Origin of the sequence: Achromobacter sp. RW408 (genome assembly GCF_003184165.1) — a bacterium.
Lineage (GTDB): Bacteria > Pseudomonadota > Gammaproteobacteria > Burkholderiales > Burkholderiaceae_B > Achromobacter > Achromobacter xylosoxidans.
Genome location: NZ_QHHO01000022.1, coordinates 214,126 through 271,006, shown reverse-complemented (window position 1 = coordinate 271,006; position 56,881 = coordinate 214,126). Strand labels below are relative to the sequence as shown.

At 66.2% G+C, this 56,881-nt stretch carries 49 protein-coding genes (1 of these 49 cut by a window edge); 25 read left to right on the top strand and 24 right to left on the bottom strand.

The genetic code is table 11. The features are described from left to right. A protein-coding gene (locus tag DK459_RS03470; protein WP_006389052.1) for a GNAT family N-acetyltransferase crosses the window boundary here: on the top strand, positions 1–196 show its 3' portion. The gene continues 362 nt to the left of window position 1, outside the view; only the last 196 of its 558 coding nucleotides appear in the window; its start codon lies beyond the left edge, outside the window; it ends in the stop codon at positions 194–196. A gap of 40 nt (positions 197–236) precedes the next feature. On the opposite strand, the gene DK459_RS03465 is transcribed toward DK459_RS03470, so the two are convergent. Next, positions 237–1,409 (bottom strand): VWA domain-containing protein, encoded by a 1,173-nt coding sequence (locus tag DK459_RS03465; RefSeq protein ID WP_020924903.1) that lies wholly within the window; start codon positions 1,407–1,409, stop codon positions 237–239. 22 nt (positions 1,410–1,431) lie between these two features. Next, positions 1,432–2,313, bottom strand: a complete 882-nt coding sequence (locus DK459_RS03460) for a MoxR family ATPase (protein WP_006389054.1) — start codon at positions 2,311–2,313, stop codon at positions 1,432–1,434. A gap of 178 nt (positions 2,314–2,491) precedes the next feature. Between DK459_RS03460 and DK459_RS03455 the strand changes: the two genes are divergently transcribed. Together DK459_RS03455 and DK459_RS03450 are read left to right on the top strand one after the other, a co-directional pair. Then, positions 2,492–2,845: a cytochrome c gene (locus tag DK459_RS03455; RefSeq protein ID WP_006389055.1), complete on the top strand. Its 354-nt coding sequence runs from the start codon at positions 2,492–2,494 to the stop codon at positions 2,843–2,845. 15 nt (positions 2,846–2,860) lie between these two features. Then, positions 2,861–3,223: a cytochrome c gene (locus tag DK459_RS03450; protein ID WP_026382324.1), complete on the top strand. Its 363-nt coding sequence runs from the start codon at positions 2,861–2,863 to the stop codon at positions 3,221–3,223. Positions 3,224–3,292: 69 nt separating this feature from the next. On the opposite strand, the gene DK459_RS03445 is transcribed toward DK459_RS03450, so the two are convergent. Beyond that, on the bottom strand, positions 3,293–3,718 hold the full coding sequence (locus DK459_RS03445; RefSeq protein ID WP_054443158.1) for a DUF1841 family protein: 426 nt from the start codon (positions 3,716–3,718) through the stop codon (positions 3,293–3,295). 205 nt (positions 3,719–3,923) lie between these two features. Here DK459_RS03445 and icd point away from each other — a divergent pair, with 205 nt between their 5' ends. The 4 genes from icd to DK459_RS03425 all read left to right on the top strand — a co-directional run bounded on the left by icd (position 3,924) and on the right by DK459_RS03425 (position 9,574). Beyond that, the gene (gene icd / locus DK459_RS03440; RefSeq protein ID WP_006389058.1) at positions 3,924–5,180 is read left to right on the top strand and encodes an NADP-dependent isocitrate dehydrogenase; all 1,257 of its coding nucleotides are present in this window, start codon (positions 3,924–3,926) and stop codon (positions 5,178–5,180) included. 231 nt (positions 5,181–5,411) lie between these two features. Beyond that, complete coding sequence (locus DK459_RS03435; protein WP_006389059.1) at positions 5,412–6,389, top strand: glycosyltransferase family 9 protein; 978 nt, start codon at positions 5,412–5,414, stop codon at positions 6,387–6,389. A 122-nt stretch (positions 6,390–6,511) separates the two neighbouring features. After that, the gene (locus tag DK459_RS03430; RefSeq protein ID WP_024067988.1) at positions 6,512–7,783 is read left to right on the top strand and encodes an O-antigen ligase family protein; all 1,272 of its coding nucleotides are present in this window, start codon (positions 6,512–6,514) and stop codon (positions 7,781–7,783) included. A 246-nt stretch (positions 7,784–8,029) separates the two neighbouring features. Then, on the top strand, positions 8,030–9,574 hold the full coding sequence (locus DK459_RS03425; RefSeq protein WP_024067989.1) for a methyl-accepting chemotaxis protein: 1,545 nt from the start codon (positions 8,030–8,032) through the stop codon (positions 9,572–9,574). Here DK459_RS03425 and dapA read toward each other — a convergent pair. The 9 genes from dapA to kdpF form a co-directional block, all read right to left on the bottom strand. Continuing rightward, complete coding sequence (gene dapA, locus DK459_RS03420) at positions 9,552–10,451, bottom strand: 4-hydroxy-tetrahydrodipicolinate synthase (RefSeq protein ID WP_006389062.1); 900 nt, start codon at positions 10,449–10,451, stop codon at positions 9,552–9,554. The two genes, DK459_RS03425 and dapA, sit on opposite strands and share 23 nt — an antisense overlap. A gap of 3 nt (positions 10,452–10,454) precedes the next feature. Beyond that, on the bottom strand, positions 10,455–10,700 hold the full coding sequence (locus DK459_RS03415; RefSeq protein ID WP_024067991.1) for a hypothetical protein: 246 nt from the start codon (positions 10,698–10,700) through the stop codon (positions 10,455–10,457). Between the two features lie 217 nt (positions 10,701–10,917). Continuing rightward, positions 10,918–11,673 carry a TorF family putative porin gene (locus DK459_RS03410; protein WP_024067992.1) on the bottom strand — a complete coding sequence of 252 codons (756 nt, stop codon included), beginning with the start codon at positions 11,671–11,673 and terminating at the stop codon, positions 10,918–10,920. A gap of 162 nt (positions 11,674–11,835) precedes the next feature. Continuing rightward, positions 11,836–12,528 (bottom strand): two-component system response regulator KdpE, encoded by a 693-nt coding sequence (gene kdpE, locus DK459_RS03405; protein ID WP_006389065.1) that lies wholly within the window; start codon positions 12,526–12,528, stop codon positions 11,836–11,838. 9 nt (positions 12,529–12,537) lie between these two features. Continuing rightward, positions 12,538–15,324: a sensor histidine kinase KdpD gene (locus tag DK459_RS03400; RefSeq protein WP_024067993.1), complete on the bottom strand. Its 2,787-nt coding sequence runs from the start codon at positions 15,322–15,324 to the stop codon at positions 12,538–12,540. A 51-nt stretch (positions 15,325–15,375) separates the two neighbouring features. After that, positions 15,376–15,984, bottom strand: a complete 609-nt coding sequence (kdpC, locus tag DK459_RS03395) for a potassium-transporting ATPase subunit KdpC (RefSeq protein WP_054447101.1) — start codon at positions 15,982–15,984, stop codon at positions 15,376–15,378. Positions 15,985–16,014: 30 nt separating this feature from the next. After that, positions 16,015–18,174, bottom strand: a complete 2,160-nt coding sequence (gene kdpB / locus DK459_RS03390) for a potassium-transporting ATPase subunit KdpB (protein ID WP_049055789.1) — start codon at positions 18,172–18,174, stop codon at positions 16,015–16,017. A 22-nt stretch (positions 18,175–18,196) separates the two neighbouring features. After that, positions 18,197–19,993, bottom strand: a complete 1,797-nt coding sequence (gene kdpA, locus DK459_RS03385; protein WP_006389070.1) for a potassium-transporting ATPase subunit KdpA — start codon at positions 19,991–19,993, stop codon at positions 18,197–18,199. Continuing rightward, the gene (kdpF, locus tag DK459_RS03380; RefSeq protein ID WP_035183859.1) at positions 19,993–20,082 is read right to left on the bottom strand and encodes a K(+)-transporting ATPase subunit F; all 90 of its coding nucleotides are present in this window, start codon (positions 20,080–20,082) and stop codon (positions 19,993–19,995) included. Before kdpF ends, kdpA begins: the two co-directional genes overlap by 1 nt. A 736-nt stretch (positions 20,083–20,818) precedes the next feature. On the opposite strand from kdpF, the gene DK459_RS03375 reads away from it, so the two are divergent. Both DK459_RS03375 and DK459_RS03370 read left to right on the top strand, forming a co-directional pair. Further along, positions 20,819–21,094: a DUF4212 domain-containing protein gene (locus DK459_RS03375; RefSeq protein ID WP_006389072.1), complete on the top strand. Its 276-nt coding sequence runs from the start codon at positions 20,819–20,821 to the stop codon at positions 21,092–21,094. After that, complete coding sequence (locus DK459_RS03370) at positions 21,094–23,187, top strand: sodium:solute symporter family protein (RefSeq protein ID WP_006389075.1); 2,094 nt, start codon at positions 21,094–21,096, stop codon at positions 23,185–23,187. Before DK459_RS03375 ends, DK459_RS03370 begins: the two co-directional genes overlap by 1 nt. A 61-nt stretch (positions 23,188–23,248) precedes the next feature. Here DK459_RS03370 and DK459_RS03365 read toward each other — a convergent pair whose 3' ends face one another. Genes DK459_RS03365 through trxB form a run of 3 tightly spaced genes read right to left on the bottom strand, consistent with a single transcriptional unit; the run spans position 23,249 to position 25,207 of the window. Continuing rightward, entirely contained in the window at positions 23,249–23,578 is a 330-nt protein-coding gene (locus DK459_RS03365) for a multidrug efflux SMR transporter (protein ID WP_006389077.1), read from the bottom strand. Then, complete coding sequence (locus DK459_RS03360) at positions 23,575–24,261, bottom strand: Smr/MutS family protein (protein WP_006389079.1); 687 nt, start codon at positions 24,259–24,261, stop codon at positions 23,575–23,577. The genes DK459_RS03365 and DK459_RS03360 overlap by 4 nt, the downstream gene beginning before the upstream one ends. Further along, positions 24,248–25,207: a thioredoxin-disulfide reductase gene (trxB, locus tag DK459_RS03355; protein WP_006389080.1), complete on the bottom strand. Its 960-nt coding sequence runs from the start codon at positions 25,205–25,207 to the stop codon at positions 24,248–24,250. Before trxB ends, DK459_RS03360 begins: the two co-directional genes overlap by 14 nt. A 42-nt stretch (positions 25,208–25,249) precedes the next feature. Here trxB and DK459_RS03350 point away from each other — a divergent pair, with 42 nt between their 5' ends. Continuing rightward, a complete protein-coding gene (locus DK459_RS03350) occupies positions 25,250–27,628 on the top strand; it encodes a DNA translocase FtsK (RefSeq protein ID WP_006389081.1) in 2,379 nt (792 codons plus the stop codon). Next, the gene (gene lolA, locus DK459_RS03345) at positions 27,628–28,263 is read left to right on the top strand and encodes an outer membrane lipoprotein chaperone LolA (protein WP_070541176.1); all 636 of its coding nucleotides are present in this window, start codon (positions 27,628–27,630) and stop codon (positions 28,261–28,263) included. Before DK459_RS03350 ends, lolA begins: the two co-directional genes overlap by 1 nt. 226 nt (positions 28,264–28,489) lie before the next feature. Here the strand turns inward: lolA and DK459_RS03340 are convergent, their stop codons facing one another. From DK459_RS03340 to mpl, 4 genes are all read right to left on the bottom strand, one after another. Next, complete coding sequence (locus DK459_RS03340) at positions 28,490–29,827, bottom strand: IS110 family transposase (protein ID WP_370445582.1); 1,338 nt, start codon at positions 29,825–29,827, stop codon at positions 28,490–28,492. 932 nt (positions 29,828–30,759) lie between these two features. Continuing rightward, positions 30,760–32,667 (bottom strand): ribonuclease catalytic domain-containing protein, encoded by a 1,908-nt coding sequence (locus DK459_RS03335; RefSeq protein WP_110134452.1) that lies wholly within the window; start codon positions 32,665–32,667, stop codon positions 30,760–30,762. A gap of 65 nt (positions 32,668–32,732) precedes the next feature. Continuing rightward, positions 32,733–33,335 (bottom strand): YqiA/YcfP family alpha/beta fold hydrolase, encoded by a 603-nt coding sequence (locus tag DK459_RS03330; RefSeq protein ID WP_026383200.1) that lies wholly within the window; start codon positions 33,333–33,335, stop codon positions 32,733–32,735. Between the two features lie 50 nt (positions 33,336–33,385). Beyond that, complete coding sequence (gene mpl, locus DK459_RS03325) at positions 33,386–34,756, bottom strand: UDP-N-acetylmuramate:L-alanyl-gamma-D-glutamyl-meso-diaminopimelate ligase (protein WP_110134451.1); 1,371 nt, start codon at positions 34,754–34,756, stop codon at positions 33,386–33,388. Between the two features lie 96 nt (positions 34,757–34,852). Between mpl and DK459_RS03320 the strand changes: the two genes are divergently transcribed. The 13 genes from DK459_RS03320 (at position 34,853) to DK459_RS03260 (ending at position 46,572) form a co-directional block, all read left to right on the top strand. Further along, positions 34,853–35,383, top strand: coding sequence for a TlpA disulfide reductase family protein (locus tag DK459_RS03320; RefSeq protein ID WP_110134450.1), 531 nt, complete (start codon positions 34,853–34,855; stop codon positions 35,381–35,383). Positions 35,384–35,472: 89 nt separating this feature from the next. Then, a complete protein-coding gene (gene aroQ / locus DK459_RS03315) occupies positions 35,473–35,907 on the top strand; it encodes a type II 3-dehydroquinate dehydratase (protein ID WP_006388602.1) in 435 nt (144 codons plus the stop codon). An 88-nt stretch (positions 35,908–35,995) separates the two neighbouring features. Continuing rightward, the gene (gene accB, locus DK459_RS03310; protein ID WP_006388603.1) at positions 35,996–36,457 is read left to right on the top strand and encodes an acetyl-CoA carboxylase biotin carboxyl carrier protein; all 462 of its coding nucleotides are present in this window, start codon (positions 35,996–35,998) and stop codon (positions 36,455–36,457) included. Between the two features lie 9 nt (positions 36,458–36,466). Beyond that, a complete protein-coding gene (gene accC, locus DK459_RS03305; protein ID WP_006388604.1) occupies positions 36,467–37,813 on the top strand; it encodes an acetyl-CoA carboxylase biotin carboxylase subunit in 1,347 nt (448 codons plus the stop codon). A gap of 102 nt (positions 37,814–37,915) precedes the next feature. Continuing rightward, positions 37,916–38,842 (top strand): 50S ribosomal protein L11 methyltransferase, encoded by a 927-nt coding sequence (prmA, locus tag DK459_RS03300; RefSeq protein ID WP_006388605.1) that lies wholly within the window; start codon positions 37,916–37,918, stop codon positions 38,840–38,842. 25 nt (positions 38,843–38,867) lie between these two features. Further along, positions 38,868–40,280 carry a DUF3426 domain-containing protein gene (locus DK459_RS03295; protein ID WP_110134449.1) on the top strand — a complete coding sequence of 471 codons (1,413 nt, stop codon included), beginning with the start codon at positions 38,868–38,870 and terminating at the stop codon, positions 40,278–40,280. Between the two features lie 12 nt (positions 40,281–40,292). After that, the gene (locus DK459_RS03290) at positions 40,293–41,234 is read left to right on the top strand and encodes a carbohydrate kinase family protein (RefSeq protein WP_024067683.1); all 942 of its coding nucleotides are present in this window, start codon (positions 40,293–40,295) and stop codon (positions 41,232–41,234) included. Between the two features lie 220 nt (positions 41,235–41,454). Beyond that, positions 41,455–41,958, top strand: a complete 504-nt coding sequence (locus DK459_RS03285) for a glycine zipper 2TM domain-containing protein (RefSeq protein WP_006388608.1) — start codon at positions 41,455–41,457, stop codon at positions 41,956–41,958. 415 nt (positions 41,959–42,373) lie between these two features. Next, positions 42,374–42,613 (top strand): acyl carrier protein, encoded by a 240-nt coding sequence (locus DK459_RS03280; protein ID WP_006388609.1) that lies wholly within the window; start codon positions 42,374–42,376, stop codon positions 42,611–42,613. Next, positions 42,591–43,769 (top strand): D-alanyl-lipoteichoic acid biosynthesis protein DltD, encoded by a 1,179-nt coding sequence (locus tag DK459_RS03275; RefSeq protein ID WP_006388610.1) that lies wholly within the window; start codon positions 42,591–42,593, stop codon positions 43,767–43,769. The genes DK459_RS03280 and DK459_RS03275 overlap by 23 nt, the downstream gene beginning before the upstream one ends. Next, positions 43,766–43,972 carry a hypothetical protein gene (locus tag DK459_RS30695; RefSeq protein WP_053498818.1) on the top strand — a complete coding sequence of 69 codons (207 nt, stop codon included), beginning with the start codon at positions 43,766–43,768 and terminating at the stop codon, positions 43,970–43,972. The genes DK459_RS03275 and DK459_RS30695 overlap by 4 nt, the downstream gene beginning before the upstream one ends. 7 nt (positions 43,973–43,979) lie before the next feature. After that, a complete protein-coding gene (locus DK459_RS03265) occupies positions 43,980–45,107 on the top strand; it encodes a membrane-bound O-acyltransferase (protein ID WP_006388612.1) in 1,128 nt (375 codons plus the stop codon). 16 nt (positions 45,108–45,123) lie between these two features. After that, entirely contained in the window at positions 45,124–46,572 is a 1,449-nt protein-coding gene (locus DK459_RS03260; protein ID WP_024067684.1) for a D-alanine--poly(phosphoribitol) ligase, read from the top strand. Positions 46,573–46,636: 64 nt separating this feature from the next. On the opposite strand, the gene DK459_RS03255 is transcribed toward DK459_RS03260, so the two are convergent. The 5 genes from DK459_RS03255 to DK459_RS03235 all read right to left on the bottom strand — a co-directional run bounded on the left by DK459_RS03255 (position 46,637) and on the right by DK459_RS03235 (position 56,330). Then, a complete protein-coding gene (locus tag DK459_RS03255; protein WP_006388614.1) occupies positions 46,637–47,197 on the bottom strand; it encodes a YggT family protein in 561 nt (186 codons plus the stop codon). A gap of 179 nt (positions 47,198–47,376) precedes the next feature. After that, positions 47,377–48,024, bottom strand: coding sequence for a histone H1-like DNA-binding protein (locus DK459_RS03250; RefSeq protein ID WP_006388615.1), 648 nt, complete (start codon positions 48,022–48,024; stop codon positions 47,377–47,379). A gap of 345 nt (positions 48,025–48,369) precedes the next feature. Beyond that, entirely contained in the window at positions 48,370–49,569 is a 1,200-nt protein-coding gene (locus DK459_RS03245; protein ID WP_006388616.1) for a ribonucleotide-diphosphate reductase subunit beta, read from the bottom strand. Positions 49,570–49,589: 20 nt separating this feature from the next. After that, entirely contained in the window at positions 49,590–52,520 is a 2,931-nt protein-coding gene (locus DK459_RS03240) for a ribonucleoside-diphosphate reductase subunit alpha (protein WP_024067687.1), read from the bottom strand. A 303-nt stretch (positions 52,521–52,823) separates the two neighbouring features. Continuing rightward, entirely contained in the window at positions 52,824–56,330 is a 3,507-nt protein-coding gene (locus DK459_RS03235) for an indolepyruvate ferredoxin oxidoreductase family protein (RefSeq protein WP_054499726.1), read from the bottom strand. 138 nt (positions 56,331–56,468) lie between these two features. Here DK459_RS03235 and DK459_RS03230 point away from each other — a divergent pair. Beyond that, a partial coding sequence (locus DK459_RS03230) for an Lrp/AsnC family transcriptional regulator (RefSeq protein ID WP_110134592.1) occupies positions 56,469–56,881 on the top strand: 413 nt, incomplete at its 3' end.

Genomic DNA, 56,881 nt, shown 5'->3' with positions numbered 1-56,881 from the left:
CGCCCGCGCCAACCAGGTGCACCTGATGATCGGCGGCATCGACGCGGCCAACCAGGGCAGCATCAAGCTGCATGAGAAGCTGGGATTCGTGCATGCCGGCACCATCCGCGAGGCCGGCTTCAAGTTCGGTCGCTGGCTCGACCTGGCTTTCTACCAGTTGACCCTGGATACGCCGGCGCAGCCGGTGGACGGCTGAAGCGAGCCACGGGGACGGCGCCGCCAGGCGCGGCGGCGCGTCACTTCGACAGCACTCGCATCGCCTGTTCCAGACCCGCGACCGTCACGGGGTACATGCGGTCCTGCATGATGTCGCGCATCAGCGCGATCGACTGGCGGTACTGCCACGACGCGGTGGGCTCGGGGTTGAGCCACACGGACTTGGGCCAGGCGTCCAGCAGCCGGCGCATCCACTGCGCGCCGGGTTCCTTGTTGTAGTGCTCGACCGAGCCGCCCGGCTGCAGGATCTCGTAGGGGCTCATGGTGGCGTCGCCGACGATGATCAGGCGCCAGTCGGGGTTGTACTTGCGCAGCACGTCCCAGGTGTCGAAGCGTTCGTTCTGGCGCCGGCGGTTGCTCTGCCACAGGCTCTCGTAGGGGCAGTTGTGGAAGTAGTAGACCTCGAGGTTGCGGAACTCGCTGCGAGCCGCGGAGAACAGTTCCTCGACGCGGCCGATATGGTCGTCCATGCTGCCGCCGACGTCCAGCAGCATCAGCACCTTGACCGTGTTGTGGCGCTCCGGGACCATGCGCAGGTCCAGGTGCCCGGCATTGCGCGCGGTGCTGGCGATGGTGTCGTCCAGGTCCAGTTCGAGTTCGGCGCCTTCGCGCGCGAAGCGCCGCAAGCGGCGCAGCGCGACCTTGAAGTTGCGCGTGCCCAGCTCGACCTGGTCGTCGTAGTCCTTGAACTGGCGCATGTCCCAGACCTTGACCGCGCTGCGGTTGCCGGCCGACTGGCCGCCGACGCGGATGCCTTCGGGGTGGTAGCCGCCGTTGCCGAAGGGCGAGGTGCCGCCGGTGCCGATCCATTTGCTGCCGCCGGCGTGGCGTTCCTTTTGCTCTTCCATGCGTTCCTTGAAGAGCTCCATCAGCTTGTCCCAGCCGTGCTTCTCGATGGCGGCCTTCTCTTCCGGCGTCAGGCTCTTCTCGAACTGCTTGATGAGCCAGTCCAGCGGGATGTCCTTGCCCGCCGGCAGCGCGGCCTCGATGCCCTTGTAGTAGGCGCCGAAGGCCTTGTCGTAGCGGTCGTAGAGCGCTTCGTCCTTGACCAGCGCGGTGCGCGCCAGGAAGTAGAAGTCGTCCAGCGTGGGCGTCATCACGTCCTGGCGCAAGGCGTCCACCAGCGTCAGGTATTCCTGCACCGAGACCGGCAGCTTGTGGGCCCGCAGGTGGTAGAAGAAGTCGATCAGCATGGCGGCCGCCGTGATTGGAAAGTCAGCGGCGCTGGGCGCCGCGGGTCATGGCGGCGAGCCGTTCCAGCAGGTGCACGTCCTGTTCGTTCTTGAGCAGGGCGCCGGCCATCAGCGGCACCGCGGTGGCGGTGTGCGCGTCGATCTGCGCGGCGCTGACGTCCTCGGCCAGCAGCAGGCGCAGCCAGTCCAGCAACTCGGAGGTCGACGGCTTCTTCTTCAGGCCCGGCGCGTCGCGCAGGCTGAAGAAGGTGTCGAGCGCCGCGCGCAGCACGTCCTGCTTGAGTTCGGGGAAGTGCACCGCGACGATGTCGCGCATGGTCTCGCGGTCGGGGAAGCGGATGTAGTGGAAGAAGCAGCGGCGCAGGAAGGCGTCGGGCAGGTCCTTCTCATTGTTGGAGGTGATGATGACCAGCGGGCGGTGGCGCGCGGCGATGGTCTGGCGCGTTTCGTACACATGGAACTCCATGCGGTCCAGTTCGCGCAGCAGGTCGTTGGGGAATTCGATGTCGGCCTTGTCGATCTCGTCGATCAGCACCACCACCGGCTGCTCGGCCTCGAAAGCCTGCCACAGCGTGCCCTGCACGATGTAGTTGCGGATGTCGCGGACTTTTTCGTCGCCGAGCTGCGAGTCGCGCAGGCGCGACACCGCGTCGTATTCGTAAAGACCCTGATGCGCCTTGGTGGTGGACTTGATGTGCCACTGCAGCAAGGGGCGGTCCAGCGCGCGCGCCACTTCCTCGGCCAGCATGGTTTTGCCGGTGCCGGGTTCGCCCTTGATCAGCAGCGGGCGCTGCAGTGTCAGGGCGGCGTTTACGGCGAGCTTCAGGTCATCGGTGGCGACGTAGCGATCGGTGCCATCGAAGCGTGCTTGCGGTGCGGAAGGAGCGGTCTGGGCAGCGGACATGGATCAGCGGACTTCTCAGGGTTGATGGGGATCAAGGCCATTTTCAGGTATTAATCCTGAGCAATTATCGTACAATCAGGCGGTTTTGCAGTTGGGTTCGACCCGCAACGTGTTTGCCGGGGGCCTTTCCGTGTGAGCAGGCCCTAGTCCTCAAGCCATACCAAGAAGAGCCATCCCAATGAAGTTGCGATTCTCTCGGAAGTACTCGGTTTCCCTGCTGGCCGCGCTGGCATCCTGTGCGATCGCCGGCCAGGCAAGCGCCGCAGATGCAGCCCCGGTCGGCAATGTCCAGAACGCCCGCGACAAGGTGTCCATGTGCATCGGTTGTCACGGCATCGAAGGCTACAAGGCAACGTTTCCCGAGCTTTACCACGTGCCGATGATCGCTGGGCAGAACGCGAAATACATCGAAACCGCCCTCAATGAGTACAAGAAAGGCGCGCGCAGCCATCCCACGATGGACGCCATTGCCGGCAGCCTGTCCGACCAGGACATCGCCGATCTGGCCGCGTACTACTCGAATCTCAAATAACCGGGGGGCAATCACATGAACCGTACCATGCTTGCCCTCGCGGGCGCGACGTTGGCCATTTCGGGCGCTGCCGCCCAGGCCCAGGACCTGGTGGCCGGCAAGGCCGTCTTCGAGAAATTCCAGTGCGCGTCGTGCCACGGCGCCGACGCCAAGACGGCGGTGGACCCGGCCTATCCGACGCTGGCCGGCCAGCATGCCGACTACCTGGTGCATGCGCTGAAGGCCTACCGGCGGGGCGCTTCGGGCAGCGCGGCCACGGCCAATGTGCGCAAGAACCCCATTATGGGCGCCTTCGCCACCCAGTTGTCGGACCAGGACATCAGCAACGTGGCCGCCTGGCTGTCGTCGTTGCCCAGCGACCTGGGCGTGCGCAAATAAGGCCGCATTCGATCTGGCGAAAGTGAAAAAACCCTCGGCATGCCGAGGGTTTTTCGTTGGGCGGGCGGTTCAGCGTTCGGCGCGCTGGCGGATCAGGTCGATGTAGGTATCGCTGTCCAGCGGCGTGCCCAGGCGCTGCGCTTCCCAGACCACCTGGCCCAGGCATTCCATGATCTCGTGCGCGGCCTGGTGCGCGTCGGTGCGCGCCACCAGCCGCTGGTAGGCGCTGCGGATGCCGGGCGGGTGGTCGATCGACAGTTGCTCGGCGATGGCAAGGTGCATCGACAGGTGCAGGAACGGATTGGTGCGGCCTTTTTCGACCGCGTACTCGGCGGTCATGGCGTCCGGGCTTTCGAGATCGGGATGGTATTCCGGATGTTCGATGATCCAGTCCAGGGCCATGGCCTCCAGCGGGGTCAGGACCTGGTTGGCGCGGTGCTTGCGCCAGGTTTCGATGAAGAATTCGCGGACTTGGTCGCGGGAAGGGTTGAACATCGGTAGAAGGATGCCATGCGGGCTATAGATGGCTTTATTTTACCGCCCGCGGGTCCGCCGCCCGCCCGCCGGCCCCAATGCGATATAGAATTGGTTGCTATCCGCCATCCAGTGCGCGTTTCGCCGGGGCCGCGCGGCCCTGCGGACCACATGCCGGCCGATGGGCGCGCGTGCAGCAAAACCACTCGGAGCAAATGGAGCATTCATGTCCTACCAACATATCAAGGTGCCCGCTGGGGGCCAGAAGATCACGGTCAACGCTGATTTCTCGCTGAACGTGCCCGATCAGCCCATCGTGCCCTATATCGAGGGTGATGGCACGGGCGCGGACATCACCCCCGTGATGATCAAGGTCGTCGACGCCGCCGTGCAAAAGGCCTACGGCGGCAAGCGCAAGATCCACTGGATGGAGGTCTATGCCGGCGAGAAGGCCACCAAGGTCTACGGCCCGGACGTCTGGCTGCCCGACGAGACCCTGGAGGTCGTCAAGGACTACGTGGTGTCGATCAAGGGCCCGCTGACCACCCCGGTCGGCGGCGGCATCCGCTCGCTGAACGTGGCGCTGCGCCAACAGCTGGATTTGTACGTCTGCCTGCGTCCGGTGGCGTATTTCAAGGGTGTGCCGTCGCCGGTGCGTGAACCGGAAAAGACGAACATGGTGATCTTCCGCGAGAACTCGGAGGACATCTACGCCGGCATCGAATACATGGCCGAAAGCGAGCAGGCCAAGGAACTGATCCAGTTCCTGCAGACCAAGCTCGGCGTCAAGAAGATCCGCTTCCCCAACACCTCGTCCATCGGCATCAAGCCGGTGTCGCGCGAAGGCACCGAGCGCCTGGTGCGCAAGGCGGCGCAGTACGTCATCGACAATGACCGTACCTCGCTGACCCTGGTGCACAAGGGCAACATCATGAAGTTCACGGAAGGCGGTTTCCGTGACTGGGGCTACGCGCTGCTGCAGAAGGAATTCGGCGCGCAGCTGATCGACGGCGGCCCGTGGTGCAAGTTCAAGAATCCCAAGACCGGCCGCGAGATCATCGTCAAGGACGTCATCGCCGACGCGTTCCTGCAGCAGATCCTGCTGCGTCCGGCCGAATACGACGTGATCGCCACCCTGAACCTGAACGGCGACTACATCTCCGACGCGCTGGCCGCGCAGGTGGGCGGCATCGGCATCGCCCCGGGCGCCAACCTGTCGGATTCGGTCGCCATGTTCGAGGCCACGCACGGCACGGCGCCGAAGTACGCGGGCAAGGACTACGTCAACCCGGGTTCGGAGATCCTGTCGGCGGAAATGATGTTGCGCCACATGGGCTGGACCGAGGCGGCCGACCTGATCATCTCCAGCATGGAAAAATCGATCCTCTCCAAGAAGGTCACTTACGACTTCGCGCGCTTGCTCGAAGGCGCGACCCAGGTGTCCTGCTCGGGCTTCGGCCAGGTCATGATCGACAACATGTGATCGGGAGCGTCTCTGCGCTTCGCCCCAAAAACCCGCATGCCGCGAGGCCTGCGGGTTTTTTTCGGGCGCGATGCGCTGATTTCACGCCCGTTTCCATCGAGCTGAAAGAATCCGCGTGTGGATTTATGCGTCGCACTGAGACAAAAAGCATCAAATTGTGATTATTACACCGTTATAATTCCCGCGTTTCCAATACGGTATTCCTTTTCAGTCTGCGGATATCCCTTCGACATGGCACAACCAGCCCCCAATATGCCGCCCTATGACGCTTCGGCGAGTGTCCGAGGCCTGCGTGACGCCAAGCGGGTCGCGCTGCTGATGGCGCCCCGATTGGGCGACACGCTGCTCATGATGACCATGGCGCACAACCTGATCGCGCATGGGCGCGAAGTGACCATTTTTGGCGATTACGCCTATGGCTTGCGCGATTGGTTTCCAGGGATGGACATCCGGCCTTCGCTGCCCGAGGAACAGGCCGCCGCCGTGCTGAAGGACTACGATTGCGCCGCGCAGATGCATGTCGGCTGGCCCTATGCCCTGCACGCTTTTGCTCCGTCCTATTTCTATTACGACGCCCATGTGGTGATTACCGGCAGGGGCTTCGTCAAGCTCAACCAAATCCGGGATTATTGCCGCGACCAGCTCGGGCTGGCGCTGGCGGACACCGACATCGGGCTGCGCCCGCCGGTGGCGGGACGCCATCGCGTTTTCGAGAAGCGGGTGGCGGTGCATCCGTCGTCCACCGGCCCGGATCGTTGCTGGGCACCGCGGCATTTCGTCGAGCTGGGCCTGCGGTTGCAACGCCAGGGCTATGAACCGGTGTTCATCCTGGCTCCCCACGAGCGTGCCGCGTGGGCCTGCCTGACCGAGGCCGGCCTGGCCATCCAGCAGTCCCCCGCCCTGGTGGACGTGGCGGCATTCATCCACGAATGCGGCTGGTTCATCGGCAATGAATCCGGTGTCGGCCACCTGGCGTCCAGCGTGGGCGTGCCGACGCTGACCTTGACCGGGCGCCCGACCCGCACCAAGGCGTGGCGTCCCGGTTGGTCGATGTCCCGCATCGCCTACCCTGCCTATATCCCTGGAGGCCGCTGGCGCGACCGCCTGTGGCGCGAGTGGTTGCGGCCGGGCAGCGTCATGGCGGCGTTCGAAGGCCTGACGCGAGACTACAAGAAATCCATCATGGCTTCGAAAGTCGCTCGATCGTAATGCAGGCCGGCGGGGGGCGGCAGCCGTTGCCGATCCCGCCGATGCCGCCATGGCCTGCGGGCCGGCACCCACTTTTTCCTCGAAGCGCCGACTGGTCGCCGCAAAGGCCAGGCTGAACAACTATGCCCATTCTTCTTTTACGCAGCGTTGCGGTCCTGACGCTGTTGATTCCCGCCCTGGCGTTGACCAGCGCCGTAGGCGGACCGGTGATCATCTATCTGACGGCCCTGATCGCCCTGGCGACCATGGCGGTCAACCTGTCGCGCCGCTGGGAGCCGTTCGCGCTGAAAGAGCTGGTCCCGATGGCGATTGCCCTGGGTGTCCCGCTGCTGGTGATGTTCATCAACAACGTCAGCCTGGGCATTTGGAGTTCCTCCGAGTTCGAGAAACTGCTGCGCTTTGCGCTGGCGATTCCGGTTTGCTGGATGTTGATGCGGGTGCCGCGCAATTGGTTGCGGCATGTGCAATGGAGCCTGCTGTTCGGCGCCATCGTTGGTTCGTTGATGCTGATCTACATCGTCCTGTCGCCGAGCCTGGGGCGGGGCGCGGTATCGGATTTTGGCGGGCGCTACAACGCAGTGGGTTTCGCCGATCTGACCATATTCTTCGGCCTGGCGTCGCTCTTGACCCTGCCCTGGACGCTTTCACGCTGGCCGCGCCTGGAGGCCGCGTTGAAGCTCGCCGCGGTGCCGCTGAGCATCTACGCGGTATGGGTCTCGCAGACGCGCAGCAGCTGGGCATTGCTGGTGATTTTCGGCGTGGTGTATCTGCTGACCAAGCGTCGTTGGACACGGCGCACTAAACTGCTGTTCCTGACCGGACTGGTGCTGGTGATGACGGCCGTTGCGGCGATTTCGTGGCAGTCCAAGGACAGCCGCTGGAAAAAAGTGATATCGGACCTGGACCGGTATGAACACCACGATCGTGACACGTCGGTGGGTATCCGCATACAGCTCTGGAAAGCCTCCTGGCTGATGTTCCAGGAGAGTCCGCTGGTGGGGGTGGGCGTACCCAGCTTCCGCTCGGAATTGGCCAAGCTCGAACAGCAGGGTGTGGTGACCGAGGAGGTCTCGATCGGCTACGGCGAGCCGCACAATGACATGCTGGGCGCACTGGCAGGCTACGGCTTGCTGGGTTTGCTCAGCATTCTGGCCCTGTACCTGATTCCCGCGGCGATCTTCTGGCGCCGTTCCGCCAGCGACGACCCGGTGGTGCATGTCGGTTCGCAGATCGGCTTGCTGTTCTGCCTGGGATACTTCGTTTTCAGCCTGTCAGAAATGATGTTCCGCAACATGCGCAGCGTGCCGATCTACGCGCTGACGGTGGTGGTGCTGTACGCGCTGACGTCGGCCCGCACCGGGTTGGCGCAGCAGCGCCTGGCGGCGCGGCGTTAGCCGCCAACGGCCGCCGGCGCGGGCGGCTTGTCCGCATGAAAAGCAAGGCTTGTATGGCCTTGCTTTTTTTTTTTGCGCGCGCGTTGCGCGGCAAATGCCCGACGGGCTTGACGTAGATCAAGCCGGGCCGGCCTCGTCGGTTAAAACCCTGCTGCTCCCTCGTATTCTGATCAGACGCAACAGATAAATCGTCACATTTCGCCGTCTTTGGTTGCGGACGCGGAAGGACATCAGGAAAGAGGGCCTATGAAGAATTCAAGCTTGCGCAGGGAGTTGCTGTGGTTCGTGCTGGCGATCGGGGTCGCGGTGCTGGCCCTGGGTGGCTGGGATGCCTGGGAACGACGCGCCGAGATGCTGGCCGAGCGCAAGACCGAATTGCGCCACGTGCTCGACCTGGCGGCCAGTATCGTGCGCAATGGCAAGCAACGCGCCGTCGAGGAGGGGCTGTCCGTCGAACAGGCCAAGCGCAATGTGGCGCAGCGCCTCGCGCAGCTGCGCTATGGCGCGGACGGCTACGTCGGCGTGTTCGACGACGGCTATGCGTTGCTGGTGCATCCGGATGCGAAGCTCGCCGGCACCAATGTGCGCGCGGTCAAGGACAGCGATGGCCTGCCGATTTTCGAGAATCTCCACGAGCGGGGCAGGGCGGGCGGTGGTTTTGTCGAATACCGCTTCCCGCGGCCGGGGTCGGAAGCGTCGCTGCCCAAGATCAGCTATGCCGCCCATGACCCGGAATGGGGCTGGCTGATGTTCACGGGCCTTTATGTGGACGACGTCGACGCGGCGTTCCGCGCCACGCTGTGGCGCCAGGGCGGCGTGACGCTGTTGCTGCTGGTGCTGCTGCTGGCGGCGGCGCTGCGGTTCTTCCGGTCGCACATCATTCGTCCGCTCGATGAAGCGGTGACGGTCTGTGAACGCGTGGCGCATGGCGATCTGTCGAGCATCGTTTCGCGCCATCATCGCGGCGAAATCGGCCGGTTGTTCGATGCCATGGCGCTGATGCAGGAGCGGCTGGACGTGGCGGTGCGCAGCATCGTCCATTCCACCGGTTCGATCGCGGCCGCATCGCGCCAGATCGCCGCGGGCAGCATGGATTTGCACGACCGCACCGAGAAGCAGGCGGCGGCACTGGAGCAGACCGCGGCCAGCGTCGAACAGATCACCGCGACCGCCAGGCAGAGCGCCGATCACGTGCAGCAGGTGAGCGCGCTGGCGGGCGAATCGGCGCAGCTGGCGCGCCAGGGCAGCGAAGAAACCCAGCACGCGATCGACGCGATGCACGAGATCTCGCAAAGCTCGCAGCGGATCGACGAGATCATCCGCCTGATCGACGAAATCGCTTTCCAGACCAATATCCTGGCGCTCAATGCCGCCGTGGAGGCCGCGCGCGCCGGCGAGCAGGGCCGCGGGTTCGCGGTGGTGGCAGGCGAAGTGCGGGCGCTGGCGCAACGCTCGGCCACCGCCGCCAAGGAGATCAAGACCCTGATCGAGGCATCGTCGGATTCGGTGGCGCGCGGTAGCCAGCGGGTGGAACAGGCCAGCGCCACCATGGGCAGCGTGCTGCAATCGGCCGCGACCAGCGCGCCGTTGATGGGCGAGATCGCCACCGCGTCGGCCGAGCAGAGCGTGGGCATCGAACAGATCAACCAGGCGGTGACGCACCTGGACAGCGTGACGCAGCAGAATGCGGCGCTGGTCGAGGAGTTCGCCGCGTCCGCCGCCACGCTGCACGATCAGGCCGACGACCTGGCGCGCGCGGTGGCGGTGTTCAAGCTGTCTGCAGCCTACTAGGCGACCCCTGCACCACGCTCATCGCGCGTTGCAGGCGTGGCGTCAGTTCGCGGCTGGCGCTGGTCATGGGCAGGCGCAGTTCGTCGGCGATCAGGCCCTGCAGCGCCAAAGCCCGTTTGATCGGCGCCGGGTTGGGTTCGGCGAACAGCAGGCGGGCCAGGCCGCGCAGCGGCTCGAACAGCTCGCGCGCGGCCTCGGCGTGGCCGTCGCGCGCCAGCTGCATGACCTCGACGAAGCGCTCGGGGAACAGATGGGCGGCGGCGGGGATGGCGCCGCGTCCGCCGGCCAGAAAATGGTCGGGCAGCGCCAGGTCTTCGCCGCACAGCGCCTCGAGATGGCCGCGCGCGTTCAACGCCATCAGCGCGGCCGGATTGCATTCCTTGACCGCGCGCAGATTGGGCAGCAGCGCCAGCGATTCCATGGTCTCGACGGTCATGGAGACGCCGGCGCGCTTGGGAATGTTGTAGAGGATGATGGGGCGTTCGGTGGCCCAGGCGATCTGCCGGTAGTGCCACAGGATGCCCTGCTGCGACGGGCCGAGGTAGTAGGGCGGCGGCACCAGGTAGCCGGCGGGGGCGTACTTGTCCAGGCGGCGGATGGCGGCGGCCACGCCGCGCGTGTCGACGCCGCCGGCGCCGAACACCAGCGGCAGCGCGTGCGGATCGCGGCGGATGGCCTCGATCATCTCGATCTTCTCGGGGATGGACAGCAGGTTGCCTTCGCCGGTGGAGCCGAACAGCACCAGGCCGGCAATGCCGGCATTGCGGTAGTAGCGCGCCAGGGCCTGGGCGGCCTCGCAATCGACGTACCCGCCGCGCATCGGCGTGACCATCGGCAGCCAGATGCCGGGGAACGTGGCTTGGACCGAGGTATCCATGGCTCACTGCACCGTGATCGCGGCGGCCGGGCGCAGCGGGCCGAACTCGGCCTGGGGCAGGCCACACATCACCGCGTGCATCAGGGCATCGACCTGGCCGCGATCGCATTGCAGCTGCAGGATGCTCTGGCCATGCGCATGATCCACCGACAGCACGTAGACGCCGATGCGCTCGCCCAGTTCGCGGTGCAGCGCCAGCCGTACCTTCAGGGCGTCCAGGGTGTCGATCCTGACGGTCAGGGCAACCATCTCCGCGGGCCGCGGCGCATGGGCCGGGGCGGGGCGATCAAACGAGGCGCGCGTGCTGCGTTCTTGGCGGGGAATCATGGTGTCTGGCGGGGCGGCGGCCGTGCTGGCTGGCGCGTATCCGGTTGGTTGATGACGATTCCACTATAGAAAGCGGGCCGTAAAACCTGCCGATAAATGCGGGCGCGAAGCGTAAAAAGCGCGTCAACGCCCGGGCGCGTCAGAACGTCTTGGTCAGCGACAGCAGGCCGGTGGCGCGGCCCATGTAGCGGCCGCGGCTATTGGTGTAGACCGCGCGGTCGGCATTGGTGTCGATATAGGCGACCGAGATGGCCAGGCCCTGGCCGAAGTCCTTGGTCAGGCCCAGCTTCCAGTCGGTGTAGGCGCCGTCGGTGAGGTTGCGGACCGTCTGGCGGCCGACGTGGGCGTTGACGGTCAGGCCCCAGAAACCGGTGTCGAAGTTGCCGCTCAGGTCGAAGTACTGGCTGTACTTGCTGTCGGCGAAGCCGAACAGGTTGGTCATGGCGACGGAATACTTGAACATGACCGGGCCGTAACCCACGCCGGCGTACAGTTCGGTGGTGTCTGGGCTGGTGTAGCCGGAGGGGTAGTCGCCCGGGTAGTAATACTGCAGCACGCCCAGGTCGAACGGCACGTCCGCCGCCAGGTTGCCCTTGTAGCCGCCGTAGAAGTCCATTTCCACTGGCGCCGACACATCGCTGTTGCCGTCATTGAGCCAGCTGACGCTGGAGTTCCAGTTGCCCAGGTACAGGCCGCTGGCATGGGTGAAATCGAAGCCGCCCTGGATGGCGGGCTTGTTGTTGGTCTGCATCAGGCCGCGGTAGCGGTACTGGCTGGCCAGGGTGACGTTGGCGGTCAGCGTGTACTCGGGGGCGTCGGCGGTGGCGCTGTCGGCGGCATGCGCAGGGGCGGCCAGGGCCACCAGCGCAAGCGCGGCCAGGGTGTTGCGGGACATGGGATTCTCCTGTGTTGGACGGGATCGCCAAGATAGGAGAAGCGGCGTAAACGGCGAGACAAGACTTACGTGGCCGGCGTAAAAGGCGCATCAATGATGATGGGTGTAGTGCGCGCCCGCGCCCGGCACGGCGCCGCCACGTTCAGTTCAGCGCGCCCGCGCCTAGCCGGCGAAGCGGTAGCCCACGCCGATTTCGGTCAGCAGATAGACCGGCTGGGCCGGATCCGCTTCGAGTTTCTGCCGCAGGTGGCCCATGTAGATGCGCAGGTAGTGATTGCTTTCCACGTGCGAAGGCCCCCAGACCTCGCGCAGCAGTTCGCGGTGGGTCATGACCTTGCCGCGATGGGCCAGCAGCGCGGCCAGCAGGCGGTATTCCATCGCGGTCAGGTGCACGTGCTGGCCGCCGCGCTCGACCACGCGCCTGGCGAAGTCGACGCGCACGTCGCCGAAGCTGATCTCGGCGGCGCTGCCGGCGCCGCCGCGGGCATGGCGCCGCAGCAGCACGCGCAGCCGCGCCAGCAGTTCGCTGACGCCGAATGGCTTGGTGAGGTAGTCGTCGGCGCCGGCGTCCAGCGCCGCCACCTTGTCGGCCTCGGCGGTGCGCGCCGACAGCACCAGCACCGGCACTTCGGTCCAGCCGCGCAGTTCGCGGATCAGGGTCATGCCGTCTTCATCCGGCAGGCCCAGGTCCAGCACCACGGCGTCGGGCTGGCGCGTGCCGGCCTCGATCAGGCCGCGCTTGACGGTGTCGGCTTCGTACACGGCACAGCCTTCGCTCTCGAGGGCCTGGCGCACGAAGCGGCGGATATTGGCGTCGTCCTCGATGATGAGGATGGTGGGCTGAAAGTCGAACATGCGATGGGCTCAGGCGATTTCAGGTTGGATCGGGGGCGGCGTGCCCAACGGCAGGGTGAAGACGAACTGCGCGCCGCTGGACTGGCCCGGCGCGTGTTCGACCCAGATGCGGCCGTGGTGGGCGCTGACGATGGCTTCGCACACGGCCAGGCCGAGGCCGACGCCGGGTGTGGCGGATTCGCGTTCGCCGCGGGTGAATTTCTCGAAGATGCGGCGTTCGGCGCCGGGGGCCACGCCGGGGCCGTTGTCGCACACCGCGACGCGCAGCTCGCCGTCCTGCGCCGTGGCATGCAGGCGGATGGCGCTGCCGGCCGGGGTGTACTTGGCGGCGTTCTCCAGCAGGTTGCACAGCACTCGCTCGATCAGCACGCCGTCGCATTCGACCAGCGGCAGGCCGGAAAGGCTGTCGACCGAGATCCGATGCGATGCCAGCGGCTCGCGCATGGCGGCCAGCGAGGCGCCGACCAGTTCCTCGATCGACTGCCACTCCAGCCGCAGCGGCGTGTCGCGGCTCTGCAGCCGCGCCATGTCCAGCAGGTTGGCGACCAGCGCGTGCATGCGCTGGGCCTGGTCGCGCATGGCGCGGATGGTGTCCTGGATGTCGGCCGGCAGCGCGTCCTGGCGCCGCATCAGCGTGTCGGTCATGCCGACCAGGCTGGTGAGCGGGGTGCGCAGGTCGTGTGAGACCGCCGCCAGCAGCGAGTTGCGCAGCTTTTCGGATTCCATGCTGACCAGCGCCTGCTGCGCCACTTCCACGTAGTGCAATCGTTCCAGGGCGATGGCGATGAGCGTGGCGTAGGCCTCGATCTGGCGGCGCGAGTCGGGCTGCGAGAACAGGCTGCGGCGCGGCGCCGCCAACGCCAGCACGCCACGGGTACGCATCGGCGCCTTCAGCGGCAGGTACAGCAGGTCGCTGTTGGACAGGGTGGCGGTGCCGGCGCCGGCCGGCTGGCCGTGGTCGTAGACCCACTGGGCCAGCGCCGATTCCAGCGGCGGCATGTCCGCGGCGGCGGGCGAGGCCAGCTTGAGGCGATCGTCCAGTCCCAGGATGTAGAGCGCGCAGCGCGAGCCGAAGGTGGCGTGCACGAAGGCGCCGGCGGACGCGACGATCTGCTCGGGCAGCAGCGCCGAGGACAGCTCGCGCGCGAATTCATACAGGCTGCGCGCGTCGGCCTCGCGCTTGACCGAGGCCTGCGCCTGCAGCCGCAGGCCGGCGGTGAGCTGGCCGATCAGCAGGCCCACGGCCAGCAGCACGCCGAAGGTCAGCAGGTACTGCACGTCCGAGACCGCGAAGGAGGCCAGCGGTTGCACGAAGAAGAAATCGAACAATCCCACGCTGACAATGGAGGCCAGGGCGGCCGGACCGCGCCCATGGCGCAACGCCACCGCCACCACCGCCAGCAGGAACAGCATGACGATGTTGGTCTGGTGCAGCGCCGGAAAGGCCAGCGCCGACAGCGCGGTGGCCACCGCGCAATAGCACAGCGCCCAGGCGTAGCCGGCCAGCGCCAGCGGGCCTCGTTCGTCGGCCGCCTGGCGGCCGCGGCGGCCCAGCGTCAGCGGATCGCGGCCGGGCGCGCTGCTGGCCGGCAAGGGCGGCGCGCCCAGGCGGATGATGTCGATCTCGGGGCAGCCCGCGGCCAGCATGTCGGCAAAACTGTGGCGGCGCCACAGCCAGCCCGGGCTGATGGCCGCCGTCAGCAGCGCCGACAGCGACAGGCGCAGGCGCTGCAGGCCGCTGGCGCGGGTGCGGCCGATGATGGCCTTGGTGATGTTGTGGCGGCGCACGTAGCGCACCACCGCGTCGACCATGTCGCCGCCAGCCAGGGTTTCGCAGCGCGCGCCGAGCGAATCGGCCAGCGCCAGGCTGCGTTGCAGCCGTTCCTGCTCGGCCTGCGGCGGCGGCGCGGCGCGCGGCGCGTCGATGGTGACGACGTGCAGGTCGCATTCCAGCTGCTGGCTGAGCCGATGGGCGCTGCGGATCACGTAGTCGGCGTCGGCATCGGAGCCGATGCAGGCCACCACCGCTTCGCGGGTGCGCCAGACGGGTTCGATGGCGCGGTCGCGGCGGTAGGCCTGGACGTCGTCGTCGACGTGGTCTGCGGTGCGGCGCAGCGCCAGTTCGCGCAGCGCGATCAGGTTGCCCTTGCGGAAGAAATTGCGGGTGGCGTGGCGCGCCTGCTCGGGCAGGTAGACCTTGCCTTCCTTCAGGCGGCGCAGCAGTTCGTCGGCGGAAAGATCGACCAGGATGACTTCGTCGGCGGCATCGAAGACCTCGTCGGGCACGGTCTCCCAGACCCGCACGCCGGTGATGCTGCCGACGGCCTCGTTGAGGCTGTCCAGGTGCTGCACGTTGAGCGTGGTCCAGACGTCGATGCCGGCCGCCAGCAGTTCCTGGATGTCCTGCCAGCGCTTGGCGTGGCGCGAGCCGGGCGCGTTGGAATGGGCCAGCTCGTCGACCAGCACCAGGTCGGGATGGGCATCGAGCGCGCCGTCCAGGTCGAATTCCTTGAGCGTGTGGCCGCGGTAGACGACGTCCTTGAGCGGCAGGGTCGCCACGCCCTCGAGCAGGGCGGCGGTTTCGCGCCGGCCGTGCGTTTCGACGATGCCGGCCAGCACACGGGCGCCTTGCGCCGCCTGCGCGCGCGCGGCCACCAGCATGGCGTAGGTCTTGCCGACGCCGGCGGACGAGCCGAAGTAGACCCGCAACTTGCCGCGCACCGCCTGGCGCGCGGCATCGTCGAGGTCTTTCAAGAGCGCGTCCGGATCGGGACGCTCGCCAGCATTGTCAGCCATGAACGCGCAAGTGAAGGAGGGAAACGGCTGGCAATACTATACGCCGGCGCGTCATTGCGCCGGCGCCAGTTGGTCCAGCGCCAGATTCAGCTTGAGCACGTTGACGACCGGGTCGCCCAGCACGCCCAGCCAGGGCTTGCTGGTATGGGCTGCTATCAGGGCGTCGACTTTTTCCCGCGGCAGGTGGCGGGCACGGGCCACGCGCGCGGCCTGGTAGGCCGCGGCCGCCGGACTGATGTGCGGGTCCAGGCCGCTGCCCGAGGCGGTGACCAGGTCCACCGGCACCGGCGTGGGGTTGTCGGGATCGGCCGCCTTGAGGGCGGCGATCCGCGCCTGGATCGCTTCGGCCAGCGCCGGATTGCGCGGGCCCAGGTTCGAGCCGCCGGAGTTGGCGCCGTTGTACGGCATCGGCGAAGTGGCCGAGGGCCGGCCCCAGAAGTACTGCGGCGCGCTGAACGATTGGCCGATCCATTCCGAGCCGACCACCTTGTCGCCCTGGCGGATCAGCGAGCCGGAGGCCTCGTGAGGAAACACGGCGGCGGCGATGCCGGTGGTCAGGAACGGATAGGCCAGGCCGGTCACCAGGGACAGGGCGGCGAAGACCACCAGCGCGGGGCGCAGGATGCCGCCTTGGCGCGGCAGGGGAAGAGCTTGTTTCATGACGGGTTCCTTCGTAATGGCGGGCGCGGGTCAGACCCAGCCCAGGGCGGCCAGCACCATGTCGATCAGCTTGATGCCGGCGAACGGCACCAGCAGGCCGCCCAGTCCGTAGATGAGGAGATTGCGGCGCAGCAGGACCGAGGCGCCCAGCGGCCGATAGCGCACGCCCTTGAGCGCCAGCGGGATCAGCACGATGATGATGAGCGCGTTGAAGATGACGGCCGACAGGATGGCCGAGGCCGGCGTGGCCAGGCCCATGATGTTCAGCAGGTTCAGCTGCGGATACACCGTGGCGAAGGCGGCCGGGATGATGGCGAAGTATTTCGCCACGTCGTTGGCGATGCTGAAGGTGGTGAGCGCGCCGCGCGTCATCAGCATCTGCTTGCCGATCTCGACGATCTCGATGAGCTTGGTGGGGTTGGAGTCCAGGTCCACCATGTTGCCGGCTTCCTTGGCGGCCTGCGTGCCCGAGTTCATCGCCACCGCCACGTCGGCCTGCGCCAGCGCCGGCGCGTCGTTGGTGCCGTCGCCGGTCATCGCCACCAGGCGGCCTTCGCCCTGGTAGGCGCGGATCAGCTTGAGCTTGGCTTCCGGCGTGGCTTCGGCCAGGAAGTCGTCGACACCCGCTTCGGCGGCGATGGACGCGGCGGTGAGCTTGTTGTCGCCGGTGATCATGACCGTCTTGATGCCCATGCGGCGCAGCTCGGCGAAGCGCGACTGGATGTCGGGCTTGACGATGTCCTTGAGTTCGACCACGCCCAGCGCGCGGTTGCCGTCGCTGACCATCAGCGGCGTGCTGCCGCGGCGCGCCACGTCCTCGGCCAGGCGCAGCACCTGCTCGGGCACGGTGGCATCCTGCGCGGCCAGCCAGGCGCGCACCGCGTCGACTGCGCCCTTGCGGATGACGCGATCCTTCAGGTTGACGCCGCTCATGCGGGTCTGCGCGGTGAAGGGCACGTATTCCGCGTCCGGGGCGCGCACGGCCGGGGCGTGGATGGCCTTGTCGGCCAGCGCCACGATGCTGCGGCCTTCCGGCGTTTCGTCGGCCAGCGAGGCCAGGCGCGCCGCATCCGCCAGTTCGCGCGGCGACACGCCGGGCGCGGGCAGGAAGGTCGAGGCCTGGCGGTTGCCGAAGGTGATGGTGCCGGTCTTGTCCAGCAGCAGCACGTCGACGTCGCCGGCGGCCTCCACCGCGCGGCCCGAGGTGGCGATGACGTTGGCGCCCATCATGCGGCTCATGCCCGCCACGCCGATGGCCGACAGCAGGCCGCCGATGGTGGTGGGGATCAGGCACACCAGCAGCGCCACCAGCACCGTGACCGTGACGGCGGTGCCGCCGCCCGCGGCCGAGACCGAGTAGATCGAGAATGGCATGAGCGTTGCCACCACCAGCAGGAACACCACCGTCAGGCCGACCAGCAGAATGGTCAACGCCAGTTCGTTGGGCGTCTTCTGGCGCTTGGCGCCTTCGACCATGGCGATCATGCGGTCCAGGAAGCTCTCGCCCGGATCGGCGGCGATGCGCACGAAGATCCAGTCGGACAGCACTCGCGTGCCGCCGGTGACCGAGGAGAAGTCGCCGCCGGATTCGCGGATGACGGGCGCCGATTCGCCGGTGATGGCGCTTTCGTCCACCGAGGCCACGCCGGCGATGACCTGGCCGTCGCCGGGAATGGTCTCGCCGGCTTGCACCAGCACCACGTCATTGCGGCGCAGCAGGCCGGACGCCTGCTTGACGGCCCGTTCGCGCCAGCGCGCCGGGTCGGCGGTGGCCGCGTCTTCGTCGCGAAAGCCCTTGAGCAGGCGCGCGTCGATGGTGGTGCGCAGGCCGCGCAGCGTGGCAGCCTGTTGCTTGCCGCGGCCTTCGGCCAGCGCTTCGGCGAAATTGGCGAACAGGACCGTGAACCACAACCATACCGTGATCGCGAGGATGAAGCCCGCCGGCGCCTCGGCCTGGCCGCGCAGCGCCATGATCCACAGGATGGTGGTCAGGATGCTGCCCACGTAGACCACGAACATCACGGGGTTCTTGAGCTGCGCCGCGGGCGAGAGCTTGCGCAGGCTGTCGACCACGGCGGGGCCGACCAGCGCGCCGGACCACATGCCGAACGTGCGTTCGTGCGGCGCGGCCGAGGGCGCGCGGGCGGCGCCGCCGCCGGCGCCTTGGGTTGGCATATCAATCTTGGCCATTTTCTTTCCTAGCCTGTTGCATTCAGGGTTGCAGGTGTTCCGCGACCGGGCCCAGGGCCAGCGCGGGCACATAAGTCAGGGCGCCCACCAGCAGCACCGCGCCGATCAGCAGCACGACGAAGAGGGGGCCCGTGGTGGGCATGCTGCCGGGCCCGGCGGGCAGGCGGCGCTTGGCCCCCAGCGAGCCGGCCATCGCCAGCACGGCAACGATGACGGCGAAGCGGCCGAACCACATCGCGGTTCCCAGCAGCACGTTGTAGAAGGGCGTGTTGGCCGAGAGGCCGGCGAAGGCGCTGCCGTTGTTGTTGGCGGCCGAGGACAGGGCGTACAGGACCTCGGAGAAGCCGTGGATGCCGGGGTTCAGTACGCCAGCCTGGCCGGCCGTCACCGAGACCGCCAGCGCGGTGCCGCCCAGCACCAGCAGCGGCGTCGCCAGGATCACGATCGAGACCATCTTCATGTCGTAGGCTTCGATCTTCTTGCCCAGGTACTCGGGCGTGCGGCCGATCATCAGTCCGGCGATGAAGACGCCGAGGATGGCGAAGGCCAGCATGCCGTACAGGCCGGAGCCGACCCCGCCGTAGACTACCTCGCCCAATTGCATCAGCAACATCGGCGTCAGGCCGCCCATGGCGTTGAGCGAATCGTGCATGCCGTTGACCGCTCCGCACGACGCCGCCGTGGTGACGGTGGCGAACAGCGAGGTGGCGGCGATGCCGAAGCGGGTTTCCTTGCCTTCCATGTTGCCGCCCGGCGAAAGCACGCTCATGGCGCTGTCGGCCCCGGCCTGCGCGGCCATCGGGTTGGGCTGTTGCTCGAAATAGGCGGCGCTCAGCGCGAACACGGCGAACAGCAGCGTCATGGCCGCGAGGATGGCGATGCCCTGGCGCCGGCTGCCCACCATTTCACCGAAGCTGAAGCACAGCGCCGCCGGGATCACCAGGATCGCCAGCATTTCCAGGAAGTTCGACAGCGCGGTCGGGTTCTCGAATGGATGGGCCGAGTTGGCGTTGAAGAAGCCGCCGCCATTGGTGCCCAGCATCTTGATTGCCTCCTGCGAGGCGACCGGGCCCATGGCCAGCGTCTGCGTGCGGGTGATTGCCGGGTCGGTCACGGGCTGGCCCTTGGCGTCCAGCACCGGCTGGCCCTGGGCGTCGACGCGCGGCTGGTCATAGTGCAGGGCTTCGACCGTCTGCACTTCCTGGTAGTCGTTGAAGTTCTGCAGCACGCCCTGGCTCACCAGCGCCAGGGCCAGCACCAGCGACAGCGGCAGCAGCACGTACAGCGTGCAGCGCACCATGTCGGCCCAGAAGTTGCCCAGCGTGGCCGAACAGTGGCGCGCCAGTCCGCGGATCAGCGCGAACAGCACCGCGATGCCGGTGGCGGCCGAGACGAAGTTCTGCACCGTCAGCGCCAGCATCTGCGTCAGGTAGCTCATGGTCGATTCGCCACCGTAGCCTTGCCAGTTGGTGTTGGCCACGAAGCTGATGGCGGTGTTGAGCGAGGAGTCGGGCGAGACGGCGCCCATGCCGGCCGGGTTCAGCGGCAGCAGGCCCTGCAGGCGTTGCAGCGCATAGACCGCCACGATGCCCAGGATGTTGAAGGCCAGCACCGCCAGCGCGTAGCGCTTCCAGCCCATTTCGGCCTGCGGGTCGATGCCCGCCAGCCGATAGATGCCGCGTTCCAGCGGGCGGCCCCAGGCGGTCAGCCGGGATTGCCCGTTTTCCATGGCGATGCGGATGTAGCGCCCGAGAAAGGGCGCGATCGCGAGCAGGACCGCCAGGTACACGACCAGCAGTCCGACGAATTCGGCAGTCATCAGAACTTCTCCGGTTTGAACAGGGCGACCAGCAGGTACACGAACAGCAGCGCGGCCGTGAGGCCGCTCAGCCAGTAGAGCCAGCTCATGATTGCTCTCCCGAGGACAAGGCTTCGCAGAATCGGAGCAGGGCGTAGGTCAGCCCCGCCATGACGGCGAAGATCGCGATATAGATGGCATCCACGTTTTTCCTCCCGGGAGCCAGGCTCCCTTCGAACGACGAACCGGCGCGGCAAAGGGGATGCGGACCGCGCGGGCGTAGTGACCAATCAGGACACCGGCAGGTTACGGAGCGGGGGGTAAAAACGGGGTATAGCTTTGGCGGGGGGGTGTAAACGGAACGTAAAGACGCGCTGCCATAATCCCGGTCACGGATGCGCCGAGATGGCGCGACGCGGGTGCCCGGATCCGGGCGGCGGCGCGGGCGTTGTTGAGGCTGGCTCAAAACCGGGTGCGCCGCCCCCTTCCGGAAAGCGGTTTTGGGCGGGAAAAATCCCAATATTTAGAACAGAGATGCCAAAATGCACTGATGTGGTGCATGGAATATGTAAATGAATGCGCCGAATTAGGGCATTCCCCTAGTGTGGCATTCCCGCATCTGGTGCAGAATCTCTTCCCATGCAGGTGAGGAGACAAAGCCCTGCATGGGCAATTACCGGCGGCACCGGTACATAAAAAAGTAGCAGTACTCAAGAAAAGCAAAACGCACAACGGCTGGCACCAGGCAGTGCCGGCCGTTGTCGCATAAAAAGCCCGTATTTCGTCCAGCCAGGGTTTTCTAGCGCCGCGTTTCGCGATATTCCTCAGGTTTCGCTCACGCCAGCTATGCCGGAATCCCGCGTTTCCCCCGAGCCCACCCCGTCCCGCTATTGGCGTCGCAATGTGCGCCTGATCGCGCTGCTGGCGCTCGTCTGGGCAGCGCTGACGTTCATCCCCTCCTACTTTGCCCGAGGCCTGTCGTTCGATTTCATCGGCTGGCCGTTCTCGTTCTGGATGGCGGCCTACGGCGCCCCCTTGGCGTACCTCATCATCATCTGCATCTACGCCCGGATCATGAACCGCGCCGACCAACGCGGGGAAGAGGCCAAGGAGAACCGCTGATGCCGTTCGGCGGAGATACCCCGCAGCAATTCAGGATCCGGCTGCGCCGCATCTACGTGCTGTATACGGCCGGCTTCGCGTTGATGATCCTGCTGATGGCGCTGGCCGAGATCCTGGGCCTGCCGCGCAACTGGATCGGCTACGTCTTCCTGCTGGTGACCGTGAGCCTGTATGCCGGCATCGGCATCGTCTGCCGCACCTCGGACCAGGTGGAATACTACGTCGCCGGCCGGCGCGTGCCGGCCATCTACAACGGCATGGCGACCGCGGCCGACTGGATGTCGGTGGCCTCGTTCATCGGGGTCGCCGGCACGCTCTACCTGACGGGCTACGGCGGCCTGGCCTACATCATGGGATGGACCGGCGGCTATGTGCTGGTGGCGATGCTGCTGGCGCCGTACCTGCGCCGCTTCGGCCAATACACCATTCCCGACTTCATGGGCGCGCGCTATGGCGGCAACCTGCCGCGGCTGGCGGGCGTGGCCTGCGCCATTCTCTGTTCGTTCACCTATCTGGTGGCGCAGATCTACGGCGTGGGCATCATCACCACGCGCATGACCGGCATCTCGTTCGAACTGGGCATTTTCGTGGCGCTGGGCGGCATGCTGGTCTGTTCGTTCCTGGGCGGCATGCGCGCCGTCACCTGGACCCAGGTGGGACAGTACATCATCCTGGTGATCGCCTACCTGGTGCCGGTGGTGTGGCTGTCGATCAAGCACACCGACATGCCGGTGCCGCAGCTGTCGGCCGGCGTGGTGCTGCAGGAAGTGACGGAAAAAGAGGTCTACCTGCGCAACGACCCCGCCGAAATCGAGGCGCGCCGCCTGTGGCAGGAGCGCGCCGACGAGATGGCGCAACGGGTCCATGACCTGCCCGAGTCCTGGGCGCTGGAAAAGGACAAGCTGCGCAGTCGCCTGGCCCAGCTCAACGCCAGCGATGCGCCCATGGTCGAGATCCGCTCGGTCGAACGCGAGCTGGCGGCATTTCCGCCGACGGTGGAAGAGGCGCGCATCGCCTGGTCGCAGGCCAAGGCCACTTTCGAGGCCCGGGCCGCGCCGCCGACCCCGCATGCGGAACCGTTCCCGTCCAGCGATCCGGACGAGCGCCGCAACATGCGCATCAATTTCCTGGCGCTGGTGCTGTGCCTGATGCTGGGCACCGCGGGGATGCCGCACATCCTGATGCGCTCATATACCACCTCGTCGGTGGTGGAAGCGCGGCGTTCGGTGTGCTGGTCGCTGCTGTTCATCCTGTTGCTGTATTTCATGGCGCCGGCGTTGGCGCTGCTGGTCAAGTACGAGGTCTACACGCAGGTGGTGGGGTCGAATTTCCTCAGCCTGCCGAATTGGGTGCATGCCTGGAGCGCGGTCGACAGCAACCTGCTGGACGTCACCGACATCAATCGTGACGGCGTGGTCCAGCTCAGCGAAATCAGCATGGGCGCGGACGTGGTGGTGCTGGCGATGCCCGAGATCGGCGGGCTGCCCTATGTGATCTCGGGGCTGGTGGCGGCCGGCGGCCTGGCGGCGGCGCTGTCCACCGCCGATGGCCTGCTGCTGACCCTGTCCAATTCGCTGTCGCACGACATGTGGTACCGGATGGTGTCGCCGCGCATGTCGGCGGCGCGGCGGGTGATGGTGTCCAAGATCCTGCTGCTGGTGGTGGCGTTCGGCGCGGCCTGGGTGGCGGCGCGCAAGCCGGCCGACATTCTGTTCATGGTGTCGGCGGCGTTCTCGTTCGCGGCCTCGTCGTTTTTCCCGGCGCTGGTGATGGGCGTGTTCTGGCGCCGCGCCAACAAATGGGGCGCCACGCTCGGCATGGCGGCGGGGCTGCTGGTGACCTTTGCCTACATGACGCACACGCATCCGTGGCTGCGCGAGTGGGTGCTGGGGATTTCGCGGACCCAGCCGGTGGACCTGTGGTGGGGCATCCAGCCGATCGCGGCCGGCGTGTTCGGCGCGCCGGTGGCATTCCTGACGATCATCGTGGTGTCGCTGCTGACGCCGCCGCCGGACCGCGCCACGTTGGCGTTGGTGGATTACCTGCGCCATCCGGGCGCGCCCAGGCCGCCCGCAGAAAACGGCACGACCTGATCGTGCCGGATGGCGGGTAGGTCGGGTGAATCCCGCAGGCGTGCGGAACGCTCGGGGCGGCTCAGTGCGACACGGACTTCGAGAAGACGTTCATGACCACCACGCCGGCGATGATCAGGCCAATGCCGATCAACGCGGGGGTGTCCAGGTGCTGCCTGAAGAACAGCGCGCCGACGATGGAGATCAGCACGATGCCCACGCCCGACCAGATGGCGTAGGCGATGCCGACCGGCACCTCGCGCAGCGTCAGCGACAGGAAGTAGAACGAGATCATGTAGCCGAACACCGTCACCACCGATGGCACCAGGCGCGAAAAACCCTCGGAGCTTTTCAGGGCGCTGGTGGCGAAGATCTCGGCGACGATGGCGATGCCCAGGTAGAGCCACTTCATTTGCGCGGCCCTTCCGATTGCCGCAGCAGCACCAGCAGGGCGCCCGCGCCGCCTTCGCGCTCGGGCGCCTCGGAAAACGCCAGCACTTCGTTCTTCTGCACCAGCCAGGTGCGGGCCTTGTCCTTGAGCACCGGTTCCAGGCCCTGCGAGCCATAGCCCTTGCCATGCACGATGCGCACGCAGCGGATGCCGTGTTCCTGGCACTCGTCCAGGAACGACAGCATGGCGTGGCGCGCCTGTTCCACGCGCAGGCCGTGCAGGTCGAGCTCGGCGCCGGCGCGCCACTGGCCGCGGCGCAGGTTGCGCGCGGTGTCGGGGGCGGCGTCGCCGCGCACGAAGGCGGTGCCGCCTTCGGACAGCAGGTGCGTGATTTCGCCGCCATCCGAAACGCCGGCGTCGGCTCGCGTGGCGGTTTCGCCCAGCGCGTTGGCGCGGCGCAGGGCCGGGGCCGGTTGCGGCGCCGGCTTGTGTTCGGCGCGCGCGACCTGCTTGATGGGCTTGACCGACTGCATGGTGCGCCGGAACGCGGCCATGTCGTCGGCCGGATCGGTGTCCGCGCCGGGCGCCGGCGCGGCTTTCTTCAGCGCCGCCACGCGCTGGGCGAGGGCGGCGCGCTCCTGCTCGGCCTGCAGGTCTTTCTTGAGGCGTTTCAGGTCGGCCGCGCCGACCTTATTGCCCCGCATTCTCCAGCCACCGTTGTGCGTCCAGGGCGGCCATGCAGCCCGTGCCGGCGCTGGTGATGGCCTGGCGATAGACGTGGTCCTGCACGTCGCCGGCGGCGAACACGCCCGGCACCGAGGTCATGGTGGCCATGCCGGACAGGCCGCTCTTGGTGACGATGTAGCCGTCCTTCATTTCGAGCTGGCCCTCGAAGATCCCGGTGTTGGGCTGGTGGCCGATGGCGATGAAGGCGCCGGTGGCTTTCAGGTCTTCGGTGGCGCCGGTGTCGACGTGGCGCACGCGCACGCCGGTGACGCCGCTGTCGTCGCCCAGCACTTCTTCCAGCGTGTGGAACAGCTTCAGTTCCATGTTGCCGTTCTCGACCTTGCTCATCAGCTTGTCGACCAGGATCGGTTCGGCGCGGAACTTGTCGCGGCGGTGGATCAGGGTGACCTTGCGGCAGATGTTGGACAGGTACAGGGCTTCTTCGACGGCGGTGTTGCCGCCGCCGACCACGACCACGTCCTGGTTGCGGTAGAAAAAGCCGTCGCAGGTGGCGCAGCCGGACACGCCGCGGCCCATGAAGGACTCCTCGGAAGGCAGGCCCAGGTACTTGGCCGAGGCGCCGGTGGCGATGATCAGGGCGTCGCAGGTGTAGACCTTGCCGGTGTCGCCGGTCAGGGTGAACGGGCGCTTGGACAGGTCGACCTTGGCGATGTGGTCGAACAGCATTTCGGTGTTGAAGCGCTCGGCGTGCTTCTGGAAGCGCTGCATCAGGTCCGGACCCTGCACGCCTTCGGCGTCTGCCGGCCAGTTGTCGACGTCCGTGGTGGTCATCAGCTGGCCGCCTTGGGCCAGACCTGTAACAAGGACAGGGCTCAGATTGGCGCGTGCCGCATAGACGGCCGCCGTGTAACCGGCGGGGCCGGATCCGAGTATCAAAACTTTAGCGTGCGTAGGCGTGGACATGGGCGGGTATCTTTAGGTTAACGCCCAATTATAATGAGCCGCATGCCGCGTATCTCGACTGCTTCTCCGCGCGCTTCGCGCAACACCCGCAACGGGCCCTCGCCGCTGCAGACGCGTATCTCCGCGTTGCTGCGCGAAGCCCGCTGGATCCTCTTCGCCGCCCTGGCGGCCTGGCTCACCCTGGTGCTGGCCACCTGGAGCGCCGCCGACCCGGGCTGGTCCCATTCCGTCCCCGCCGGTGTCATCCACAACAAGGGCGGGACCCTGGGCGCCTACCTGGCGGACATCCTGCTTTATCTGTTCGGTTTTTCCGCCTGGTGGTGGGTGATCCTGCTGCTGCACCGGGTGCGGGCGGGTTACCGCCGCCTTGCCAGCCATCTTCGTGTTACCAATGGTAAGCAGCCTGAGGTGTTGCCTCGGGTCCACTGGGAAGAGGGCATCGGTTTCTTCCTGCTGCTGGTCGGCTCGCTGGGCATGGAAGCCCTGCGCCTGGCCAGCCGCGGCACGCATCTGCCGGGCGCCTCGGAAAGCGCCAGCGGCGCCGGTGGCGTCATCGGCCATACCCTGGCCGACCTGATGAGCCGCAGCATCGGCTTCACCGGCAGCACCCTGGCCTTCCTGGTGATGCTGGCGATCGGGCTGAGCCTGTTCTTCTCGTTCTCGTGGCTGACCGTGGCCGAGCGCGTCGGCACCTGGATCGAAGGCCTGGTGCGCCGGGTGCGCAATTCCTACGCCGCGCGCGAAGACCGCAAGGTCGGCGAGGTGGCCAAGGCCGTGCGCACCGAGCAGGTGGTGGCCAAGCAGGAAAAGCTGGTGCACGAGCAGCCGGTGCGCATCGAGCCGGCGATCACGGTGGTGCCCAAGTCCGAACGCGTCGAAAAGGAAAAGCAGCAATCGCTGTTCTTCGCGCCGCCGCCGGGCGGCGAGGGCGACCTGCCGGCCATCAGCCTGCTGGATCCGCCGCTGGCCAACCAGGAAACCGTGTCGGCCGAGACCATCGAATTCACCTCGCGCCTGATCGAAAAGAAGCTGGCCGACTTCGGCGTGTCCGTCACCGTGGTGGCGGCGCAGGCCGGTCCGGTCATCACGCGTTACGAAATCGAGCCGGCCACCGGCGTCAAGGGCAGCCAGATCGTCAATCTGGCCAAGGACCTGGCGCGCGCGCTCAGCCTGGTCAGCATCCGGGTGGTGGAAACCATTCCGGGCAAGAACCTGATGGGCCTGGAGCTGCCCAACCCGCGCCGCCAGGTGGTCAAGCTGTCCGAGATTCTGGGCTCGCAGACCTACCACGCCAGCCATTCGGTCGTGACCATGGCGCTGGGCAAGGACATCGCCGGCAATCCGGTGGTGGCCGACCTGGCCAAGATGCCGCACCTGTTGGTGGCGGGCACCACCGGGTCGGGCAAGTCGGTCGGGATCAACGCCATGATCCTGTCGCTGCTGTACAAGGCCGACGCCTCGCATACCCGCCTGATCCTGATCGACCCGAAGATGCTCGAAATGAGCGTCTACGAAGGCATTCCGCATTTGCTGGCGCCGGTGGTCACGGACATGCGCCATGCCGCCAACGCGCTGAACTGGTGCGTGGGCGAGATGGAAAAGCGCTACCGCCTGATGAGCAAGATGGGCGTGCGCAACCTGGCCGGCTACAACACCAAGATCCGCGACGCCATCAAGCGCGAGGAGCCGATCCCGAATCCGTTCTCGCTGACGCCCGACCAGCCGGAGCCGCTGTCGCCGCTACCCACCATCGTGGTGGTCATCGACGAGCTGGCCGACCTGATGATGGTGGTGGGCAAGAAGATCGAAGAACTCATCGCCCGCCTGGCGCAGAAGGCGCGCGCGGCCGGCATCCACCTGATCCTGGCGACGCAGCGTCCCAGCGTCGACGTCATCACCGGCCTGATCAAGGCCAACATCCCGACCCGCATCGCGTTCCAGGTGTCGTCCAAGATCGACTCGCGCACCATTCTCGACCAGATGGGCGCGGAGACGCTGCTGGGCCAGGGCGACATGCTCTACATGCCGCCGGGCACCGGCCTGCCGGTGCGCGTGCACGGCGCCTTTGTCAGCGACGATGAAGTGCACCGCGTGGTCGAAAGCCTGAAGGCGCAGGGCGAGCCGAACTATGTCGAGGGCCTGCTGGAAGGCGGGCTGGACGGCGACGGCGGCGAAGGCGCCAGCAGCGTCACCGGCATCGGCGGCGACGCCGAGTCGGACCCGATGTACGACCAGGCCTGCGAGGTGGTGCTCAAGCATCGCCGCGCCTCGATCTCGCTGGTGCAGCGCCATCTGCGCATTGGTTACAACCGTGCGGCGCGGTTACTGGAACAGATGGAGCAATCGGGTATCGTGTCGGCGATGCAGTCCAATGGCAACCGGGAGATCCTGGTGCCCGCCGCCGCTCGAGAGGAAGCATGATGAAGACGTTTCGTGGCCTGGCCGCCGGCCTGGCCCTGTGCATGGCCCCGGTGTTGGCGCCGACTGCGGCCGTGGCCGCCACGGCGCAGGAGCAGTTGCGCGCGTTCGTGAGCACGGTGACGGCGGCGACGGGGACGTTTTCCCAATACACCGTCAGCACGCAAGGGCGCACGCAGCCGGCGCAGACGGGGGTGTTTTCGTTCCAGCGGCCGGGCAAGTTCAAGTGGGCGGTGCAGAAGCCCTATGAGCAATTGGTGATTTCCGACGGCAAGCAGGTGTTCCAGTTCGATCCGGACCTGGCGCAGGTGACCGAGCGCAAGGTGGATGCCGCCATCGGGACGTCGCCGGCGGCGATCCTGTTCGGGTCGGGGTCGTTGGAGCAGTCGTTCGATGTGTCGGCGCTGCCTTCCAAGGATGGGGTCGACTGGCTGCGGGCGAAGCCGCGGACGGCGGACTCGGGGTTCTCCCGGGTCGATATCGGGATGAAGGACAATCTGCCGGTGCGGGTTGAGCTGCTGGATTCGTTCGGGCAGACGACGCGGGTGGATCTTTCCGGGATCGTTCCCAATCCCAAGCTTGGGGAGGGGGAGTTTCGGTTTGTGGCGCCCAAGGGCGTGGATGTGGTCAAGATGTAAGGAGTCCGGCGGCGTCAGTGCTGAGTTGCTGTTGGGTTCTTGATTATTTCTTTGTTGGTCGGGCTTCGTAGGCCGCCCGTCACGGGGCGCGCAGGCGGTGAGCGCGCCAACGATTGCGGTCCGGAGCGTTCGCTCCGGACTTTCCCTTCGTCATCTTCGTTGTCGCCTGCGGCGACTGCCTCTCAAGAAACTCCACTTAAGTCATTGATACCTCGTTGGTTTCTCCTTAGGCGGTTAACGGCACCAAGCTGTAGCCCATGGTTTCTGCACGTTTTGTCAGGTGATGCAGGACGCGTTGGCGGTGGCGTTCTTCGTAGTACAGCTCACCTTGGTCGACGTATTCGGACCCTTTGGTCAGTAGGGTGTAAATCAGTCGAGCCAGTTTGTGCGCGGCTGCGGTGATGGCGCGCCGCTTGTCCAGGCGAGCGCACAGCCTTCGGTAGTAGGCGCCTAAAGCGGACTGGCTGTGACGTAGCGCCATGGCCGCCAGACGCAGGGCCTGTGCGGCGCGGTTGGGTGAGCGTTTGGTGGCGCCGTTCAGAACCTTGCCTCCGGAGATGCGTGTGCCCGGGCACAAGCCTAACCACGAAGCGAAGTGCTTGGCCGAAGGGAAGCGGTTCATGTCCGGACCGACCTCGGCCAGGACGGTAAAGGCAGTCATCTCGTCGATGCCGTTGATGCGGGTCAGGTCCACGCCGCACATGGCAAATAGATGCGTGCGCAGATCGAAGGCCATGGCCTTTTTGGGCCAGCGGCGCTGCGACTTGCCCGGATCGCCGTCATGGCGGTGCAGTTTGTGCAGTTCGGCTTGGATGTGCTGATCGCAATCGTTGAGCAGTTGTTGATAGGTGTCGTACAGGGCCAGCGCTTGCCGCAGCGCGAACAAGTGCTCGTGACGCCAGTTGCCTTGCAGCGCGGCAGCGATATCGTCCTCGCTGGCCTTGACCTGGCGCTTCTTCAGGCGGGCCAGTGCATGCGGGTCGCGCTCGCCGCCGACGATGGCGCGGATGATGGCCTGACCGGTGACCCCGACCACGTCCGACAGCACTTGCGTGAGCTGAATGTTCATCTGGGCAAGTGCCTTCTGCATGTGCTGCACGTGGCGCACCTGCGAGGCAAGCAGCATCTCGCGCTGGCGCGAGAACTCGCGCAAGACGCAAATCTCGTCAGAGGGACGGAAGGCGCCGGCCAACAGGCCATAGCTCATGAGCTGTTGCAGCCACTGGCAGTCCAGGACATCGGACTTGCGGCCCGAGACGTTCTTCACGTGACGGGCGTTGACTAGGTAAACGTTGAAACCCTGGCTATCGAGCAGCTCGTAAAGCGGGATCCAGTAAACGCCGGTGGACTCCATGGCCACGGCGGTAACGCCGCAGTCCTTGAGCCATTGCGCTAGGCGATACAAATCGGCCGTAAAGCTCTTGAACTCGCGGACAGGTTGGTCGTCGCGGTCATGAGGCACGGCGACGAAGTGGCTGGCCGACCCGATGTCGATGCCCGCGGCATCGGGATGGGCCAGGCTTAGGGTTGCATCGGACTTGCGAGGTGACATGGCTTGCTCCATCATCGCTAACGGAATGCCGCCAGGCATGGGTACGTCGTTGTACTCACTCTCTCAAACGGGATGCACGCGCTAAGCGTGTGCTCACCAATGTCGGTGACGTCACCCGGGGCCATGCTTCAGTACGGGCGTGGGCAAACACGCACCATTGGAAGGTCGGTCTTTACCTGAGCGGCATTCCACCTTGCCACAGGTGCAGCCACGAAGACAGTTTCTTCGTCACGGGCGTCGTGAATGACGACTATTGGGCTTCGGATTCCCTCGGGCGCATCTACACGCCCCGCGCCCCACCGGCCGCCGACGCCACGGGCTACAGCGTGATCACTTCACCGGCGCGGGGGCGAATCGTGTGCTTGGCGTTTTGGTGGAAGATCTAGTCGGGACGGAAGATTTTGCGGGGCCGCCAAAACCGGCCGCGCGGGCGGCCGGTTTTGGCATTTAGGGGGAGGTCGGGCGAGATGCGGAGGAATCGGTGAGGCAATGCCAGAGGTGTTCCGCTTGGAGGAATCCGGGATGCATCGCCAAGCATCTTCCCCGTCAGCCGTTCTTCCTCAGATCAGGCGCGCGCCAAGCCCGTCACGCACACGCCAGCCCCCATCGCGCGCCGCCACTCTCCTCCCCCCGACTGGACGGCACCCCAAGCAAGCAACCCGTCACCCGCGCGCAGCGCCAACGCGCCAAGCCAAGACACCGCGTAAGTTGCGGGCGGCCGCCCGGGCGGCGGGCAACCTCGATGCGCCCGACGGAATCCGAAGGCAGCCGCCGGCAGGCGGCAACGAGGATGAGGCAGGGGGGGGGCCGCCGAGGCCAGTCCGGAGCGAACGCTCCGGACCGCAATCGTGGGCGCCCGCCGCCCGGGCCGCCTGCCAGACGGGCGGCCTAAGAAAGCCCCCCGCCGCCAGCAGAAACAACCCAGCGACAAGCCAAATGCCGCCCTAAGCAGCAGCCTCTTCAGCCGCCGGCCCCACCTGCCCCACATACCGGCAATCCAGCTCCAGCGACAACTCATCCATCCCCAGAATCTCCACCTCCACCGCCGTCCCGCGCTCCAGCTCGGGCATCCCCCCGATCCGGGTGACGAGCGGGCAGTTGGCGAAGCGCACCAGGTCTTCGCGCAGCACGTGCGCCACGGTGCGGGTGATGTTGTGCTGCTTGAGCCAGCGCAGGCACCAGTAGCGCTCCATCGCGCTCTGGAACTCGGCCCAGGCCGCGTACTGCGCGTCGAACGCGCCGATGATCGCGAACAGGTCCGCGTCGCGCGGTTTGAAGGGAGCCACCAGGCGCGCCGAGACGCCGTGCTCGACGGCGGCGATCAGCTGCCACTGGTTCACCAGGTCGACGTAGCGGCGCAGCGGCGACGTGCTCCAGGCGTACTGCGGCACGCCGATGGCCTCGTGCGGCAGCGCCTGGGTGCTCATGCGCACACGGCCAGCCTGTTGCGAGCGGTAGATGCCCGGCACGCCGTGCTGGTTCAGCAGGCCGCCCCACAGGTTATTGGCCAGGATCATGTACTCGGCCACCATCCGGTCCAGCGGCGCGTTGCGCTGGCGCGGCACCAGGCGCACCGGGGTGTCGGGATCGTCGGGGTCGCCGTCCAGGTAGAAGCTGTACTCCACCCGCGAATTGTTCTCGGGCTTGCCGCGCACGTTCTCGCGCTGCGCCGACAAGGCCTGCGCCAGCTTCCACAGCGGGCGCAGCCAGTGGCCGTAGGGCAGGTCAGTGGAAGTGTCGTTCAGGCTGTCTTCGGTGACCTGGGCGTCCAGCATGTTGTGGCGCAGGTTTTCGCGCACCACCACGCGCTCCAGGCGCGTGTCGGATTCGATGATCTCGCCGGTCTCCGGGTTGGCCACCACGTACAGCGACAGCACCGGCACTTCGCGGCCCGCGTCCAGCGAGAAGGCCTTGATGACGTTGTCGGGCTGCATCGGGATCTTGTCGCCCGGCATGTAGACCGTGGACAGACGCGCGCGCGCCAGCTTGTCGAATTCGCTGTCGCGCGTCACCGTCAGGCCGGGCGCGGCCACGTGGATGCCGACGCGCAGGTTGCCGTCGGGCAGGGTGGAAACCGACAGGGCGTCGTCGATCTCGGTGGTGGTGACGTCGTCGACCGAATAGATCTCGGCGTCCGACAGCGGCAGTTCGCGGTCGATCGGCGGCAGTTCCAGCTCGGGAAAGGCCAGGCCCCGGGGAAAGTTCACCGCCAGGAAGCGGCGCTTGTGCAGCGCCAGGGCGTGCGGCCAGGCGCCCAGTTCCAGCAACAGGCGGTCGGGGCTCTTGCCGAGCCTGGCGCAGGCGGCGTCCAGCGCCTTCCATTGCTGCGAATTCTTGTCGGGCCGGATCAACAGCGATTCGGCGACCTGGGCGATGGGCTCGGGCAGGCGGCCGGCGGCCATCTCGTCCACCCATTCCTGCTGCTGTTCGGCCTGGCGCTGTTTCTTTTCCAGCGCGGCCAGGGCGGCGGCCAGGATGTCGGGCGGGGCAGGGCGGTAACTGCCCTTGCCGCGGCGGTGGAAATAGGCGGGCGCGCCATGCAGGCGCATCAACAGGGCGGCCTGCTCGACCGGGGTGGGGGCGTGGCCGAAATAGTCGGCCGCCAGGGCCGGGGACTCGAATTCCTCCTGGGGCGCGCATTCCCACAGGAATTGCAGGTCCAGGGTTTCGGCCAGCGCGGCCGCCTGGGCCATCAGCGCGGCGGGTTCGGGCGCGGCGAAATTGAACAGCGTATTGGCGCGCTTGATCTTGCTGCGCTTGCCCGACTCCGACTCCACCTGGAGGCTGGCGTCGGTTTCGGACAGGATATGGCCGGCCTTGAAGCTGCCGTCGTCTTCGTAAAACACATACATGGTGAGGGTCGTCCTGGGCGGCGCGCACGCGCCGCCTTGCGCAGCAATATAAAGAGTGTTGAGAGTTATCTGGGGTCGGTTGGAGCGCAGCCAAGGGCGAATTCGAGCACCTCGGGCATCCAGTCGGCGAAATCCGACAGGCCATGGTCGCTGCCGGCCACGATGCGCTGCCGGCAGCCCGCGTAGCGGTCACGCATTTCGCGCCAGTCCAGCACCTCGTCGCCGGTCGCCGCCACCAGGAAATACCGGTCCGGCTGGCTGATCCGGCTGACGTGCAGGGCGGCCAGTTCCTCCACGTATCCGGGCAGGAACTGGAATGGCGCGTCGGAATGATACATGCGGTGTTCGCCCACCTGGGTCGCCAGGTCCCGCGCCGCCTCGACCGCCGGGTTGAGCAGCACCGCCTTGCAACCTAGTTGCTCGGCCAGCCAGGTTGCGTAGAAACCGCCCAGCGACGAGCCGACCACGGTCAGCGCGCGCGGCTCGGTGGCACGCGCCAGTTGCTGGCGGGCGATGCCCAGCGCCAGATCGATGGCCTCGCGCGGGCTGGCCGGCAATTGCGGGCAGGCCCAATCGCCTTCCCGCCCGCGCGCGGCCATGGCGTCGGCCATCATGCGGGCCTTGAACGACGTCGGCGAGGAACGAAAGCCGTGCAGGTAAAGGATCATTTCGTGCCTTTCCGAGGGATCTGCCTGATGCGCGGCGGGGGCGCGGCCCTTCAGCCGCGCGCCTCCAGGGCCGTCAACAGCTTGCCGTGGATGCCGCCGAAGCCGCCGTTGCTCATCACCAGCACCTGGTCGCCAGGCCGGGCGGCCTGCACGACGGCCGCCACCAGGGCGTCGATGTCATCGTAACTGGAGGCGCGGTCGCCCAGCGGCGCCAGCACTTCGGCCGGGTTCCAGCCCAGCGCGTGCTTGCCGGCGCGGGCGCCGAAGCAGAACACCAGGTCGGCGTCGCGCAGGGAATCGGGCAGCCGGGCCGCCATGGCGCCCAGCTTCATGGTGTTGGAACGCGGTTCCAGCACGGCCAGGATACGGGCCGGGCCGACCTGGCGACGCAGGCCTTGCACCGTGGTGGCGATGGCGGTGGGGTGGTGGGCGAAGTCGTCGTAGACCTTGACGCCGTTGACCGTGCCGCGCAGTTCCATGCGGCGTTTCACGCCGCCGAAACGGCTCAGGGCCGCCACGCCTTCGGCCGCCGGCACGCCGGCGTGTTCGGCGGCGGCCAGCGCGGCCAGGGCGTTCATACGATTGTGCTCGCCGCCCAGGGCCCAGCGCACGGTTCCCACGGCGGCGCCATTGCAGCGCACCTCGAAGGCGCCGTCGGCATCGGGCGCGTCGGCCTGCCAGGCGCCGTCGGCGCCGAACGTGACGGTTTCGGACCAGCATCCGCGCGCAATCACCCGGTCCAGCGCGTCGGAGTGGGCGGGGCGGATGATGTGGCCGGAAGCCGGGATGGTGCGTACCAGGTGGTGGAATTGGGTTTCGATGGCCGCCAGATCCGGGAAGATGTCCGCGTGATCGTATTCCAGGTTGTTCAGGACGGCGGTGCGCGGGCGGTAGTGGACGAACTTCGAACGCTTGTCGAAGAAGGCCGTGTCGTATTCATCCGCCTCGATCACGAAGGGGCGGCGCGCGGGGTCGTAGCGCGCCGATACGTGCAGGTCCGGCGCGACGCCGCCGATCAGGAAGTTGGGGGCGAGACCCGCGGCTTCCAGGATCCAGGCCAGCATCGAACTGGTGGTGGTCTTGCCGTGGGTGCCGGCCACCGCCAGCACATGGGCGCCGGGCAGGATGTTGTCGCCCAGCCATTGCGGGCCCGACCCGTAGCGGGCGCCGGATTCCAGGATGGCTTCCATCAGCGGATTGCCGCGGCTGACCACGTTGCCGATCACGTACAGGTCCGGCTTGAGGGCCATCTGTTCGGGGCCGAAGCCCTCGATCAGCTCGATGCCCTGTTCGGACAACTGGGTGCTCATGGGCGGATAAACGCCCGCGTCGCAACCCGTGACCTTGTGGCCGGCGGCGCGCGCGATCAGCGCCAGGCCGCCCATGAACGTACCGCAGATGCCAAGAATATGCAGATGCATTGAAAAATCTCCTGCCTGCATTGTATATATAGGCAGCGGTCAAGCGCCGTCCAGGCCGCGGCGGCGCAAACCGGCCGCAACGGTTATGATCGCGCCATGAATCGACGCCTACTCCTTTCCGCCGCCGTGGCCGTGGCCGCCACGGTCGCGGGTGGCTACACCCTGCTGGGCCGCAACAAGCCCCAGCCCGCGGCGCCCGCCGCCGAGGATCCCGTCGCCGCCCTGATGCAGTTGCAATTGCCCGACCTGAACGGCGCGACCCAGTCGCTGGTCGCCTGGAAGGGCCAGCCCATCGTGGTCAATTTCTGGGCAACCTGGTGCGCGCCTTGCGTCAAGGAAATGCCCGAACTCGACGCGTTGCAGAAAAAATATCCGCAAATCAAGTTTGTCGGCATCGGCGTGGATTCTGCCGCCAACATGCAAAAATTTGTCGAGAAAGTACAGGTTTCCTATCCGTTGTGGGTCATCGGCGCTGGGGCCATCGATACCTTGCGCAAGCTGGGAAATCCGAGCGGCGGCCTGCCGTTTACCATTGTTTTCAACGCAGATGGCAGCATTAACCGGAAGATATTGGGTGAAATCCAGCCCGATGACCTCGACCGGACGCTCTCTGGTTTGAAGGCGTAAGTCTGTTGGACAAATAGTAGGAATTGGCGTAAAAAGCTGGTTTATCGGCTGTTTTGCCAACAATTGGCAATCCACTCATTGGCAAGCGCATGGCGCAAAACATACTGGTATTGCATGGCCCGAATCTGAACCTGCTCGGCACCCGGGAACCTCACATCTACGGCAGCCTCACGCTGTCCCAGATCAACGAGGGCCTGGAGCGGCTGGCCGGTGATTTGGGCGCCACGCTGAGCGCGTGGCAAGGCAATCACGAAGGCGCGCTGGTTGACCGCATTCAGGCGGCCCGGCAAGACGGCACCGATTTCATCATCATCAACGCGGCGGCATATACGCACACCAGCGTCGCGATCCGCGATGCGCTGGCCGGGGTCGCGATCCCATTTATTGAAGTACATTTGTCCAACCTGTATAAGCGAGAGCCCTTCAGGCATCACTCATACCTGTCCGACTTGGCGGTAGGCCTCATCAGCGGCCTGGGCGCGGACGGTTACGAAGCGGCTCTGCGTTACGCAGTGCGGCATTGATCTCGCACCAACTCTCAGCTTTTACATCTTATATGGCGCGGACCCGACGACCGGGACGTTGCCGACACTATCTCGGGAAGCAGCTTCTATGGACCTTCGAAAACTCAAAACCCTGATCGACCTGGTGGCTGAATCGGGCATCGCCGAGCTGGAAATCACCGAAGGCGAAGGCAAGGTTCGCATCGTCAAGTTCTCGCAGACCCTGCAGCCGGTGGCCTACCACCAGCCGGAAGCCGGCGTCGCCGTCGCCCCGGTTGCGCCCGCCGCCCCGGCCGCGCCCGCCGCCGCCGCGGCCGAAGCCGCTCCGGTGATCCAGGGCCACGTGGTCAAGGCGCCGATGGTCGGCACCTTCTACCGCTCGCCGAACCCGGGCGCCGCGCCGTTCATCGACGTGGGCCAGTCGGTCAAGGAAGGCGATCCGCTGTGCATCATTGAAGCCATGAAGCTGCTCAATGAAATCGAAGCCGACAAGTCCGGCGTCATCAAAGAAATCCTGGTCGAAAACGGCGAGCCCGTCGAGTACGGTCAACCCCTGTTCGTCATTGGCTGATAGCTGAAAATGTTCGAAAAAATCCTGATCGCCAACCGGGGCGAAATCGCCCTGCGCATTCAGCGCGCCTGCCGCGAGCTGGGCATCAAGACCGTGGTGGTGCACTCCGAGGCCGACCGCGAAGCCAAGTACGTGCGCCTGGCCGATGAATCCGTGTGCATCGGGCCCGCGCCGTCGCGCGAAAGCTACCTCAACATGCCGGCCATCATTTCGGCGGCCGAAGTCACGGATTCCGAGGCAATCCACCCGGGTTACGGGTTCTTGTCCGAAAATGCCGACTTCGCCGATCGCGTCGAAAAGAGCGGCTTCGTCTTCATCGGCCCGCGTCCCGACACGATCCGCCTGATGGGCGACAAGGTCAGCGCCAAGCGCGCCATGATCGAAGCCGGCGTGCCGGTGGTGCCGGGTTCCGAAGGCGCGTTGCCCGACGATCCGCAGGAAATCATCCGCGTTGCGCGCGAAGTCGGTTATCCGGTCATCATCAAGGCCGCCGGCGGCGGCGGTGGCCGTGGCATGCGCGTGGTGTACACCGAGGCCGCGCTGCTGAACGCCGTCACCATGACGCGTTCGGAAGCGGGCGCCGCGTTCAACAACCCGGAAGTCTATATGGAGAAGTTCCTCGAGAACCCGCGCCATGTGGAAATCCAGGTGCTGGCCGACGGCGGTCGCAACGCCGTGTGGCTGGGCGAGCGCGACTGCTCCATGCAGCGCCGCCACCAGAAGGTCATCGAGGAAGCGCCGGCCCCCGGCATCGCGCGCCGCCTGATCGAGCGCATCGGCGACCGCTGCGCCGACGCCTGCCGCAAGATGGGCTACCGTGGCGCGGGCACGTTCGAGTTCCTGTATGAAAACGGCGAGTTCTATTTCATTGAAATGAACACCCGCATCCAGGTCGAACACCCGGTCACCGAGCTGATCACCGGCGTCGACCTGGTGCAGCAGCAGATCCTGATCGCCGCCGGCGAGAAGTTCACGCTGCGCCAGCGCGACATCACCTTCAAGGGCCACGCGATCGAGTGCCGCATCAACGCCGAGGATCCGTTCCGCTTCGTGCCCAGCCCTGGCCGCATCACCAACTGGCACACGCCGGGCGGCCCGGGCGTGCGCATCGATTCGCACGCGTTCAACGGCTACTTCGTGCCGCCGAACTATGATTCGATGATCGCCAAGGTCATCACCTACGGCGACACGCGCGACCAGGCGCTGGCGCGCATGCGCACCGCGCTGTCGGAAATGGTGGTGGAAGGCATTTCCACCAACATCCCGCTGCATCGCGAACTGCTGCAGGATGCCCGCTTCGTCGAAGGCGGCACCAGCATCCACTATCTGGAAAACAAGCTGGCCCAGCGTCCCTGACCAGCCGATAGCAGGGGGGCTCAGGCCCCCCTTTTACTGCCTTAACCGGCTGACCGGGCCGCGGCGTTTGCCGCGGCCCGTTGGCCAGATGGAAGAATCATCATGCGTGAACTCGTGCTCCACTGCCAGGAGGCGCAAGCCGAAGCCCTGTCCGATGCGTTGCTGGAGGCGGGCGTGCTGTCGGTGTCCGTCGAGGATGCCGACCTGGGCACCGATGATGAGCGTCCGCTGTTCGGCGAGCCGGGCACCGAACCCGACGTGCAGGCCTGGGAACGCAACCGCGTCGTGGCCCTGCTGCCGGACGGCGCCGATCCCGCGCAGATCATGGAAGAAGCCGCCGCGGCGGGCGAACTCGATCCCGCGCTGTTTGCCGGCTGGAGCCTGCGCGACGTGCCCGACGCCGACTGGGTGCGCCTGACGCAATCGCAGTTCGGCCCCATCCACATCGCCGAACGCCTCTGGATCGTACCCAGCTGGCACCGCGACAGCCCGGACGTGCCGGGCCTGGAAACGCCCGCCGCCGAGGACGGCGCCATCCACATCGAACTCGATCCGGGCCTGGCCTTCGGCACCGGCAGCCATCCGACCACGCACCTGTGCCTGGCCTGGCTGGAAGCCGAACTGCCCAAGGGCGCGACCCTGCTGGACTACGGCTGCGGCTCGGGCATCCTGGCGATTGCCGCGCGCAAGCTGGGCGCGGGCCCGACCCAGGCCGTCGATATCGACGCCCAGGCGGTGCAGAGCACGGTCTTCAACGCCGAGGTCAACCACGTCGAGCTGCAGGCCATGCTGCCCGACGGCCTGGCCGACGGCACCTTCGAGGTCGTGGTGGCCAACATCCTGTCCAACCCGCTCAAGGTGCTGGCGCCCATGCTGGCCGGCCGCGTGGCCGCCGGCGGCCACCTGGTGCTGTCCGGCGTGCTGGAACGGCAGGCCGAGGAAGTGGCCGCCGCCTACGCGCCCTGGATCGCCATGTCGGTCTGGCGCGCCCGTGATGGCTGGGTCTGCCTGCACGGCCAGAAGGCCTGAGCCCGGTTCCGCAGGATCCCGCGCCATGGCCCTGACCACCCGCTGCCCGCAATGCGGTACATCGTTCAAGGTGGTGCCCGACCAGCTTCGGGTCCGCAACGGCCTGGTGCGCTGCGGCGCCTGCGCCACCGTGTTCGACGGCCGCGCCTGCCTGCTGCCCGAGACGGGCGCGGGCATGCCGGCCGCGGCCATTCCCGCTTCGAACACGCCAATCGCGGCGCCTGCGCCCGCCGCGTCGCAGGCGATCGCCGCGCCGGTCCTGGGGACGCCGCCGGCGCCGCCTGTCGCCGACGGGGCGCCGCCGCCGGTGCGGCGTCCGTCTGTCGAACCGCGCGAGGTCGCGCCCTGGGACGACCTGCCCGATGAGCCCGCCTCGCCGGGCATTCATCCGGGAGCCAGCGGCGCGTCCCCGGCCGCCGCCCCGTCTGTCGCGCCGACCGATGAACCGGCCCCCCGGCCTCTCGCGTCCGCCGTGCCGCCCGCCGTGCTGCGCGGCCGCGACGACATCCGCCGCCGCATCGAACCCGACGCCGCGCTGGCGGAAGAGGGCGACGATGACGAAGACGAAAATGAAGACCTGGATCGCTACGACGACGAACCGCGCCTGAGCCATGCGCCGCCGCGCTGGCCGGCGCCGGCCGCGCCGCGCGACGAGCCCATCGTGGCGGTGCGCGACAGCGCGAACCACGAGGCGCCGCGCCATGCCCGGCCCGCCGAACCGGTATTCGTGGTGCGTGACGACGCGCGGCCCACGCCGCCCGGCGATGACGATGAGATCGGCCTGCGTCATCCCGATGACGATGACCAGGACGCCGACGACAGGCGCGACCTCGACGGCGCCGCCGAACCGATCCTGGGAGACACGCGCACGCGCTATTCCAGCGCCACCGACGTCGGTCGCGCGCCGCCCGAATTCCTGGACCAGGATCGCCAGGAGTGCCATGGCCTGCTGCGCAAGCTGTGGGGCTACGCCTGCCTGATCGGCCTGCTCGCGCTGGGCTTGCAGCTGCTGTACGTGTACCGCATCAACATTGCCAATTCCGTGCCGGTGCTGCGGCCGGCGCTCGAAGCCGCCTGCAAGCCGCTGGGCTGCACGGTCGGTTACGCGCGCCGCCTGGAGCGCATCGCCATCTCTTCGTCGTCGTTACAGCCGCCCACGGGCGCGGCCGCCATCGATGACGGCCGCACGCGGCTGGTGCTGAACCTGGTGCTGCGCAATCGCTACGACAAGCCGCAACATTGGCCGGCGCTGGTGCTGGACCTGACTGATTTGTCGGACACGGTGGTGGTGCGCCGCGTGCTGATGCCCGAGAATTACCTGACGCCCGAACAACTGCGCGGCCCCTTCGGGCCGGCGGGCGAACTGAAGATTTCCGTGCCGATTGAAGTGACCGGTGTTCAAGTCAACGGCTATCAACTCGACAAGTTCTTTCCTTGAAGGATGACATTCATGGCGACCCCCGTTCTGGTCTGCGGTTCGATGGCGTTCGACACCATCGCGGTGTTCGAAGGCCGCTTCAAAGAGCACATCCTGGCCGACCGCATCCAATCCCTGAGCGTGTCGTTCCTGGTGCCCAGCATGCGCAAGGAATACGGCGGTTGCTCCGGCAACATTGCCTACAACATGAATCTGCTGGGCGGCAAGCCGGTGCCGGTGGCCACCGTGGGCGAGGACGCCGGTGAATACCTCGAGCGCCTGACCGGCCTGGGCATCGACGTGAGCCGCGTCAAGGTGGTGCCGGGCACGTTCACCGCGCAATGCTTCATCACCACGGACCTGGACGACAACCAGATCACCGCGTTCCACCCGGGCGCCATGTCGTTCTCGGCCAGCAATGACCTGAGCGATGCCAAGGCGAGCTGGGGCATCGTCGCCCCGGATGCCAAGGAAGGCATGTTCGCCCACGCCGAACGCCTGCACCGCAGCGGCATCCCCTTCATCTTCGACCTGGGCCAGGCCATGCCGCTGTTCGACGGCGCCGACCTGGAACGCATGCTCGGCCTGGCCCAGGCCCTGACCGTCAACGATTACGAGGCCGGCGTGGTCGAGCAGCGCACGGGCCGCAGCATGGCGGACATCGCCACCGGTTTGCAGGCGGTGGTCGTCACCCGCGGCGCCGAAGGCGCCACGCTGCTGACCGAAGGCAAGAGCTTCCAGATCGAACCGGTGCGCGCCACCCAGGTGGTCGATCCCACCGGCTGCGGCGACGCCCAGCGGGGCGGCCTGCTCTACGGCTTGACCAGCGGCTGGAATTGGGAAGACAGCTGCCGCCTGGGCAACGTCATGGGCGCCATCAAGATCGCCTCGCGCGGTCCGCAGAACCATGCCCCGTCGCGCGCCGAGATCGACGCCGTGCTGCACGCCACCTACGGCATCCACCTGCCGGCCTGAGCCCGTTTCGGGTTGACGATCCGGCTGCGGCGGGAACCCGGCCGCGTGGCAATGGTCGAATAGCCGGCAAAAACAGGCCGTGGCGGTTTAGCGCCGCGGCCGGTTCGCAAGCTGGTTTTCCGCCCGTGGCGGTGCGTTTCAGTGTGTTGCACGTTAGGCTGCCGTCCCCGTAGGGCGGAGTATTATCAGATCGTCGGCTGTGCCCGATCGAGGAGTCCAAATGAACCAAAGCAAAACCTTTTCCTTGTTGACGCCGCGTACCGGCCGGTGGCTGGCCGTGGCTGCCGTCGTGACCTCGATGGCAGTCCTGGGCGGTTGCGCCAATCGCAGCGCGTCCAGCGGTGTGTATAGCTATGATCAAGCCCAGCGCGAACAGATCGTCCGCACGGGCACGGTGACGGGCGTGCGCCCCATCGTCATCCAGAACGACAAGTCCAGCGGCGTCGGCATGCTGGCTGGCGGCGCGCTGGGTGGCGTGGCAGGTAACGCCATCGGTGGCGGCACGGGCCGTACCATCGCCACGGTCGGCGGCGCCATCCTGGGCGCACTGGCCGGCAATGCCGTGGAAAACCAGGTTGGCAAGAATTCCGGCTACGAAATCACGGTGCGCCTGGATAACGGCGAAACCCGCGTCGTGGCCCAGGAAGCCGATGTGCCGATCAGCGTCGGCCAGCGTGTGCAGGTCATCAGCGGCGCCGGTCCGACCCGCGTCACGCCGATGTAATCCTTCTGGCGCCTGCCACCCCCCGAAGCCCGCGCATGCGGGCTTTTTTTCGTTCCGGCGGGCGGCTGGACAATCGCCTTGGTGGCTGGGGACAGGGCAGTCAGCGAGGCGAGGAGGGGATTCTGTCGCTCCGCTGCAACGCAACACCCGGGATTTACCCCAAGACGTTACCTTTTCGAGCCATTTATAGCGATTTGGTCTGTAAGTTTCATGGCGATTCAACGGTTGAAGTGCCATGATGGCACCCGTGAACGAAGTCGCCGCGTGAATTTGATGTAACCAAGTGCATCGGCGACTCCTTCCGGAAGGCTGAAATCTGTCAGACGACTTTCAGCTGATTTCTATATACTCGCCGTCCAGAAACTCGGGGCGGGGATGATTTTTGCCAACGAGGCAATGTAACGCCGTACTAGCTATGCACACCGAGCAAGAACTCCACACCAAGATCGGCGCGATCGTCGAGTCGATCGTCATGAAGAAAGTCACTCCCGATACGCAACTGATTGCCACCGGCCTGGTCGATTCGCTCGCCGCCGTGGATATCACGCTGGCGGTCGAGGCGGAGTACGGCTGCAGCATCCCGGCTCCCGAGATCGCCGAACATCTGCAGTCGGTACGCACGCTCGCCGGCTATGTCGCTGCCAATCTTTCGTAATCCCCGCCTGCTGTCCCACGCCGCGGCCGCCATCACGGCGGCGGCGCTGGCGTACGGGGCTTTTTGCGGCGCGGATGACGTACTGTCCCGGATTGTCCGCCCCGTTTCCACGGTGGCGTCGGACAAGAACAACTATCTGCCCAACCTGGGGCCGGATTGGGGCACGCAGCACGTCAACCTGAATCGCCTGGGCAATGCGCTCAGCGACGGCACGTTGGTGGTGCTGGGTTCGTCCGAGCTGTCCAGCCACGACTTGCGCTTCGTTCCCTACCGTTTCTTCCCCGAAGAACTGAAGGTACCGACGCTGGCCTATGGGCACGCGATGTTCCAGTCCTACGGCATCGTCAGCGTGCTGGAATCCGTCGCGGATTCACTGACCCCCAACACGCGCCTGGTGATCATGGTGTCGCCGGCCTGGTTCGCCTCGGGCGGCCAGCTGCCTCGCAGCGCGTTCGCCGAACACGTCACCGGCCCGGTCTGGGATCGTCTCTGGGACAAGCCCAGCACGCGCGAACAGATGCAGAACTGGATCAGCGACAACGCCAACTGGGGCTTGCTCTGGCTGATCGCCAACGGCCAGGTTGCCGAGCTCAAGGACAAGCTGTCGCTGTGGTGGAACGCGCGCAAGGAACCCGCGCCAGATCGTCCGCGCAGCAAGCTGTCGGTGCCCGCGCATCGCTTCGTGACATGGCCCTCGTCGGCGCGGCTCAACCCGGGCCAATGGTCGCGCCTTACGCACGAAGCGCGCGAAGTCGAACACCAGCTGGGCGGCAACAACCCCTACGACGTGCGCGACGACTACTACAAGCAATACCTGGCGCCCTTGTATTCGCCGGCGCGAAACGAGTTCGCCGACGTCGATCCGCTCACGCGCACCGAGCTGGGCGACCTGTCGCGTGTCATGGCCCTGTTGCAACGGCGCAAGGTCAAGGCCTACTTCGTGATCCAGCCGTTCAATCCCAAGCTCATCCTCGACGTCGAACGCTTCGATCCGGTGGTGGCCGCCATTACCGGCATGTGCCAGCGCTACCAGATGGGTTGCCTGGATATGTACAGCATTCCCTTCGAGCCGGGCATGGTGCGCGATGACATGCATCTGGCCGAACTCGGTTGGGCGATGGCGGACCAGGGCATTGCGGAGTACTTTTCCCGATGAATCTCATTCCAGGCGCCGATGCGGCGCAAGGCGAAGCCGGCCAGAAGCAGGGCGCCCGCAAGGCGGCCAAGGCCTGGGGGCGGCGCTTCTTCTGGCACCTGTGCCTGTATATCGGGGTGATCCTGGTGTTCGTGCTGCAGGCGCAGCCCACCACGGGCAGCGGCGGACCTATCAAGGTCGAATTCCAATATCAACAGTTCTGACCGCAGCATGGAATTGTTCGCAAGTTTGAGCTTTTTCGGCGGCGCCTTGTTCGGCGGGCTGGGCCTGTTGGCATACCGTTCGGTCGGCATGCCGCTGCGCATCGGTTATCGCCACATCATCGGCGTGATCTGCCTGGGCGTGTGGATGGCGGTGTTCTGGGCGCGTCCCTACCAGCCCATCGCGCTGCTGGCCATCTCGGGCAGCGCGCTGTGGGCCATGCGCCGCAACTACATCCCGACCTGGCTGGCCGTTGTCATCACCATGACGCCGCTGCTGCTGGTCAAGACGGGCGTGTCGCACCTGGGCGCGATGCTGGGCCTGTCGTTCGCCACCTTCCGCGCCATCGACGTGCTGCTGTTCGCGCCGCGCAACGAGCGCGTGTCGCCACTGGACTACTTCATCTACCTGTTCTTCCCCCTGACGCTGCTGGCCGGCCCGATGTACCGCTGGCGCAATTTCCAGGCCGACCTCAAGCGCGGCTATGAAGGCGTCAACCTGAACACCTGGCTGACCGGCCTGGAACTGATCATGCTGGGCGTGATCCAGAAGTTCGGCCTGGCCGAGCTGATCTGGCGCTACGGCTTGTCGACCCTGGACGCCCACGATTATTCGTTCACCGGCGTGGCGCTGAACGCCTCGCTCTACAGCGCCTACCTGTTCTTCGATTTCGCCGGCTATTCCACCATGGCCATCGGCATCGGCATGCTGTTCGGCTTCACCCTGCCGATCAACTTCCGCAACCCGCTGGCGACGCTGAATCCGCAGGACTTCTGGCGCCGCTGGCACATCAGCCTGTCCGAATGGCTGCGCGACGTCGTGTTCATGCCGATCTACAAGGCGCTGAGCAAGACCTCGTTCTTCTCGCGCCACCGCCTGGCGGCGCAGAACATCGGCATCTTCGCCACGCTGTTGGCCATGGGCGTATGGAACGGGTTGTCGGTGCACTACATCGTCAGCGGCCTGATGTTCGGCGCCTATTCGGTCGGTCACAACCTGCTGATCAACGCCGCCCGCACCCGGCCGGCGCTGCAGGCCACGCTGGCGCGGCCCGTCATGCGTTTCCTCGGACGCGTGCTCACCCTGATCCTGGCCGCCCTGGCGCTCTACGTGTTCAGCGGCCGCAGCCCCATCTGACGCCGGGAGTTTCGGCATGCGTTTCGACCTGAAGACTTTCCAGTTCATTGACTCCGCGCGCGCGCCCGACGCGCTCGCGGTGGTCGGCGCCGACCGCAGCCTGACCTGGGCGCAACTGCGCGAGGAGGCCGAGGCCTGGGCCGCCCAGGCGCGCGAACACGGCGCCGCGCCGGACGTGCCGGTGGCCATCTATGGCCACAAGGAAGCGTCGTTCTTCGTTGCCATGGTTGGCGCGCTGCTGATCGGCGCGCCATTCGTGCCGGTCGATACCATCTACCCGCCGGAACGCCTGCGCCGCATCGTCGAGATCGTGCGCGCCGCCGCCGTCTACGACGCCGCGGCCGGGGGCTTCGAGCCGGGCGAGGGCGCCGAGCTGGCCGAGCGCGGCCTGGCCTACGTCATGTTCACGTCCGGCAGCACCGGCGACCCCAAGGGCGTGCAGATCGGCCGCGAAAGCGTCGGCCTGCTGGGCGACTGGATGCTGGGCAGCTTCGGCCTGGGCGAGGCGCCGGTGTTCATGAACCAGGCGCCGTTCAGCTTCGACCTGTCGATGTACGAGGTGTTCGCCACGCTCGCCGCCGGCGGCACTTGCGTGCTGAACTCCCGCGAACAGATCGGCGCGGCCGCCACCTGGATGGGCCGGCTGGCGCAGAACGGCGTAAGCGTGTGGGTGTCGACGCCGTCGTTCGCGCACCAGCAACTGGCCAACCGCGACTTCTCGCCGGCCACGCTGCCGACGCTGCGCACCTTCCTGTTCTGCGGCGAGCCGCTGCCGGCCGCGCTGGCGAAGAAGCTGCGCCAGCGTTTCCCGGACGCGGTCATCCTGAATACCTATGGCCCGACCGAGGCCACCGTTGCCACCACCTGGATCGCCATCACCGATGCCGTGCTGGCGATGCACGACCCGTTGCCGGTCGGTCATGCCAAGCCGGATTGCGAGCTGCGCATCCAGGACGGCGAGATCTGCATCATCGGCGCCCACGTCATGCGCGGCTACCTGAACCGCCAGGACCTGAACGAGACCAAGCTGTTCGTGGCCGAGGATGGCCGCCGCGGCTTTCGCACCGGTGACCTGGGTGAGTTGGGCGCGGACGGGCTGCTGTTCTGCCGTGGCCGCATGGATGACCAGATCAAGTTGAACGGCTATCGCATCGAGCTGGCCGAGATCGACGAGGCTTTGCATGGTCTGCCGGGCGTGGCGGGCGGCGCCTGCGCGGTGCTGCGCCGGCCCGATGGCACGGCGGTGCGCCTCATTGGATTCGTTGCCGGCACGGCCGCGGGGCGGGATGATGCCTGCCTGCTTGAGCAGGATGCGCTGTCGGGTTGGAAGGAGCGGCTGGCGCAGCGCCTGCCGCCCTACATGGTTCCGTCCGAGCTGGTGGCCTGCGTGGCGCTGCCCATGTCGAACAACCACAAGATCGACCGCAAGAAGCTGATCGATATCTACGCCGCGATTCCGGCGTAGCGCGCCGGTTGCGGCGCATGGCGGAAAATGGCCCGGGCGGTATTGCCGGGCCGTTTCCGTTTTTTCAGACGCCCATCAGGCCGTAGCTCAGGCGCGCCAGGACCATCAGGAGGACCTGCGCCACGATCAGCAGTACCAAGGGCGAAAAGTCGATCGAGGTGCGCGGCAGCAGCCGGCGGATGGGATCCAGCATCGGCGCGGTCAGCGCCTGCAGCAGCGGCATCATGGGCGCCATCGGGTTGACCCACGACAGCACTGCCTGGATCAGGGTCAGCCACACGATCAGGTTCAAGGCCCACTTGAGCGCCATGAGCAGCGCCGACAGCATGGCCGAAGGCAGCAATGCGGCCGGGATCAGCGCGCCGATGGCGACCAGCCAGATCAACACCAGATAGACCAGCGCCGACAGCCAGGTTGCCACCAGGCTGGTCCAGTCGATCTTGTTGCCCGCGGGAATGATCTTGCGCAGGGGCAGCACCAGCCAATTGGTGGCCTGGTAGATGACGCGCGCCAGCGGGTTGAAGGGATGCAGCCGTATCGCGTGCATCCAGGCGCGGGCGATCAGGGCCGCGCCGAACAGCGTGAATGCGATTTCGAGCAGGAAGCGGAGGATTTCACCGAGCATGGACGCTATCTACCTAATGAAGACGGCTTTTATTGTCTCACGGCAATGCGGCAACGGTGGCGTCCTGCCCCTCGAGCGGGCGTTCTTTCTTGCGGTAGGCGCGCCAGGCGGCCCGAAATAAAAACCGCCTGGCCAAGGCCAGGCGGTTTGAGGCACTGCTGCCGTTGTGACCGGTCCGATTACGGACGGCCACCCGTCGGGAACGGCCACGACGCGGCGGGGTTCAGCGCGGTCTTCGCGCCCGGAGCGGCTGCCGTGGACGGCGGCGTGACGGGCTTCTTCGGAGCGGCTTTCTTCGCAGCCGGCTTCTTGGCAGCGGCGGGCTTCGCAGCCGGCTTGGCAGCGGGCTTCTTGGCGGCCGGGGCCTTCTTGGCTACGACTTTCTTGGCAACCGCCTTCTTGGCGGGGGCCTTCTTGGCAACCGCCTTCTTGGCGACGGCCTTCTTGGCTACCGCTTTCTTGGCGACGACCTTCTTGGCAACCGCTTTCTTGGCGGGGGCCTTCTTGGCTACCGCTTTCTTGGCGACGGCCTTCTTGGCAACCGCCTTCTTGGCGACGACCTTCTTGGCCGCTGCCTTCTTGGCTACCGGCTTCTTGGCCGCGACTTTCTTGGCGACGGCCTTCTTGGCTACCGCTTTCTTCGCGACCTTCTTGGCGGCCGGCTTCTTGGCGGCAACCTTCTTCACCGCCGGCTTCTTGGCGGCGACCTTCTTGACGGCTACCTTCTTGACGGCAGCTTTCTTGGCCGGAGCGGCCTTCTTAGCTACTGCCTTCTTGGCGGCGGGCTTCTTCACCGCTTTCTTTACGGCTTTCTTGGCTGTTGCCATGGTCATGCTCCTTAGGTTCAGGGGTCCCAGAACTTAAACCCGTGCCCCAATCCGCCAACAAGGCGAACCGTGCCCGGGCTATTCATCGGCGCATGCCGCTGTTCTGTGCGAGCAACAGCTACTACGGTTTGCGCTAATGAATTCGGCACAGCCATTTGATATGGCCCCCGCTCCTTTGGCGCGAGCCATTTCAAATGGCGCCGGTGGGCAGCCTGATCACAGACCGCCTACCGCTTGTTCTACGTGTTCGAAAACACCCTGACCTGGGAGATCGCCCTCAAGGCCTGGCGCGAACGCGACGCTCTTGCAAGAGCGTGCCCGCGCCGGGCCCGAAGGCGAACTGCGTTACTCCCAGCTCAGCGTGCCACCGGTTTGGTATTCGATCACGCGAGTTTCAAAAAAGTTGCGTTCCTTCTTAAGGTCGATCATTTCCGCCATCCACGGGAAGGGATTCTCTTCCTGCGGGTACAGCGGTTCGATACCGATTTGCTGGCAACGACGGTTGGCGATGAAGCGCAGGTAGGATTTGAACATGGGAGCGTTCAAGCCCAACACGCCGCGCGGCATCGTGTCTTCGGCGTAAGCGTATTCGAGTTCGACCGCTTTGCGGAAGAGTTCTCGAATTTCTTCGCGGAATTCCGGCGTCCACAGATGCGGATTTTCCAGTTTGACGGTGTTGATCAGGTCGATGCCGAAATTGCAGTGCATGGATTCATCGCGCAGGATGTACATGTACTGCTCGGCCGCGCCGGTCATCTTGTTCTGGCGACCCAGCGCCAGGATCTGCGTGAAGCCAACGTAGAAGAACAGGCCTTCCATCAGGCAAGCGAAGACGATCAGCGACTTCAGCAGCGTCTGGTCAGCTTCGGGCGTGCCCGTCTTGAAGTTGGGGTCCGCGATCGCGTCGATGAACGGAATCAGGAACTCGTCCTTGGCGCGGATGGACGGCACTTCGTTGTAAGCGTTGAAGATCTCCGCTTCGTCCAGGTCCAGGCTTTCGACGATGTATTGATAGGCGTGCGTGTGGATGGCTTCTTCGAAGGCCTGGCGCAGCAGGAACTGGCGGCATTCGGGGGCAGTGATGTGGCGGTAGGTGCCCAGCACGATGTTGTTCGCGGCCAGCGAGTCGGCCGTGACGAAGAAACCCAGGTTGCGCTTGACGATGCGGCGTTCGTCCTCGGTGAGCCCGTTCGGGTTCTTCCAGAGGGCGATGTCGCGCGACATGTTGATTTCTTGCGGCATCCAGTGGTTCGCGCACGTGGCCAGGTATTTCTCCCATGCCCACTTGTACTTGAACGGCACCAGCTGGTTGACGTCGGTCTGGCCGTTGATGATGCGCTTGTCGGCGACCTTCACGCGTTGCGAGGTGGCGTTGCCGCTGGCCGTCAGGCCGGCCGCATGCTGCGGCGCGGCCGGGGTCGGCATGGCGGTGTCGCCGAACACGCCGGTCGCCGCCCGGACTTCGGGCGCAGCCTGCCCGCCCGCCGCGGGCGCGGGGGCTTGTGCAGGTTGCGTGGCGAGGGTGTCGTCTTCCCAATTAATCATGATTCATTCTCCGGAGGCGGTTATTGGCAGGCTTCGCACTCTTCGAAGCCGGGGTCGCCCGGCCGCATGGTGCAAACCGCCCCGAGAACTTCGGGTTCCGGCAAAACAGGTGCAGCGGACACGGGGGCGGCGGCGGAAGTGCCACCGGCGCTGACGGCGTTCAGTTCGCCGCCGCGTCCCGTCGACTTCTCGGCGCTGGTGGCGCCAAGGGTACGCAGGTAATAGGTCGTCTTCAGGCCACGCTTCCAGGCCAGCTTGTAGGTGTCGTCCAGCTTCTTGCCGGAGGCGCCGGCCATGTAGATGTTCAGCGACTGGGCTTGATCGATCCACTTCTGGCGACGCGAGGCGCATTCCACCAGCCAGCTCGGTTCGACTTCGAACGCGGTGGCGTAGAGTTCGCGGAGTTCGGAAGGTACGCGATCGATGCGGGACAGGCTGCCGTCGAAGTACTTGAGGTCGGCGACCATGACTTCGTCCCAGAGACCGAGTTTCTTCAGGTCACGCACGAGGTAATCGTTAACGACCGTGAACTCGCCGGAGAGATTCGATTTGACGTACAAGTTCTGGAAAGTGGGTTCGATGCACGCAGATACACCAATGATATTGGAAATAGTCGCGGTTGGGGCGATTGCGATGCAATTGGAGTTGCGCATGCCATGTTGTTTGATGCGCGCGCGCAACGCATCCCAATCGAGCGTGCTCGATTCATCGACCTCGACATGACCACCGCGTTCGTCACGCAGCATCTTCAACGTGTCTTGCGGCAGGATGCCACGCGACCACAGCGAGCCTTCGTACGATTGATAGCGGCCACGTTCTTCGGCCAGCAGGCTCGAGGCCCAGTAGGCGTGATAGCACACCGCTTCCATCGAGCGGTCGGCGAATTCAACGGCGGCTTGCGACGCGTACGGCACGCGCATCATCTGCAGGCAGTCCTGGAAGCCCATGATGCCCATGCCCACCGGGCGATGGCGCGCGTTGGAGTTGCGGGCCTTGTCGACGGCGTAATAGTTGATGTCGATGACGTTGTCGAGCATGCGCATGGCGATGCTGACGGTGCGCTTGATCTTCTCGTGGTCGAGTTCGAAACCGCCGCCAGCGGCCGGCTTCATGTGCGCGACCAGGTTCACCGACCCCAGGTTGCAAACCGCGATTTCCGATTCGTTGGTGTTCAGCGTGATCTCGGTGCACAGGTTCGAGCTGTGGACCACACCGACGTGCTGCTGCGGCGAACGGATGTTGCACGGATCCTTGAACGTGATCCACGGGTGGCCGGTTTCGAACAGCATCGACAGCATCTTGCGCCACAGGGTCAGCGCCGGCATCTTCTTGAACAGCTTCAGGTCGCCGCTGGCGACGCGCGCTTCATAGCCGACGTAGGCTTCTTCGAAGGCCTTGCCGTACTTGTCGTGCAGGTCGGGGCAGTCGGACGGCGAGAACAGGGTCCATTCGCCGCCTTCCATGACGCGCTTCATGAACAGGTCGGGAATCCAGTTCGCCGTGTTCATGTCGTGGGTGCGACGACGCTCGTCGCCGGTGTTCTTGCGCAGTTCGAGGAATTCCTCGATGTCCAGGTGCCACGATTCCAGGTAGGTGCAGACCGCGCCCTTGCGCTTGCCGCCCTGGTTCACCGCCACGGCGGTGTCGTTGACGACCTTCAGGAACGGGACCACGCCCTGGCTTTCGCCGTTGGTGCCCTTGATATGGCTGCGCAGCGCGCGCACCGGGGTCCAGTCGTTGCCCAGGCCGCCGGCGTACTTGGCCAGCAGAGCGTTTTCCTTGATGGCGTCGTAGATGCCTTCCAGGTCGTCGGAGACGGTGGTCAGGTAGCACGACGACAGCTGCGAGTGCAGGGTGCCCGAGTTGAACAGCGTCGGGGTCGAGCTCATGAAGTCGAACGACGACAGGATCTCGTAGAACTCGATGGCGCGGGCTTCGCGATCGGTCTCGCGCAGCGCCAGGCCCATGGCCACGCGCATGAAGAACACCTGCGGCAGTTCGATGCGGGTGCCGCGGATGTGCAGGAAGTAGCGGTCGTACAGGGTCTGCAGGCCGAGGTAGCCGAACTGCAGGTCGCGCTTGGCGTTCAGCGCCTTGCCCAGCTTGGTCAGGTCGTAGCCGGCCAGGTCGGGCGACAGCAGGCCGCCTTCGATGCCGCGGGCGATGAAGGTGGGGAAGTACTCGGCGTAGCGGGCGGCCATGCCGTCCTGCGAGACTTCCTCGCCCAGCACTTCCTTGCGGATCGTGTGCAGCAGCAGGCGGGCGGTGACCTGGCTGTAGGCCGGGTCCTTCTCGACCAGCGCGCGCGCCGACAGGATGGCGGACTTGAACACTTCGTCGACGGGGATGCCGTCGTACAGGTTCTTGACCGTTTCCTTCAGGATGGCTTCGGAGTCGATGAATTCGGCCAGGCCTTCACCGGCGGCGACGATGGTGGCGCGCAGTTCGGCGATGTCCAGCGGACGGCGGACACCCGCGTCCGTGACGTGCAGCACGTTTTCCTGCGGCACGGCGTCGACCTTCTGCTGGCCTTCGGCGGCCGCGGCGGCGGCGCGTTCCTGGGTGCGCTTCTCGCGGTAGAGCACGTAGGCGCGGGCGACGTCGTGCTGGCCCGAGCGCATCAGGGCCAGTTCGACCTGGTCCTGGATGTCTTCGATATGGAAGGTGCCGCCACCGGGGCGGTTGCGCACCAGCGCGTTGACGGCCTGGGTCGTCAGTTGTTCAACCAGCTCGCGCACGCGGGCCGAGGCCGCGCCCTGGCCGCCGTTGACGGCCAGGAAGGCCTTGGTCATGGCGATGGCGATCTTGCCGGGTTCGAACCCGACCACCGAGCCATTGCGGCGGATGATGTTGTAGCTGGCCCATTGCCCGCCGTTGGCGTCGGCAGGGGAATCGGTTTGCGAGGGCGGCACGGCCGAGGGCCGGGTCACAGAGGCGATCGTAGTCTGCATGGAAGCTCCTGTGCGAAAAGCGCGTAGATAGCGACATGACGACGTCATGTCAGGTACGAAATTGGATCTTATTGAGGGGGTCGCAACGCTTGGACGGACGAATCCGCATGGCGTGGCCGACGAGTATCAGCGGTTAGGCGACCACAAGATGTAGTGTAGCACCCCTCGTTGGACACTAATTCTAGTGATCGAGTACGACAGCTACAAGAAGAAGATAGGATCAGGTTCCCAAAACATTGTTACTAAATGCACTGGGCGCGCCTAGCAAGGCGCGCCCAGGAGAATGCCGCTCAGCGCGAGTGTTTATGCGGTTTTCCGCAGGGGTACATCGCGCGGGGCAGGCGCCGTATAGCTTTGCATCAAGCGGGCCAGCTCCGTCCTGTACTTCTCGACGTTCGCAGCCTTCACGTGGCCGAAGCCGCGGATGGTTTCTGCAAGGGCGGCGATTGTAGCCGCTTGCGCCAGGTTGTCGCGGTTCAACCCTGCGAGCAACTGGTCTATGGTCTGGCGGTATTCGCCCACCAGCGCGCGCTCCATCTTGCGTTCGGCGGTGTGGCCGAACGGATCGAACCAGGTGCCGCGCAGGCGCTTGAAGCGGGTCAGCAGCTTGAGCGCGGTCATGGTGCGCGGGCCCAGCGTCACCTTGCGCGGCACGCCGGTGCGCGGGTCCTTGCGCGCGAAGATCGGCGGCGCCATGTGGAAACGCAGGCTGTAGTCGCCCTCGAACTGGCCCTTGAGCTGGGCCTGGAAGGCCTCGCCCGTATAGAGGCGGGCGACTTCGTATTCGTCCTTGTAGGCCATCAGCTTGAACAGTCCGCGCGCCACCGCCATGGCCAGGCGCGGCGTCCTGGCGTCGGGCGCCAGCTCGCGCTCGCGCGCGGCGACGCGTTCGACCACCTCGCGGTAGGCCTGCGCGTAGGCGGCGTCCTGGTAGGCGGTCAGGTCTTCGACGCGGCGCGCCACGGCGCGCTCGAAGGTTTCCGGCACATGCAGTTGCACCACCTGGGCGCGCGGGCGCAGCGCGCCTTCCAGCGCTTCGGGTTGGTGCGCGGCCAGGCGGCCGCTGTCGAAGGCCGCGCGGTTGGCGGCCACGGCGACGCCATTCAGTTCGATGGCGCGGTTGATGGCGGCCTGCGACAGCGGCACGCCGCCGCGCTGCCAGGCGTAGCCCAGCATGAACATGTTCGACAGGATGCTGTCGCCGAACAGCGCCAGCGCGGCCTCGTGCGCATCGATGGCGGCGGTGTGCTCGTCGCCGGCGGCGTGGCGGATCTTGGCCAGCAGCGCTTCCGGCCGCATGGCGGCGTCCGGGTTGCGGGTGAAATCGGACACCGGGGCGACGTAGGTGTTGACGGTGACCTGCGTGTGGCCGCGGCGCAGCGCGCCGAGCGAGTCGGGCGCCACGGAGGCGACCGGATCGCACAGGATGGCGGCGTCGGCCTGCTGCCAGTCCAGGCGCACCGGGCCGGCGGCCGCGCCCGCGGGCGCCAGGCGGATGTGGCTGACGACCGTGCCGCCTTTCTGCGCCAGGCCGGTCAGGTCCAGCACCGCGGCCGACAGGCCTTCCAGGTGCGCGGCCATCGAGACGATGGCGCCGATGGTGATGACGCCGGTGCCGCCCATGCCCGCCACCAGCAGGCGGTAAGGGCGTTCCAGCGCCGGCGGTTGCGGCAGCGGCAGTTGCTGGATCAGGCGCTGCAGGCGTTCCTGGTCGGCCTTGGGCGCCGCGCTCTTTCTGGGCTTGCCGCCCATGACCGAGACGAAGCTGGGGCAGAAGCCTTCGGCGCAGGAGTAGTCCTTGTTGCAGCTGGACTGGTCGATGGCGCGCTTGCGGCCGTAGGGCGTTTCCAGCGGCACCACCGACAGGCAGTTCGATTTCACGCCGCAGTCGCCGCAGCCCTCGCACACGGCGCTGTTGATCAGCATGCGGCGGGCCGGGTCGGGGAACTGGTTCTTCTTCCTGCGGCGGCGCTTTTCGGCGGCGCAGGTCTGGTCGTGGATCAGCACGGTGACGCCGGGGATCTCGCGCAGCTCGCGTTGCAGCGCGTCGAGGTCGCGGCGGTGGTGCACCTTGATGCCGGCGCCCAGGTCCACGCCCTGGTATTTCTCGGGTTCGTCGCTGGTGACGACGATGCGGGCGACGTTCTCGCCGCGCAGTTGCTGGCAGATCTGCGGCACCGAGATCGGTCCATCCACCGGCTGGCCGCCGGTCATGGCGACGGCGTCGTTGAACAGGATCTTGTAGGTGATGTTGGCCTTGGCGGCCACGGCCTGGCGGATCGCCAGGTAGCCGGAGTGGTAATAGGTGCCTTCCCCCATGTTCTGGAAGATGTGCGGCATCCTGGTGTAGCGCGACAGGCCGATCCAGTCGACCCCTTCGCCGCCCATCTGGGTCAGGCCGCCAGTGTCGCGGTCCATCCAGGCGGCCATGTAGTGGCAGCCCACGCCCGACAGCGCCTGGCTGCCTTCGGGCACCTTGGTCGAGGTGCTGTGCGGACAGCCGGAACAGAAGTAGGGCCGGCGGCGCATGCCGTCGGCGTCGTTGGACAGCATGTCCTGGCAGTCGAAGGTGGCCAGGTCGACGCCGGGCTGCAGGCCGGCGCTGCGCGACAGCCATTGGGCCAGCGGCCGCGCCAGCAGCGACGGGCGCAGCTGGCCGGCGGACGGCACCAGCGTCTCGCCGTCGAAACCCTTCTTGCCGACCACGGTGGCGCGCTCGGGCAGGTTGAACAGCAGGTCCTTGAGCTGGGTCTCGACCACGGCGCCTTTTTCCTCGATCACGAGGATGTGCGACAGGCCGCGCGCGAACTCGAGCATGCGTTCGGCGTCCAGCGGCCAGGTCAGGCCGGGTTTGTAGATGCGCACCGGCGCGTTGGCGGTGACGGTGTCCACGCCCAGGCGCGACAGCGCTTCCATCGCGTCCAGGTGGGCCTTGCCGACGGTGACGATGCCGACGGTGGCCTTGGGCGCCGGACAGGTGAGGCGGTCGATGCTGTGGCGGCGGGCGAAGGCGGCCACCGCCTTCATGCGCAGGTTCATGCGGGTTTCGACCGCCAGCGACAGGAAGTCGCGGGCGGAGTATTCCAGCGCTTCCGGCGGCAGGTCCGGATCGGCCGGCATGTCGTAGCTGAGCACCGGCGCGGGCGTGAAGGAGTGGCCGCTCTCGATGGTTTCAGAGACGGCCTTGAAGGCGACCCAGGTGCCGGAGTGGCGCGACAGGGCCCAGCCCCACAGGGCGAAGGTTTCGTATTCGTCGATCGAGGCCGGGTGCACGATGGGCATCTGCCAGCCGATCAGCGAGGCCTCGCTGGCGTGCGGGATGGAGGAGGAGACGGCGGTGTGGTCGTCGCCCACCACCACCAGCACGCCGCCATGGCGCGAGGCGCCGGCGGCGTTGCCGTGGTGCAGGGCATCGCCGGCGCGATCCACGCCGGGGCCCTTGCCGTACCACATGGCGAAGACGCCATCGACGTTGCGGTCGGCACGCATGCCGGCCTGCTGCGTGCCCATGACGGCGGTGGCGGCCATGTCTTCGTTGATGCCGGGCAGGAACGAGATCTGGTTGGCGTCGAGCGCCTTCTGCGCCTTCCACATCGCCATGTCGACGCCGCCCAGGGGCGAGCCGCGGTAGCCGGAGACGAAGCCGGCGGTGTTCAGCCCGCGCTCGCGATCGACGCGGCGCTGGGTCAGCATGATGCGCACCAGGGCCTGGGTGCCGGTCAGGAAGATGCGGCCGGTCTGGCGGGTGAGGTTGTCGGCGAGCTGGTAGTCGAGGTCCAGCGCGGGCTCGGGGGCGGGGGTGCCGTCCATCATGAATGCTCCTGTAGTCGGCACCATGATAGGTTCGCGAGGCATCGGGTTTATTGCGTTTTCGGATCGTGCTATCCCTATAATTCGCAATGAATATTTCGTGTTCGCGGAATTTCGACCCAAAAAGGAGACAAGACGATGGACAAGACCGATATCGGCATCCTCAAGGCCCTGCAGGAGGATGGCCGGGCCTCGGCACAGCAGCTGTCGGACAAGGTGGGGCTATCGGCGGCGCCGGTGTGGCGGCGGGTGAAGGCGCTGGAGGCCAGCGGCGTGATCCAGGGTTACAGCGCGCAGGTGGATCGCAGCAAGGTGGGGCTGGGTTGCATGTTTGCGCAGATCAGCCTGGAGCGGCATTCGGCGAATACGGTGGAGAACTTCGAGCGGTCGGTGCGGGATGCGCCGGAGATTCTCGAATGCTATGCGGTGACGGGGGATTCGGATTTTCTGCTCAAGATTCTTGTGGAGAGTCCGGAGGCTTATGACCGGTTCTTGCATCGGTTCTTGTTCAATATGCCGGGGATTCGGCAGACGCGGACGATTGTGGCGTT

Excerpts from the sequence above, each read along its gene's own strand:
- DK459_RS03465 (WP_020924903.1), bottom strand. The coding sequence starts at position 1,409 with ATGCTGATCGACTTCTTCTACCACCTGCGGGCCCACAAGCTGCCGGTC.
- DK459_RS03460 (WP_006389054.1), bottom strand. The coding sequence starts at position 2,313 with ATGTCCGCTGCCCAGACCGCTCCTTCCGCACCGCAAGCACGCTTCGAT.
- DK459_RS03455 (WP_006389055.1), top strand. The coding sequence starts at position 2,492 with ATGAAGTTGCGATTCTCTCGGAAGTACTCGGTTTCCCTGCTGGCCGCG.
- DK459_RS03450 (WP_026382324.1), top strand. The coding sequence starts at position 2,861 with ATGAACCGTACCATGCTTGCCCTCGCGGGCGCGACGTTGGCCATTTCG.
- DK459_RS03445 (WP_054443158.1), bottom strand. The coding sequence starts at position 3,718 with ATGTTCAACCCTTCCCGCGACCAAGTCCGCGAATTCTTCATCGAAACC.
- icd (WP_006389058.1), top strand. The coding sequence starts at position 3,924 with ATGTCCTACCAACATATCAAGGTGCCCGCTGGGGGCCAGAAGATCACG.
- DK459_RS03435 (WP_006389059.1), top strand. The coding sequence starts at position 5,412 with ATGGCACAACCAGCCCCCAATATGCCGCCCTATGACGCTTCGGCGAGT.
- DK459_RS03430 (WP_024067988.1), top strand. The coding sequence starts at position 6,512 with ATGCCCATTCTTCTTTTACGCAGCGTTGCGGTCCTGACGCTGTTGATT.
- DK459_RS03425 (WP_024067989.1), top strand. The coding sequence starts at position 8,030 with ATGAAGAATTCAAGCTTGCGCAGGGAGTTGCTGTGGTTCGTGCTGGCG.
- dapA (WP_006389062.1), bottom strand. The coding sequence starts at position 10,451 with ATGGATACCTCGGTCCAAGCCACGTTCCCCGGCATCTGGCTGCCGATG.
- DK459_RS03415 (WP_024067991.1), bottom strand. The coding sequence starts at position 10,700 with ATGGTTGCCCTGACCGTCAGGATCGACACCCTGGACGCCCTGAAGGTA.
- DK459_RS03410 (WP_024067992.1), bottom strand. The coding sequence starts at position 11,673 with ATGTCCCGCAACACCCTGGCCGCGCTTGCGCTGGTGGCCCTGGCCGCC.
- kdpE (WP_006389065.1), bottom strand. The coding sequence starts at position 12,528 with ATGTTCGACTTTCAGCCCACCATCCTCATCATCGAGGACGACGCCAAT.
- DK459_RS03400 (WP_024067993.1), bottom strand. The coding sequence starts at position 15,324 with ATGGCTGACAATGCTGGCGAGCGTCCCGATCCGGACGCGCTCTTGAAA.
- kdpC (WP_054447101.1), bottom strand. The coding sequence starts at position 15,984 with ATGAAACAAGCTCTTCCCCTGCCGCGCCAAGGCGGCATCCTGCGCCCC.
- kdpB (WP_049055789.1), bottom strand. The coding sequence starts at position 18,174 with ATGGCCAAGATTGATATGCCAACCCAAGGCGCCGGCGGCGGCGCCGCC.
- kdpA (WP_006389070.1), bottom strand. The coding sequence starts at position 19,993 with ATGACTGCCGAATTCGTCGGACTGCTGGTCGTGTACCTGGCGGTCCTG.
- kdpF (WP_035183859.1), bottom strand. The coding sequence starts at position 20,082 with ATGAGCTGGCTCTACTGGCTGAGCGGCCTCACGGCCGCGCTGCTGTTC.
- DK459_RS03375 (WP_006389072.1), top strand. The coding sequence starts at position 20,819 with ATGCCGGAATCCCGCGTTTCCCCCGAGCCCACCCCGTCCCGCTATTGG.
- DK459_RS03370 (WP_006389075.1), top strand. The coding sequence starts at position 21,094 with ATGCCGTTCGGCGGAGATACCCCGCAGCAATTCAGGATCCGGCTGCGC.
- DK459_RS03365 (WP_006389077.1), bottom strand. The coding sequence starts at position 23,578 with ATGAAGTGGCTCTACCTGGGCATCGCCATCGTCGCCGAGATCTTCGCC.
- DK459_RS03360 (WP_006389079.1), bottom strand. The coding sequence starts at position 24,261 with ATGCGGGGCAATAAGGTCGGCGCGGCCGACCTGAAACGCCTCAAGAAA.
- trxB (WP_006389080.1), bottom strand. The coding sequence starts at position 25,207 with ATGTCCACGCCTACGCACGCTAAAGTTTTGATACTCGGATCCGGCCCC.
- DK459_RS03350 (WP_006389081.1), top strand. The coding sequence starts at position 25,250 with ATGCCGCGTATCTCGACTGCTTCTCCGCGCGCTTCGCGCAACACCCGC.
- lolA (WP_070541176.1), top strand. The coding sequence starts at position 27,628 with ATGAAGACGTTTCGTGGCCTGGCCGCCGGCCTGGCCCTGTGCATGGCC.
- DK459_RS03340 (WP_370445582.1), bottom strand. The coding sequence starts at position 29,827 with ATGGAGCAAGCCATGTCACCTCGCAAGTCCGATGCAACCCTAAGCCTG.
- DK459_RS03335 (WP_110134452.1), bottom strand. The coding sequence starts at position 32,667 with ATGTATGTGTTTTACGAAGACGACGGCAGCTTCAAGGCCGGCCATATC.
- DK459_RS03330 (WP_026383200.1), bottom strand. The coding sequence starts at position 33,335 with ATGATCCTTTACCTGCACGGCTTTCGTTCCTCGCCGACGTCGTTCAAG.
- mpl (WP_110134451.1), bottom strand. The coding sequence starts at position 34,756 with ATGCATCTGCATATTCTTGGCATCTGCGGTACGTTCATGGGCGGCCTG.
- DK459_RS03320 (WP_110134450.1), top strand. The coding sequence starts at position 34,853 with ATGAATCGACGCCTACTCCTTTCCGCCGCCGTGGCCGTGGCCGCCACG.
- aroQ (WP_006388602.1), top strand. The coding sequence starts at position 35,473 with ATGGCGCAAAACATACTGGTATTGCATGGCCCGAATCTGAACCTGCTC.
- accB (WP_006388603.1), top strand. The coding sequence starts at position 35,996 with ATGGACCTTCGAAAACTCAAAACCCTGATCGACCTGGTGGCTGAATCG.
- accC (WP_006388604.1), top strand. The coding sequence starts at position 36,467 with ATGTTCGAAAAAATCCTGATCGCCAACCGGGGCGAAATCGCCCTGCGC.
- prmA (WP_006388605.1), top strand. The coding sequence starts at position 37,916 with ATGCGTGAACTCGTGCTCCACTGCCAGGAGGCGCAAGCCGAAGCCCTG.
- DK459_RS03295 (WP_110134449.1), top strand. The coding sequence starts at position 38,868 with ATGGCCCTGACCACCCGCTGCCCGCAATGCGGTACATCGTTCAAGGTG.
- DK459_RS03290 (WP_024067683.1), top strand. The coding sequence starts at position 40,293 with ATGGCGACCCCCGTTCTGGTCTGCGGTTCGATGGCGTTCGACACCATC.
- DK459_RS03285 (WP_006388608.1), top strand. The coding sequence starts at position 41,455 with ATGAACCAAAGCAAAACCTTTTCCTTGTTGACGCCGCGTACCGGCCGG.
- DK459_RS03280 (WP_006388609.1), top strand. The coding sequence starts at position 42,374 with ATGCACACCGAGCAAGAACTCCACACCAAGATCGGCGCGATCGTCGAG.
- DK459_RS03275 (WP_006388610.1), top strand. The coding sequence starts at position 42,591 with ATGTCGCTGCCAATCTTTCGTAATCCCCGCCTGCTGTCCCACGCCGCG.
- DK459_RS30695 (WP_053498818.1), top strand. The coding sequence starts at position 43,766 with ATGAATCTCATTCCAGGCGCCGATGCGGCGCAAGGCGAAGCCGGCCAG.
- DK459_RS03265 (WP_006388612.1), top strand. The coding sequence starts at position 43,980 with ATGGAATTGTTCGCAAGTTTGAGCTTTTTCGGCGGCGCCTTGTTCGGC.
- DK459_RS03260 (WP_024067684.1), top strand. The coding sequence starts at position 45,124 with ATGCGTTTCGACCTGAAGACTTTCCAGTTCATTGACTCCGCGCGCGCG.
- DK459_RS03255 (WP_006388614.1), bottom strand. The coding sequence starts at position 47,197 with ATGCTCGGTGAAATCCTCCGCTTCCTGCTCGAAATCGCATTCACGCTG.
- DK459_RS03250 (WP_006388615.1), bottom strand. The coding sequence starts at position 48,024 with ATGGCAACAGCCAAGAAAGCCGTAAAGAAAGCGGTGAAGAAGCCCGCC.
- DK459_RS03245 (WP_006388616.1), bottom strand. The coding sequence starts at position 49,569 with ATGATTAATTGGGAAGACGACACCCTCGCCACGCAACCTGCACAAGCC.
- DK459_RS03240 (WP_024067687.1), bottom strand. The coding sequence starts at position 52,520 with ATGCAGACTACGATCGCCTCTGTGACCCGGCCCTCGGCCGTGCCGCCC.
- DK459_RS03235 (WP_054499726.1), bottom strand. The coding sequence starts at position 56,330 with ATGGACGGCACCCCCGCCCCCGAGCCCGCGCTGGACCTCGACTACCAG.